The 53433-nt window shown below is 70.0% G+C and carries 53 protein-coding genes and 3 riboswitches (1 of these 56 running past the window's edge); of the genes, 25 read left to right on the top strand and 28 right to left on the bottom strand.

The annotated features are described in order from the left end of the window. Together QTI68_RS13320 and proC are read left to right on the top strand one after the other, a co-directional pair. A protein-coding gene (locus QTI68_RS13320) for an esterase-like activity of phytase family protein (RefSeq protein ID WP_286521993.1) crosses the window boundary here: on the top strand, positions 1 to 1066 show its 3' portion. Its footprint begins 92 nt before the window's first position; only the last 1066 of its 1158 coding nucleotides appear in the window; the start codon falls outside the window, past its left edge; it ends in the stop codon at positions 1064 to 1066. After that, the gene (gene proC, locus QTI68_RS13315; protein WP_286521992.1) at positions 1063 to 1920 is read left to right on the top strand and encodes a pyrroline-5-carboxylate reductase; all 858 of its coding nucleotides are present in this window, start codon (positions 1063 to 1065) and stop codon (positions 1918 to 1920) included. The genes QTI68_RS13320 and proC overlap by 4 nt, the downstream gene beginning before the upstream one ends. 13 nt (positions 1921 to 1933) lie before the next feature. On the opposite strand, the gene ubiA is transcribed toward proC, so the two are convergent. The 4 genes from ubiA to recG all read right to left on the bottom strand — a co-directional run bounded on the left by ubiA (position 1934) and on the right by recG (position 6779). Next, complete coding sequence (ubiA, locus tag QTI68_RS13310) at positions 1934 to 2803, bottom strand: 4-hydroxybenzoate octaprenyltransferase (protein ID WP_286521991.1); 870 nt, start codon at positions 2801 to 2803, stop codon at positions 1934 to 1936. Between the two features lie 49 nt (positions 2804 to 2852). Then, on the bottom strand, positions 2853 to 3446 hold the full coding sequence (locus QTI68_RS13305; protein ID WP_286521990.1) for a Dps family protein: 594 nt from the start codon (positions 3444 to 3446) through the stop codon (positions 2853 to 2855). 205 nt (positions 3447 to 3651) lie between these two features. Further along, complete coding sequence (locus QTI68_RS13300; protein WP_286521989.1) at positions 3652 to 4617, bottom strand: LysR substrate-binding domain-containing protein; 966 nt, start codon at positions 4615 to 4617, stop codon at positions 3652 to 3654. Positions 4618 to 4676: 59 nt separating this feature from the next. Then, entirely contained in the window at positions 4677 to 6779 is a 2103-nt protein-coding gene (recG, locus tag QTI68_RS13295) for an ATP-dependent DNA helicase RecG (protein ID WP_286521988.1), read from the bottom strand. Between the two features lie 80 nt (positions 6780 to 6859). On the opposite strand from recG, the gene queA reads away from it, so the two are divergent. Next, entirely contained in the window at positions 6860 to 7912 is a 1053-nt protein-coding gene (queA, locus tag QTI68_RS13290) for a tRNA preQ1(34) S-adenosylmethionine ribosyltransferase-isomerase QueA (protein ID WP_286521987.1), read from the top strand. Next, positions 7906 to 9078, top strand: a complete 1173-nt coding sequence (tgt, locus tag QTI68_RS13285) for a tRNA guanosine(34) transglycosylase Tgt (protein ID WP_286521986.1) — start codon at positions 7906 to 7908, stop codon at positions 9076 to 9078. Before queA ends, tgt begins: the two co-directional genes overlap by 7 nt. Positions 9079 to 9089: 11 nt before the next feature. Here the strand turns inward: tgt and QTI68_RS13280 are convergent, their stop codons facing one another. After that, entirely contained in the window at positions 9090 to 10025 is a 936-nt protein-coding gene (locus QTI68_RS13280; protein WP_286521985.1) for an aldose 1-epimerase, read from the bottom strand. Between the two features lie 89 nt (positions 10026 to 10114). On the opposite strand from QTI68_RS13280, the gene QTI68_RS13275 reads away from it, so the two are divergent. Further along, positions 10115 to 10894, top strand: a complete 780-nt coding sequence (locus QTI68_RS13275; RefSeq protein WP_286521984.1) for an SDR family NAD(P)-dependent oxidoreductase — start codon at positions 10115 to 10117, stop codon at positions 10892 to 10894. On the opposite strand, the gene QTI68_RS13270 is transcribed toward QTI68_RS13275, so the two are convergent. The 6 genes from QTI68_RS13270 to QTI68_RS13245 all read right to left on the bottom strand — a co-directional run bounded on the left by QTI68_RS13270 (position 10867) and on the right by QTI68_RS13245 (position 15849). Continuing rightward, positions 10867 to 11955: a serine endopeptidase gene (locus tag QTI68_RS13270; RefSeq protein ID WP_286521983.1), complete on the bottom strand. Its 1089-nt coding sequence runs from the start codon at positions 11953 to 11955 to the stop codon at positions 10867 to 10869. The two genes, QTI68_RS13275 and QTI68_RS13270, sit on opposite strands and share 28 nt — an antisense overlap. Next, on the bottom strand, positions 11861 to 12178 hold the full coding sequence (locus QTI68_RS13265) for a hypothetical protein (RefSeq protein ID WP_286521982.1): 318 nt from the start codon (positions 12176 to 12178) through the stop codon (positions 11861 to 11863). The genes QTI68_RS13270 and QTI68_RS13265 overlap by 95 nt, the downstream gene beginning before the upstream one ends. After that, positions 12175 to 12297: a hypothetical protein gene (locus tag QTI68_RS13260; protein ID WP_286521981.1), complete on the bottom strand. Its 123-nt coding sequence runs from the start codon at positions 12295 to 12297 to the stop codon at positions 12175 to 12177. The genes QTI68_RS13265 and QTI68_RS13260 overlap by 4 nt, the downstream gene beginning before the upstream one ends. Positions 12298 to 12364: 67 nt before the next feature. Then, entirely contained in the window at positions 12365 to 13009 is a 645-nt protein-coding gene (locus tag QTI68_RS13255) for a phosphatase PAP2 family protein (RefSeq protein ID WP_286521980.1), read from the bottom strand. A 20-nt stretch (positions 13010 to 13029) separates the two neighbouring features. Continuing rightward, entirely contained in the window at positions 13030 to 14976 is a 1947-nt protein-coding gene (locus tag QTI68_RS13250; protein ID WP_286521979.1) for an MFS transporter, read from the bottom strand. A 3-nt stretch (positions 14977 to 14979) separates the two neighbouring features. Then, on the bottom strand, positions 14980 to 15849 hold the full coding sequence (locus QTI68_RS13245) for a hypothetical protein (protein WP_286521978.1): 870 nt from the start codon (positions 15847 to 15849) through the stop codon (positions 14980 to 14982). 125 nt (positions 15850 to 15974) lie between these two features. On the opposite strand from QTI68_RS13245, the gene QTI68_RS13240 reads away from it, so the two are divergent. The 3 genes from QTI68_RS13240 to QTI68_RS13230 all read left to right on the top strand — a co-directional run bounded on the left by QTI68_RS13240 (position 15975) and on the right by QTI68_RS13230 (position 19883). Further along, positions 15975 to 16709 carry a helix-turn-helix domain-containing protein gene (locus QTI68_RS13240; protein WP_286506498.1) on the top strand — a complete coding sequence of 245 codons (735 nt, stop codon included), beginning with the start codon at positions 15975 to 15977 and terminating at the stop codon, positions 16707 to 16709. 138 nt (positions 16710 to 16847) lie between these two features. Then, positions 16848 to 16955: riboswitch (glycine riboswitch) on the top strand. Positions 16956 to 17034: 79 nt separating this feature from the next. After that, positions 17035 to 18264: an FAD-dependent oxidoreductase gene (locus QTI68_RS13235; RefSeq protein ID WP_286521977.1), complete on the top strand. Its 1230-nt coding sequence runs from the start codon at positions 17035 to 17037 to the stop codon at positions 18262 to 18264. A gap of 3 nt (positions 18265 to 18267) precedes the next feature. Beyond that, positions 18268 to 18353: riboswitch (glycine riboswitch) on the top strand. Between the two features lie 15 nt (positions 18354 to 18368). Continuing rightward, positions 18369 to 18478, top strand: a riboswitch (glycine riboswitch). An 88-nt stretch (positions 18479 to 18566) separates the two neighbouring features. Further along, positions 18567 to 19883, top strand: a complete 1317-nt coding sequence (locus QTI68_RS13230; protein ID WP_286521976.1) for a D-amino acid dehydrogenase — start codon at positions 18567 to 18569, stop codon at positions 19881 to 19883. Here the strand turns inward: QTI68_RS13230 and QTI68_RS13225 are convergent. Both QTI68_RS13225 and QTI68_RS13220 read right to left on the bottom strand, forming a co-directional pair. Further along, complete coding sequence (locus QTI68_RS13225; RefSeq protein ID WP_286521975.1) at positions 19844 to 21112, bottom strand: FIST signal transduction protein; 1269 nt, start codon at positions 21110 to 21112, stop codon at positions 19844 to 19846. The genes QTI68_RS13230 and QTI68_RS13225 overlap by 40 nt on opposite strands. A gap of 10 nt (positions 21113 to 21122) precedes the next feature. Then, positions 21123 to 21821 carry a PhaM family polyhydroxyalkanoate granule multifunctional regulatory protein gene (locus tag QTI68_RS13220; protein ID WP_286521974.1) on the bottom strand — a complete coding sequence of 233 codons (699 nt, stop codon included), beginning with the start codon at positions 21819 to 21821 and terminating at the stop codon, positions 21123 to 21125. Positions 21822 to 21956: 135 nt separating this feature from the next. Here QTI68_RS13220 and QTI68_RS13215 point away from each other — a divergent pair, with 135 nt between their 5' ends. Together QTI68_RS13215 and QTI68_RS13210 are read left to right on the top strand one after the other, a co-directional pair. Further along, positions 21957 to 22367, top strand: a complete 411-nt coding sequence (locus tag QTI68_RS13215; RefSeq protein WP_286521973.1) for a VOC family protein — start codon at positions 21957 to 21959, stop codon at positions 22365 to 22367. Next, positions 22364 to 23551, top strand: a complete 1188-nt coding sequence (locus QTI68_RS13210) for a toxin-antitoxin system YwqK family antitoxin (protein ID WP_353506425.1) — start codon at positions 22364 to 22366, stop codon at positions 23549 to 23551. Before QTI68_RS13215 ends, QTI68_RS13210 begins: the two co-directional genes overlap by 4 nt. A gap of 56 nt (positions 23552 to 23607) precedes the next feature. Here the strand turns inward: QTI68_RS13210 and QTI68_RS13205 are convergent, their stop codons facing one another. From QTI68_RS13205 to QTI68_RS13195, 3 genes are read right to left on the bottom strand one after another with little or no spacing between them, the layout of a single operon-like run. After that, entirely contained in the window at positions 23608 to 24585 is a 978-nt protein-coding gene (locus QTI68_RS13205; protein ID WP_286521972.1) for a Bug family tripartite tricarboxylate transporter substrate binding protein, read from the bottom strand. Positions 24586 to 24637: 52 nt separating this feature from the next. Next, positions 24638 to 24844 (bottom strand): DUF2783 domain-containing protein, encoded by a 207-nt coding sequence (locus QTI68_RS13200; RefSeq protein WP_286521971.1) that lies wholly within the window; start codon positions 24842 to 24844, stop codon positions 24638 to 24640. Beyond that, positions 24841 to 26586 carry an FAD-dependent monooxygenase gene (locus QTI68_RS13195; RefSeq protein ID WP_286521970.1) on the bottom strand — a complete coding sequence of 582 codons (1746 nt, stop codon included), beginning with the start codon at positions 26584 to 26586 and terminating at the stop codon, positions 24841 to 24843. Before QTI68_RS13195 ends, QTI68_RS13200 begins: the two co-directional genes overlap by 4 nt. Positions 26587 to 26680: 94 nt before the next feature. On the opposite strand from QTI68_RS13195, the gene QTI68_RS13190 reads away from it, so the two are divergent. Beyond that, complete coding sequence (locus QTI68_RS13190) at positions 26681 to 27451, top strand: helix-turn-helix transcriptional regulator (protein ID WP_286521969.1); 771 nt, start codon at positions 26681 to 26683, stop codon at positions 27449 to 27451. Positions 27452 to 27454: 3 nt separating this feature from the next. Here the strand turns inward: QTI68_RS13190 and QTI68_RS13185 are convergent, their stop codons facing one another. Further along, positions 27455 to 28462, bottom strand: a complete 1008-nt coding sequence (locus QTI68_RS13185) for a fumarylacetoacetate hydrolase family protein (protein ID WP_286521968.1) — start codon at positions 28460 to 28462, stop codon at positions 27455 to 27457. A 100-nt stretch (positions 28463 to 28562) separates the two neighbouring features. Here QTI68_RS13185 and QTI68_RS13180 point away from each other — a divergent pair, with 100 nt between their 5' ends. The 3 genes from QTI68_RS13180 to QTI68_RS13170 all read left to right on the top strand — a co-directional run bounded on the left by QTI68_RS13180 (position 28563) and on the right by QTI68_RS13170 (position 30938). Continuing rightward, positions 28563 to 29708: a DUF3108 domain-containing protein gene (locus QTI68_RS13180; protein ID WP_286521967.1), complete on the top strand. Its 1146-nt coding sequence runs from the start codon at positions 28563 to 28565 to the stop codon at positions 29706 to 29708. Between the two features lie 115 nt (positions 29709 to 29823). Then, entirely contained in the window at positions 29824 to 30102 is a 279-nt protein-coding gene (locus QTI68_RS13175; protein WP_286371057.1) for a BTH_I0359 family protein, read from the top strand. A gap of 26 nt (positions 30103 to 30128) precedes the next feature. Continuing rightward, on the top strand, positions 30129 to 30938 hold the full coding sequence (locus QTI68_RS13170; RefSeq protein ID WP_286521966.1) for a ChaN family lipoprotein: 810 nt from the start codon (positions 30129 to 30131) through the stop codon (positions 30936 to 30938). Between the two features lie 10 nt (positions 30939 to 30948). On the opposite strand, the gene aptA is transcribed toward QTI68_RS13170, so the two are convergent. Next, on the bottom strand, positions 30949 to 32283 hold the full coding sequence (gene aptA, locus QTI68_RS13165) for an omega-aminotransferase AptA (protein WP_286521965.1): 1335 nt from the start codon (positions 32281 to 32283) through the stop codon (positions 30949 to 30951). Positions 32284 to 32376: 93 nt separating this feature from the next. Here aptA and purU point away from each other — a divergent pair, with 93 nt between their 5' ends. Genes purU through QTI68_RS13150 form a run of 3 tightly spaced genes read left to right on the top strand, consistent with a single transcriptional unit; the run spans position 32377 to position 34316 of the window. Continuing rightward, positions 32377 to 33222, top strand: coding sequence for a formyltetrahydrofolate deformylase (gene purU / locus QTI68_RS13160; protein ID WP_286521964.1), 846 nt, complete (start codon positions 32377 to 32379; stop codon positions 33220 to 33222). Positions 33223 to 33238: 16 nt separating this feature from the next. Continuing rightward, a complete protein-coding gene (locus tag QTI68_RS13155; RefSeq protein ID WP_286521963.1) occupies positions 33239 to 33586 on the top strand; it encodes a CidA/LrgA family protein in 348 nt (115 codons plus the stop codon). Between the two features lie 4 nt (positions 33587 to 33590). Further along, complete coding sequence (locus tag QTI68_RS13150; RefSeq protein WP_286521962.1) at positions 33591 to 34316, top strand: LrgB family protein; 726 nt, start codon at positions 33591 to 33593, stop codon at positions 34314 to 34316. Here QTI68_RS13150 and QTI68_RS13145 read toward each other — a convergent pair. The 4 genes from QTI68_RS13145 to QTI68_RS13130 form a co-directional block, all read right to left on the bottom strand. Then, positions 34313 to 34687 (bottom strand): hypothetical protein, encoded by a 375-nt coding sequence (locus QTI68_RS13145; protein WP_286521961.1) that lies wholly within the window; start codon positions 34685 to 34687, stop codon positions 34313 to 34315. The genes QTI68_RS13150 and QTI68_RS13145 overlap by 4 nt on opposite strands. Positions 34688 to 34801: 114 nt before the next feature. Continuing rightward, a complete protein-coding gene (locus QTI68_RS13140; protein WP_286521960.1) occupies positions 34802 to 35539 on the bottom strand; it encodes an SGNH/GDSL hydrolase family protein in 738 nt (245 codons plus the stop codon). A gap of 44 nt (positions 35540 to 35583) precedes the next feature. Next, positions 35584 to 38883 carry a carboxyl transferase domain-containing protein gene (locus QTI68_RS13135; protein WP_286521959.1) on the bottom strand — a complete coding sequence of 1100 codons (3300 nt, stop codon included), beginning with the start codon at positions 38881 to 38883 and terminating at the stop codon, positions 35584 to 35586. A 5-nt stretch (positions 38884 to 38888) separates the two neighbouring features. Next, positions 38889 to 40511, bottom strand: coding sequence for an AMP-binding protein (locus QTI68_RS13130; protein WP_286521958.1), 1623 nt, complete (start codon positions 40509 to 40511; stop codon positions 38889 to 38891). Between the two features lie 74 nt (positions 40512 to 40585). Between QTI68_RS13130 and QTI68_RS13125 the strand changes: the two genes are divergently transcribed. From QTI68_RS13125 to QTI68_RS13105, 5 genes are all read left to right on the top strand, one after another. Beyond that, positions 40586 to 41278, top strand: a complete 693-nt coding sequence (locus QTI68_RS13125) for a TetR/AcrR family transcriptional regulator (RefSeq protein ID WP_286521957.1) — start codon at positions 40586 to 40588, stop codon at positions 41276 to 41278. A gap of 40 nt (positions 41279 to 41318) precedes the next feature. Beyond that, on the top strand, positions 41319 to 42572 hold the full coding sequence (locus QTI68_RS13120; protein ID WP_286521956.1) for a branched-chain amino acid ABC transporter substrate-binding protein: 1254 nt from the start codon (positions 41319 to 41321) through the stop codon (positions 42570 to 42572). 70 nt (positions 42573 to 42642) lie between these two features. After that, positions 42643 to 43554, top strand: coding sequence for an arginase (rocF, locus tag QTI68_RS13115; protein WP_286521955.1), 912 nt, complete (start codon positions 42643 to 42645; stop codon positions 43552 to 43554). A gap of 113 nt (positions 43555 to 43667) precedes the next feature. Continuing rightward, on the top strand, positions 43668 to 43889 hold the full coding sequence (locus QTI68_RS13110) for a hypothetical protein (protein WP_286371041.1): 222 nt from the start codon (positions 43668 to 43670) through the stop codon (positions 43887 to 43889). A 106-nt stretch (positions 43890 to 43995) separates the two neighbouring features. Further along, entirely contained in the window at positions 43996 to 44382 is a 387-nt protein-coding gene (locus QTI68_RS13105; protein WP_286521954.1) for a response regulator, read from the top strand. Positions 44383 to 44394: 12 nt separating this feature from the next. Here the strand turns inward: QTI68_RS13105 and QTI68_RS13100 are convergent, their stop codons facing one another. From QTI68_RS13100 to QTI68_RS13085, 4 genes are all read right to left on the bottom strand, one after another. Continuing rightward, positions 44395 to 45039 carry a DUF2242 domain-containing protein gene (locus tag QTI68_RS13100; protein WP_286521953.1) on the bottom strand — a complete coding sequence of 215 codons (645 nt, stop codon included), beginning with the start codon at positions 45037 to 45039 and terminating at the stop codon, positions 44395 to 44397. Positions 45040 to 45205: 166 nt separating this feature from the next. Beyond that, positions 45206 to 45832: a nucleoside/nucleotide kinase family protein gene (locus QTI68_RS13095; RefSeq protein ID WP_503011668.1), complete on the bottom strand. Its 627-nt coding sequence runs from the start codon at positions 45830 to 45832 to the stop codon at positions 45206 to 45208. Beyond that, positions 45829 to 47103, bottom strand: coding sequence for a Glu/Leu/Phe/Val family dehydrogenase (locus QTI68_RS13090; RefSeq protein WP_286521952.1), 1275 nt, complete (start codon positions 47101 to 47103; stop codon positions 45829 to 45831). Before QTI68_RS13090 ends, QTI68_RS13095 begins: the two co-directional genes overlap by 4 nt. 84 nt (positions 47104 to 47187) lie before the next feature. Beyond that, positions 47188 to 50142 carry an L-glutamate gamma-semialdehyde dehydrogenase gene (locus QTI68_RS13085; protein ID WP_286521951.1) on the bottom strand — a complete coding sequence of 985 codons (2955 nt, stop codon included), beginning with the start codon at positions 50140 to 50142 and terminating at the stop codon, positions 47188 to 47190. A gap of 91 nt (positions 50143 to 50233) precedes the next feature. On the opposite strand from QTI68_RS13085, the gene QTI68_RS13080 reads away from it, so the two are divergent. Next, the gene (locus QTI68_RS13080; RefSeq protein WP_286521950.1) at positions 50234 to 50716 is read left to right on the top strand and encodes an Lrp/AsnC ligand binding domain-containing protein; all 483 of its coding nucleotides are present in this window, start codon (positions 50234 to 50236) and stop codon (positions 50714 to 50716) included. On the opposite strand, the gene QTI68_RS13075 is transcribed toward QTI68_RS13080, so the two are convergent. Then, the gene (locus QTI68_RS13075) at positions 50713 to 51624 is read right to left on the bottom strand and encodes a LysR family transcriptional regulator (RefSeq protein WP_286521949.1); all 912 of its coding nucleotides are present in this window, start codon (positions 51622 to 51624) and stop codon (positions 50713 to 50715) included. The two genes, QTI68_RS13080 and QTI68_RS13075, sit on opposite strands and share 4 nt — an antisense overlap. A gap of 127 nt (positions 51625 to 51751) precedes the next feature. Here QTI68_RS13075 and QTI68_RS13070 point away from each other — a divergent pair, with 127 nt between their 5' ends. Then, positions 51752 to 52468 carry an SDR family NAD(P)-dependent oxidoreductase gene (locus QTI68_RS13070; protein WP_286521948.1) on the top strand — a complete coding sequence of 239 codons (717 nt, stop codon included), beginning with the start codon at positions 51752 to 51754 and terminating at the stop codon, positions 52466 to 52468. 6 nt (positions 52469 to 52474) lie between these two features. Then, positions 52475 to 52693: a tautomerase family protein gene (locus QTI68_RS13065; RefSeq protein WP_286521947.1), complete on the top strand. Its 219-nt coding sequence runs from the start codon at positions 52475 to 52477 to the stop codon at positions 52691 to 52693. Between the two features lie 46 nt (positions 52694 to 52739). Here the strand turns inward: QTI68_RS13065 and QTI68_RS13060 are convergent, their stop codons facing one another. Further along, a complete protein-coding gene (locus tag QTI68_RS13060; RefSeq protein ID WP_286521946.1) occupies positions 52740 to 53426 on the bottom strand; it encodes a YggS family pyridoxal phosphate-dependent enzyme in 687 nt (228 codons plus the stop codon). Positions 53427 to 53433: the final 7 nt, after the last annotated feature.

Raw genomic sequence — 53433 nt, 5'->3', positions numbered from 1 at the left:
CGACCAGCCCGCCGCCCGAGAGGGCCAGGCGCTGCGGCTGCTGGCCGAGGCGCGCTGGCCCCACCGCATGGACTACCGTGGCAGCACCGTCGGCGGGCTGTCCGGCATCGACTACGACCGGGCCACGGGCGAATTCCTGCTCCTCAGCGACGACCGGTCCGATCTCGCGCCGGCACGTTTCTATAGTGCGCGCTGGGACGTCGAGGAGCGCCAGCCGCCGGAGGCCACCGGCGTCACATGGCTGCGACAGGCTGACGGCAGCCCCTGGCCCGCTCGCCGCGCCGCCAGCCCCGCGGTCCCGGTGGTCGACCCCGAAGCCATCCGTTGGCGGCCGGACACCGGCACGCTGCTCTGGACCAGCGAAGGCGACGTCCCCCGCGGCTTCGGCCCCGCGCTCTACGAGTCGCGGCGCGACGGGACGCTGGTGCGGGAGATCGCGCTGCCCGCGATGTTCGCGGCCGACCGCAGCAACCAGCGCGGCCCCAGGGACAATCTGAGCCTGGAGGGCCTGGGCCTGACGCCGGACGGCCGCCACGCCTGGGTGGCGATGGAGAACGCGCTGCGCCAGGACGGCCCGCCGCCCACGCTGCGCGCGCCCGGCGGCCCCTGCCGCTTCACCCGGATCGACCTGGCGAGCGGGCAGGCCACGCGCCAGATCGCCTACCTGCCCGACCCGATCCCGCTGCGCCCTTTGCTGCCGGGCACGCACGCCGACAACGGCGTGAGCGAGGTGCTGATGATCGACGGCCACCGGATGCTGGTGCTGGAGCGCGCCTATGCGGTCGGGGCCGGCAATTCGCTGCGGCTCTATGAGGTCGATACCCGCGACGCCAGCGACACCCTGGCCCTCGACACGCTGACCGCCGACAATCACCGTCCGGCGCCGAAGAAACTGGTGGCGGACTTCGCCGCGCTCGGGCTTTCGCGCCTGGACAACACCGAGGGCCTCTGCTGGGGCCCCGATCTGCCCGGCGGCCGCCGGATGCTGGTGGCGGTCAGCGACGACAATTTCAACCCCCTGCAGGTCACCCAGTTCGCAGCCTTCGAATTCACGGACAAGTCATGAACATCGCAGTCACCTTCCTGCCCCGCCAGGAGCCGACCCCCTTGCCCCCGATCGCCTTCATCGGCGGCGGCAACATGGCCAGCGCGATCATCGCCGGGCTGATCCGGCAGGACACGCCGGCCAGCACTTTCGAGGTGGTCGAGCCCTTCGCCGAGGCCCGCGAGCGCCTGGCGCGCGACTTCGGCATCGTCGCCCAGGCCGAGGCCGGCCCGGCCCTGGCGCGCTGCGAGCTCGTGGTCTGGGCGGTCAAGCCGCAGAGCTTTGCCGAGGCCGCCAAGCCGGTCCGCGGCCTGGCACCCGACGCCGTGCACCTGAGCGTCGCCGCCGGCATCCCCTCCGACAGCATCGCGCGCTGGCTCGGCACCGAGCGCGTGGTGCGCGCCATGCCCAACACGCCGGCCCTGGTGGGCCAGGGCATGACCGGGCTGTTCGCCCGCGAAGCCGTCGACGCGGCGGGCCGAAAGCGGGTCGAGCAGGTGCTGGGCGCCACCGGTGAGCTGCTCTGGGTCGCCGCCGAGGAGGCGCTCGACGCGGTCACCGCGATCTCTGGCTCCGGGCCGGCCTACGTGTTCTATTTCATCGAGGCCCTGACCGAGGTCGGCATCGAGCTGGGCCTGACACCGGAGCAGGCCCACCAGCTCGCGGTCGGCACCTTCTCGGGCGCCACGGCGCTGGCCGCCAGCGCCAGCGAGCCGCCCGCGGTGCTGCGCGCGCGCGTGACCTCCAAGGGCGGCACCACCTACGCGGCGATCACGTCGATGGAAAACGCCGACGTGGCCGGCAAGATCAAGGCCGCCGCCCGGGCCGCGCACCAGCGCGCCCGGGAACTGGGCGCGGAGTTCGGCAAGGCCTGAGCGGCCTCTTCTTTCAACGCAGGGCGTAGCCCGCCACCACGCCGACAAACACGGTGAAGCCCAGCCAGTGGTTGAGGCGGAAGGCCTTGAAGCAACCTTCGCGGGTCCGGTCGCGGATCAGGCGCCAGTGCCACAGCGCCTGCGCGGCGGCCGCGGCGATCGCCAGGTAGAACACCGGGCCCAGTCCCATGCCGGCGCCGATCACGGTCCAGACCACCAGGAACGTGAGGTAGCAGGCCATCACGATCGGGACGTCGAAGCGCCCGAAGGTGATGGCCGAGGTCTTCATGCCGATCAGCAGGTCGTCGTCGCGATCGACCATCGCGTACTCGGTGTCGTAGGCCAGCACCCAGAACAGGTTGCCCGCAAGCAGCCACCAGGCCAGCGCCGGCACCTCGGCCCGGACCGCGGAGAAGGCCATCGGGATGCCGAAACTGAAGGCGATGCCCAGCACCGCCTGCGGGATCGAGACGAAGCGCTTGGCGTAGGGATAGGCCAGCGTCACGGCCAGCGCCACGAAGGACCACAGCACCGTCGCCTGGTTGGTGGTGAGCACCAGCGCGAAGGCGCACAGCGCCAATGCCGCGCCCAGCGCCAGCGCCTCCTTGACCGAGATCGCGCCGCTCGTCACCGGCCGCTGCGCGGTGCGCTTGACGTGGCGGTCGAAGTCGCGGTCGGCGACGTCGTTGACGCAGCAGCCCGCGCTGCGCATCAGGAAGGTGCCGAGGACGAAGACCACCAGCAGGTGCCATCCGGGCCAGCCACCACCGGCGAACCACAGCGCGCCGAGGGTGGGCCAGAGCAGCAGCAGCCAGCCGGCCGGGCGGTTCCAGCGGATCAGGTCCAGGTAGAGCGCGAGGCGTCCGCGGCGGGGCTCGGACATGGGTGTAGCGGCAGCCGGCCCGGCGTCCTGCCCGGCCCCGGCCTGAGTGTCATTCTTCAAGGAGCGAACGCAGCATCCAGGCCGTCTGGTCGTGCACGGTGCAGCGGGCGGTCAGCATGTCGGCGGTCGGATCGTCGCCCGCTTCCTCGGCCACGGGAATGAACTCGCGCGCGATCCGCGACACGGTCTCGTGGCCCTTGACCAGGATCCGCACCATCTCCATGGCCTTGGGCGGCGTCTGCGGCACGTCGGGCACGGTGGCGATCTTGCTGAACTCCGCATAGGAGCCCGGGGCGTAGTGGCCCAGCGCGCGGATGCGCTCGGCGATCACGTCGGTCGAGCCCCACAGCTCGGTGTACTGCGTCATGAACATCGCGTGCAGCGAGTTGAAATGCGGACCGGTCACGTTCCAGTGGAAGTTGTGGGTCGTAAGGTACAGCGTGTAGGTGTCGGCCAGCACGCGGCTCAGGCCCTCGGCGATGGCTGCGCGGTCCTGGCGGTCGATGCCGATGTTGATGATCGGCGCGTTGCGGCTGCCCGATTCCTCGGCGACCTTGACCCCGCCTTTCTTCGGCACCTTGCCGGCGGAGGATGCTGGTGCAGGGGTGGCGGGCGACTTCGGCTTCTTGACGACTTTGGCCATGGCGACTGGACTTTCTTCAGAAGAGTTGACGACGACAGAGCCGCACTCTATCGCAGGTTCTCAGTGCGCCACCACGTGATCGCGTGACCCGCGACACATGAACCGACGCAGCCGAATGCCAGGGATACCGCGGAACCGGCTTTGCCGGGCCGCCGGTATCGCCCCCCTTGAGGGGGGAGGCGCCGCAGGCGCTTCGGGGGGTGTTTCAAGACAAGCGCTTGACGCCCGGTAACTCGCAGGCATAGATCGCGTTGCGCAGCGCCGCGATCGCCTCGTAGCGGGTGAAGCTGCGCCGCCAGGCCAGCACCACGCGGCGCGTCGGCGGCTCGCCGCCGTGGGTGTCGCGCACCGGCAGGTAGCGCACGATCTGCTCGAGCTCCTTGCGGCCCTTGCCGCGCGGCTTGAGCGCCTCGGCCGGCACCGACAGCCGCGGCACCAGCGTCACGCCCATGCCCGAGGCCACCATGTGCTTGATGGTCTCGAGCGAGGAACCCTCGAAGCTCTTGCGGATGCCTTCGGCGTTGCTCGAGAAACGCGCGAACTCGGGGCAGACCTCGAGCACATGGTCGCGGAAGCAATGGCCGGTGCCGAGCAGCAGCATGGTCTCTTTCTTGAGCTCGTCGGAGCTCACCGACTCGCGCTCGGCCAGCGGGTGGTGCGCCGGCAGGGCAGCCATGAAGGGCTCGTCGTAGAGCGCGGCCATCGCGAGCCCGGTGTCGGGAAAGGGCTCGGCCATGATCGCGCAGTCGATCTCGCCGGCGCGCAGCATCTCGAGCAGCTTGGCCGTGAAGTTCTCCTGCAGCACCAGCGGCATCTGCGGCGTGCGGGCGATGTTCTGGCGCACCAGGTCAGGCAGCAGGTAGGGGCCGATGGTGTAGATCACGCCGAGGTTCAGCGGTCCGGACAGCGGGTCCTTGCCGCGCTTGGCGATCTCCTTGATGCTCGCCGCCTGGTCGAGCACGCTCTGCGCCTGCTGCACGATCTGCTCGCCCAGCGGCGTCACCGTGACTTCGCCGGCGCTGCGCTCGAAGAGCTTGACCTCGAGCTCGTCCTCGAGCTTCTTGATGGCGACCGACAGCGTGGGCTGCGAGACGTAGCAAGCCTCGGCCGCCTTGCCGAAGTGCCGCTCGCGGGCGACCGCAACGATGTATTTGAGTTCGGTGAGGGTCATAGTCTGCGTCAATTATGCGCAAGGGGCGCATCGCCTGCGCCATCGGCGGGCGCAGACCGTCAGGCTTTCAGGTATTCGGCCTTGCTGCCGAGCCAGCGGTCGACGTGCCTTTCGGCCAGCGCCGGGTCCCGGTCGAGCATCTGCGGCGCCAGTTCGCGGGCCCAGTCGAGCAGCATGACATCGGTGCTGAGGTCGGCGAAGCGCAGCAGCGGGGCGCCCGACTGGCGGGCGCCGAGAAACTCGCCCGGACCGCGGATCTCGAGGTCGCGGCGGGCGATCTCGAAGCCATCGGCGGTCTCGGCCATCGCCTTGAGCCGGGCGCGCGCGGCCTCGCCGACCCGGCCGCCCTCGTTCGGCGCATAGAGCAGCACGCAGGCCGAGGCGGCGGCGCCGCGCCCCACCCGGCCGCGCAGCTGGTGCAGCTGCGAGAGCCCGAAGCGCTCGGCGTGCTCGATCACCATCAGCGAGGCGTTGGGCACGTCGACCCCGACCTCGATCACCGTGGTGCTGACCAGCACCTGCAGCCGGTTGGCGGTGAAGCTCTCCATCACCGCCTGCTTCTCGGCGGTGGGCATGCGCGAATGCAGCAGGCCGACGTCGACCTTCTCGCCGAGCGCGCCGGCCAGTTCGTCGCGCGTCTCGGTGGCGTTGCGCAGGTCGACCGCCTCGCTCTCCTCGATGAGGGGGCAGACCCAGTAGACCTGCCGGCCCTGCTCGAGCTGGGCCTGGATGCGGTCGATGACCTCGTCGCGGCGGTGGTCGGCCACCAGCTTGGTGACGATCGGCGTGCGTCCCGGCGGCAGCTCGTCGAGCGTGGAGACGTCGAGGTCGGCGTAGTAGCTCATGGCCAGCGTGCGGGGGATGGGCGTCGCGCTCATCATCAGCAGATGCGGTTCGAGGTCGCCGACCGCCTTGCCGCGCAAGGCGAGCCGCTGGGCCACGCCGAAGCGGTGCTGCTCGTCGATGATCGCCAGCGCCAGCTTGCTGAAATGCACCTTCTCTGAAATGACGGCGTGGGTGCCTATCACCAGCGCCGCCTCGCCGCTCTCGACCGCGGCCGACATCTGGTCGCGCTCCTTCTTTTTCTGGCTGCCGGTGAGCCAGGCCACGCGCATGCCGCGCTCGGCCAGCAGCGGATCGAGCCAGCCGACCAGCTTGCCGAAGTGCTGGGCCGCCAGGATCTCGGTCGGCGCCATCAGCGCGCACTGGTGGCCGGCATCGATGCAGCGCGCCGCCGCCAGCGCCGCCACCACGGTCTTGCCGGAACCGACGTCGCCCTGCAGCAGCCGGTGCATCGGCAGCGCGCGCCCGAGGTCGCGGGTGATCTCGACGCCGACCCGCTGCTGCGCCCCGGTGAGGGCGAAGGGCAAGGCGGCCAGCAGTTCCGTGTGCAGGGAGGCGCCCGAAGCGGCCGCATCGAGCACCGGCGCGCGCTGCGCCGCCCGGGCCCGCCGCGCCTGCAGCTGCGAAAGCTGCTGCGCCAGCAGCTCGTCGGCCTTCAGCCGCTGCCAGGCCGGATGGCTGTGGTCCTCGAGCGTGGCCATCGACACGTCCGGCGCCGGGTAGTGCAGGAAGTTGAGCGCGCGGCGCAACTCCCAGGCGCCATGCGGCGCGGCGCCCGCGGGCAGAGTCTCGTCGAGCGCGGCCCGCGCCAGGCCGGCGCGCACCTCGCGCCGCAGCACCGGCTGGGCCAGGCCGGCGATGGTCGAATAGACCGGCGTCAGCGCCTCGGGCAGCGCGGTGCCGGCGGCCTTGACGGCCGGGTGCATCATCTGGCGCCCGAGGAAGCCGCCGCGCACCTCGCCGCGCACCCGCACCCGGGCGCCCACCGCCAGCTGCTTCTGCTGCGAAGGGTAGAAGTTGAAGAAGCGCAGCTGGCAGGTGTCGCTGCCGTCGTCGACGGTCACGATCAGCTGCCGGCGGGGGCGAAACACGACCTCGCTGTCGGTCACCACCGCCTCGATCTGCGCGCTCTCCCCGTCGCGCACGTCGGCCAGCCGGACGATCCGGGTCTCGTCCTCGTAGCGCATCGGCAGGTAGAGGGCGAAGTCGATGTCGCGCACCAGGCCGAGCTTGCGCAGCGCCCGCTGCACCACGCTCAGGCCGGTGCCGGGGGCGGCGGCGGGCTTTTCGGGCGGCGGAGACTCGGGCAAGGCGGACATGGGACAATTCTGCCCGGCTCCTCGCCGCCCTCCTTTTCCCCATGCCTCCTTGGCACGGGCCCGTCCGGCCCTCAAGCACCATGCGCGCCTTCACGCTTTCCGATTTCGATTTCGACCTGCCACCCGAACTGGTGGCCCAGCACCCCGCCAGCGAACGCAGCGCCTCGCGCCTGCTCGACGGCACCGGCGCGCCGGCCGTCGACCGCATCTTCAACCAACTGCCCTCGCTGCTGCGCGCCGGCGACCTGCTGGTGTTCAACGACACCCGCGTGGTCAAGGCCCGCCTCTTCGGCGAAAAGCCCACCGGCGGCAAGCTCGAGCTGCTGGTGGAGCGCGTGCTGCAGGGCGCCGAGGTGGTGGCCCACATGAAGGTCAGCAAGAAGCCGCCGGTCGGCACCACGCTTGCGATGGCGGGCGGCTTCGCGGCCACCTTGCTGGGCCGCTGGCCCGAGGAGGACGGCGCGCTGTTCCGCTTCCGCTTCGACAGCCCCGCGGGCGAAGACCCCTACGCGCTGATGGCGCGCTGCGGCCACGTGCCGCTGCCGCCCTACATCACCCACACCGACTCGGCCGAGGACGAGAGCCGCTACCAGACGGTGTTCGCGCGCGTGCCCGGCGCGGTCGCGGCACCCACCGCGGCGCTGCACTTCGACGCCGCGCTGCTGGCTGCGCTGGAGGCGCGCGGCGTGCAGCGCGCCAACGTCACGCTGCATGTCGGCGCCGGCACCTTCCAGCCGGTCAAGACCGAGAACATCGCCCAGCACCAGATGCATGCCGAGCGCTACGAGGTGCCCGAGGGGACGCAGCAGGCGATCGCCGCGTGCAAGGCACGCGGCGGCCGCGTGGTCGCGGTCGGCACCACCACCGTGCGCACGCTCGAGTCGTGGGCGAAGAGCGGCGAGGCCGCCGGCGACACCCGGATCTTCATCACGCCGGGCTTCGCCTTCGCGCACGTCGACCTGCTGGTCACCAACTTCCACCTGCCCAAGAGCACGCTGATGATGCTGGTCAGCGCCTTCGCTGGCTACGAGCGCGTGATGGCGCTGTACGCCCACGCGATCCGCGAGCACTACCGCTTCTTCAGCTACGGCGACGCGATGCTGCTCGCAAGAACCCCTACTGCACCATGCTGAACTTCGAACTCCTCACCACCGACCCGACCAGCCACGCGCGCCGCGGCACCCTCACGCTCAATCACGGCGCGGTGCAGACGCCGATCTTCATGCCGGTCGGCACCTACGGCACCGTCAAGGGCGTGATGCCGCGCAGCCTGCACGAGATGGGCGCCCAGACCATCCTCGGCAACACCTTCCATCTCTGGATGCGGCCCGGCCTCGATGTCATGGCGGCCTTCGGCGGGCTGCACCAGTTCGAGAAATGGGACAAGCCGATCCTCACCGACTCGGGCGGCTTCCAGGTCTGGTCGCTGGGCGCGATGCGCAAGATCAGCGAGGAAGGCGTCCGCTTCGCCTCGCCGGTCAACGGCGACAAGCTGTTCCTCACGCCCGAGGTCTCGATGCAGATCCAGACCATCCTGAACAGCGACATCGTGATGCAGTTCGACGAATGCACGCCCTACGACGTCGACGGCCACGTCACGACCGAGGCCGAAGCGCGCAAGTCGATGGAGCTCAGCCTGCGCTGGGCCAGGCGCTGCCAGTCCGAATTCGTGCGGCTCGACAACCCCAACGCCCTGTTCGGCATCGTCCAGGGCGGCATGTTCGAGAACCTGCGCGAGGAATCGCTGGCGCAGCTGGTCGACATGGACTTCCCGGGCTATGCGATCGGCGGCGTCAGCGTTGGCGAGCCCAAGGACGAGATGCTGCGGATCATGGCGCACACGCCGCACAAGCTGCCGGCCCACAAGCCGCGCTACCTGATGGGCGTCGGCACGCCCGAGGACCTGGTCGAAGGCGTGGCGCAGGGCGTCGACATGTTCGATTGCGTGATGCCGACGCGCAATGCGCGCAACGGCACCCTGTTCTCGCGCTATGGCGACCTGAAGATGCGCAACGCCCGCCACAAGAGCGATCCGCAGCCGATCGACGCCAGCTGCACCTGCCATGCCTGCGCCGGCGCCTCCGGCGTGCCATGGGAGGCCGGAGGCCGCGACGGCTTCAGCCGCGCCTACCTGCACCATCTCGACCGCTGCGGCGAGATGCTGGGCCCGATGCTGACCACCATCCACAACCTGCACTACTACCTGAACCTGATGCGCGAGATCCGCGAGGCGCTCGATGCCGGGACCTTCGCCGAATTCCGTGTCCGCTTCAAGGCGGACCGGGCGCGCGGGATCTAGGCCCGCGGAATCTACGCGCGGCGCAGGGTCCACGAGCCCGACAGCGTCTGGCCCGGCGCCAGCACCGCGCCGCCGATCTCCCGCGGCCCATGCCGCCCCGCCAAATTGATCGCATCGGTGCACTGGCTCACCGGCTCGGCGCAGAAGTGGTCGCCGCCGCGCGGGCAATAGAGGACGAAGAAGTCCAGCGGCGCATCGGCCGCCAGCACCAGCACGCGCCCGGCATCGGGCCACTCGATGCGGGTCTGGCGCTGCCAGCCCGTGAAGTTGTTGTCGAGATCCAGTTCCGACAGCAACACGCCCTCGCGCAGCCGCGCGACCTCGGCGCCGGCGTCGAGCGACACCGGCATCACTTCGGCGTCGGCCCGCCACATGGCCGCGGTATCGGCCCGCAGCCGCGTGCCGCGACGGTGCGGGAAGTACGGGTGGTGGCCGATGCCGGCGGGCATCGGCGCCGAATCCCGGTTGGTCAAGGCCACCGTGCAGCGCAGCCCCGTGGGATCGAGCTCGAACAGCTGCGAGGCCTCGAAGTCCCAGGGCCATTGCTCGTCGGCCTCGCGGGCCAGCCCGAGGCGCGCCCGCGCCGGACCGGCCTCGGCCACCTGCCAGGGCCGCAGCCAGCCCAATCCGTGCAGCGCATGCTTGCCCGACGGCCGCGCCGGGTGGCCGGCGGCCAGAGCGATCTCGCGGCCGCCGAAATGCGCCCGGCTGTCGCGGATGCGGTTGCACCACGGCAGCAACGGGAAGCTGCCCATCGCGAAGGGATCGCCGCGCGCCAGGTCTTCGGGCGTGGCCGGCCGCAGCCAGTCGAGCCGCTCGTCGCCGTGCTGCTCGTGCAGCGCCGCGATGGCACCGCCGACGCGCGGCGCCAGCCGCAGCCGCATCGCGCCGGCGGCCAGTTCGACCAGGCCCGCGGGGCTGGCTGCGCCTGTCTGCTCATCACTCATTTGGAAGGCACCTCGTCAAGCGTTGCGGACGCCGGCTATTTTCGGCCACGCGGGTGGCGGGCGACACGCGGGGAGGTCAGAATTTGCCCATGACCACATCGACTTCCCCGGCCCCATCGGCCATCTACCCTTCGCTGGCCGGACGCGCCGTCTTCATTTCCGGCGGTGCCTCCGGCATCGGCGAGGGCCTGGTGCGCGCCTTCCATGCGCAGGGCGCCCGGGTCGGCTTCTGCGACCTCGACGTTGCGGCCGGCACGGCGCTGGCGCAGCAGCTCGGCGGCGCCAACGCGCCGCTGTTCCTCGAATGCGACGTCACCGACGTGGCCGCGCTCGCGGCCGCCATCGGGGCGGTGCGCGCGCGCTTCGGCCCGATCCAGGTGCTGCTGAACAACGCCGCCAACGACCGCCGGCACCAGATGGCCGACGTCACGAGCGAGGATTTCGACCGCCTGGTCGCGGTCAACTTCAAGCACCAGTTCTTCGCCGCCCAGGCCGTGGCCGACGACATGCGCGCGCTCGGCGGCGGCTCGATCATCAACTTCGGCTCGATCAGCTGGATGATCAAGGGCGCCGGCTATCCCGTCTACCAGGCCTGCAAGTCGGCCGCCCGCGGACTCACGCGCTCGCTGGCGCGCGACCTGGGCAAGGCCAATATCCGCGTCAACACGATCGTGCCGGGCTGGGTCATGACCGAGCGCCAGCTGCGGCTGTGGGTCAAGCCCGAGTCGCACGCCGAGATCGACGCCGCCCAATGCCTGCCCGGGCGCGTGATGGCCGAGGACATCGCCGCCATGGCGCTGTTCCTGGCCGCCGACGATTCGAAGATGTGCAGCGCCCAGGACTACGTGGTGGACGCCGGCTGGACCTGAAGCGGCCCCGGCAGCGCCGTGGCGTCCGGCGCGGCCGCCGTCCCGCAGGCATGGCAGAACTTGGCGAAGGCGCTCTTGCGCGCGTCGCAGGCCCGGCAGTGGTCGAACAGGCCGATGCCGCAGTGCGGGCAGAAATCGATCTCGGTGTTCTTGAGGTCGACCGGACGCTCGCAGCCCGGGCACACGCTCTTGGCCAGCCGCGCCAGCGCGGTGTCGTAGCTCAGCTCGTTGCGGCGCACGGTCTCGGGCTGGGCCTCGGCCAGCTTCTGGCGTGCCAGGTAGCGGTTGAGCGCCAGGATGGCGTAGCGCCCGACCAGCACCGTCACCACGATGCCCACCGCATAGCGCACGTAGCCGCCATAGCTCGGCAGGTAAGGCACGAGTTCGACGAAGAAGGCGAACAGCGCGAAATAGATGAAGCCCCAGACGAAGGGCCACCAGGTGCTCTTGCGCTTCTTCGCGAACAGCCAGCCGGCGACCACCAGCAAGGGCAGCGTGAGCGCCAGCCGGTACAGGAACACCCGCAGTTCGACCTTGCGGTTCTCGGCCTCTAGCCGTTTGCGTGCTTCCTCCTCGAGCAGCGCCAGCTGCTGCTGGGCCCGCTGCCGCGACTGCCGGGCGTCGAGCGCGATCTGGCGCTGCGCCACCACGCCGCGCTCGGCCTCGTCCTCCTTCGCCTTCAAGGCGTCGAGTGCCCTGGTGCGGGCGATCAGCTCGGTGTCCTGGTCGGGCTGGGCGGTGGCGCGGCGGGTGGCGAGCCAGTTGCCGAAGGTCTCGCGTGCCGCCCGGCTGGCCTGCTGGGCCGTGACCAGCTTGAGCTCGGCCTGCTCGCGCTCGCGCCCGGCCTGCTGCTCGCTGCGCTCGGCATCGCGCACCGTGGTGCGCAGCGGGTCGGCCGCCGCGCGGTCGATGAAGTCGTCGAGTTCGATCCGGCGCTCGACCCGGGGCAGGTCGCCGACGATCGTGCTACCGAGCCCGACCAGGAAGCTGGCGAACACAATCGCCACCACCCACAGGCCGCGGCGAAACCACTTTTCGGACAGGCGCAGTGCCTTGCTCATTGCAATCTTCCTCTGTTGACGGGGGGTTGAAACGGGCCGGCTGATTCTGGACGACGGCCGCCCCCGGCTTGCGCTCCATCGGGAACACGAAGACGCCGGCCGCGATCACGGCGGCGGCCGTCAGCCCGGCCTGCAGCGCCAGCCGCAGCAGATGCTGCGAGCGCGGCACACGCTCCCGGTACTCCCGCTCGTAGGGACCGAAATTGGTGATCTGGCGGCTCACCACGGGCTCCCGCCCGGCGTGATGAGGTGGGTGCAGGCGGCGCAGGCGGCCACCAGGAATGTCAGCAGATACAGCTTCATGGAATTCTTCTCGTCCACCGTTGAAAGTGGGCGGATCATGGTCCGGCCACCGGACGCCCCGGGTCCATTCCTTCGGTGGTGGCGATACCCTGCGCCGCCGGTATCGCTATTCGATACCAAGCGGCGTCCGGCGGCCGGCCAGCAGGTCGGCGCGCGTGAAGGGCCGCTCGATCCCTGCCAGCCGCACCGCGATTTTCTCGAGCAGGCTCTGGGTCGGCGCCGGCGTGCCGGGCTGCAGGAAGAACGCGGGGGTCGCCAGGCTCAGCAGCACCAGCACCCAGCTCACGCGGGGATGCGGCATGCGATGCTGCCACCAGAGGAAGGTGGCGCTGACGCCCACGCCGAGCGCGTAGCCGGCGATGACTTCCGACCAGGAATGGGCGTCGAGCGCCAGCCGGGTGGCGCCGATGAAGGCGGCGAACAGCCAGCCGAAAACGGCCGCTGCGACCCGCGTGCGGTGCCCCCAGCGCGAGACCGTCAGCCAGCAGGCCACCGGCCAGACGCTGGCGGCGATCGCCGTATGGCCGCTGAAGCCCGTGAAATCGAGCCGGGCGCTGCCGATGCCCCAGCCGAGGAAGGCGATCTTCGACGCGGCGATCAGGCTGCCGCCGAAGCCGAACAGCAGGATCCAGAGCAGCGCCAGCGGCCGGGTGGGGCTGCGAACGCCGAGCCATACGCCGATCCACAGCGAGGCCGGCAGCAGGAAGCCGCTGTCACCGAACCAGGTGATCTCGTGCAGGAGTTGGTGCAAATGGGGCATCCGGCGGGGCGTCAGGTGCCGAGAAGCACGCTGACGCGCCGCTGGAGGGATTCGGGTTGCACCTCGGCGCGGGGCATGGCGCTGCCGACGCGCAGGCCGACGCGACTGAAGAGGCCGCGCCGGAACGGCCGCACCATCGCCACCTGCTGGCCGTCGCGCTGCTCGATCCGGCTGAAGTAGGAGCCCCAGAGATTGGTCAGCGCCATCGGCACCACCGGCGGCTCCATGCCTTCGGCGCGCGCCGCCTCGATGATCTTCATCACGCCGCCCTTGAAGGGCTGCAGGCTGCCGTCGCGCGTGATCGCGCCCTCGGGAAAGATCGCCAGCAGGTCGCCCTCGCGCAGCACCTGGACGGCGTCGGCGAAGGCCTGCTCGTAGGCCGCCGGGTCTTCCTTCTGGGGCGCGATCGGGATCGCCTTGGCGAGCCGGAACAGCCAGCCGAGCACCGGCACGCGGAAGATCCGGTGGTCCATGATGAAGCGGATCGGGCGCGGGCTGGCGGCCATCAGCAGCACGGCATCGATGAAGCTGACGTGGTTGCAGACCAGCACCGCGGCGCCCTCCTCCGGAATGTGCTCCTGGCCATGGATGTCGAAGCGGTAGACGAAGCGCGACAGCACCCAGGCCACGAAACGCAGCAGGTACTCGGGAACCAGCATGAAGATGTAGAAGGCGACCACGGCGTTGGCGATGCCGGTGAACAGGAAGATCTGCGGAATCGTGAAGCCGGCCTTCAGCAGCGCGCCGGCAATGACCGAGCTGGCGATCATGAAGAGCGCGTTCAGGATGTTGTTCGCCGCGATGATGCGGGCCCGGTGGGTGGGCTGGCTGCGCATCTGGATCAGCGCATACATCGGCACGCTGTAGAGCCCGGCGAACAGCGACAGCAGGCCCAGGTCGGCCATCACGCGCCAGTGCGCCGGCTGGGCCGTGAAGGCGCCCAGCCCCATCTGCGCGGCGGCCGGCAGCCCGCGCGAGGCGAAGTACAGGTCGATCGCGAACACGCTCATGCCGATCGCGCCGAGCGGCACCAGGCCGATCTCGACCTGGCGGCGGCTGAGCGTCTCGCACAGCAGCGAGCCGGCGCCGATACCGACCGAGAACACCACGAGCAGCAGCGAGGCCACCTGCTCGTCGCCGTGCAGCACCTCCTTGGCGAAGCTCGGGAACTGGGCCAGAAAGACCGCGCCGAAGAACCACATCCACGAGATGCCCAGCAGCGAGCGGAACACCACCACGTTGCCGTGCGCGAGCTTCAGGTTGCGCCAGGTCTCGCTGACCGGGTTCCAGTTGATCTTCAGGCCCGGGTCGGTGGCCGGCGCCGGCGGGATCGCCTGCGCCACCCCGCGGCCGGCCAGCGCCAGCAGCAGGCAGGCCACGGCCACCGTCGCATGGCCGACCTGCGGCAGGGCCACCAGCAGCCCGCCGGCCACCTGGCCGAGCAGGATGGCGACGAAGGTGCCCATCTCGACCATGCCGTTGCCGCCGGTCAATTCGCGTGGCGCCAGCACCTGCGGCAGGTAGGCGAACTTGACCGGGCCGAACAGGGTCGAGTGCAGCCCCATCAGGAAGACGCAGCCGAGCAGCACCACGGCGTCGGCCCGCAGGAAACCCCAGGCCGCGATCGCCATGATCGCGATCTCGAGGTTCTTGACGAAGCGGATCATCTTCGTCTTGTCGTGCTTGTCGGTGAGCTGTCCCGCGGTGGCGGAAAACAGCAGGAAGGGCAGGATGAACAGCGCCCCGATCGCCAGCCCGGCCATCGCCGGGGGCATCCAGGCCAGCTGCAGCTGGTAGGTCACCATCACCGTGAAGGCGAACTTGAACAGGTTGTCGTTGGCGGCGCCGGAGAACTGGGTCCAGAAGAAGGGCGCGAAGCGCCGCTGCCGCAACAGCGCGAACTGGTTGGCGTGGCCTTCGGGCAGGCTGGCGGAGGCAGCTTCGGTGGTGGGCGTCATGTTTCAGGTGGAGGCGGCGGAGCGCGTTCGCAGGGAAGCGGCGTGCGAATTGTGCCGCAGCGTCCGCCGCCCCATCACCTGCAGGGCGTGCAGCACCGGCAGCGCCGCCAGGGCCGCCGTCAGGTGCTTCAGGCTGTGGCCCGACACCAGGTGCCGCGTGGCCTCGAAGATGGGTTGGTCCGCGAGCTCGAACAGCTTGGCCAGGGCATAGAAGAACACCACCCAGCCGAGCTTGAGGCCGATGGCGCCCGCCACCGGCCGGCACAGCGCCAGCGCCAGCACCAGGGCCATGCCGCCGAACTGCACCACGGCCCAGGGCAGGGCATTGCCGTCCAGGTGGCAGACCGCCGCCGCCAGCAGCCCGCCCCCGAGCGTGAACCAGGCCGCCGGCCAGCCGGCGCGGGCGCTGACCCGTTCGCAGACCGCGAAGCCGACCAGGCCCGAGAAGGCCACCGCCATGCCGGCGCGGTCCGCGGCCAGCCGCAGGTCGTCGGGCTGCAGGTGGTAGAAGGCCGAGCCGAGCGCGGTCAGGATCAGGCCGGCGAAGAACATCCAGGCGCAGTCCAGCGCATTGAAGGGCGGCTGCGCGAGCGCCTGGGGCAGCGGCGCGGCGTCCTGCAGCCGCTCGTGGGCACGGTCCAGCCAATGCAGCCAGCGCAGGCCCCAGATGCCCAGCACCGCGAAAGGCAGGTTGCTGAGCACGTCCATGGCGTTCGGCAGCGTGCGCCAGGACTGGCCATCGGCGAAGGGCGCGCCGCCCAGCGCCGGGGCCGCGACCGAGGGCCCGAGCACCGCGGCGCTGACCAGCAGCACGGCCAGCGCCAGCAGGGAATGTTCACGACGGGTGAGCGACGGCAGGGACGGCAGGGACATGGCAGGCTCCGATGGGTGCGCGTGGGACTGGAATCTAGGTTGTCAACCCACCGGACGGCATCGAGAATCGATACGGCGCACTTTTTCACCACCTCGGGTATCAATCCGCAATACTTCCTCTGCCCATGAGTACCACCGTCGACCTGGTCAATGCCCTCAAGAACGAGCTCAAGTCCGCCCATATGACCTATGCCGACCTGGCCAAGTCGCTGGACATGGCCGAGTCCAGCGTCAAGCGGATGCTGGCCAAGGGTGACATGCCGCTGACCCGGGTCGACGCCATCTGCCGGGCCCTGAAGATCGACTTCGCCGAACTGGCGCGCCGGGTGGCCGACGCCCAGCCGCTGCTCAAGGAGCTCACGCTCGAACAGGAAAAGGCGGTGGTCAAGGACAAGAAGCTGCTGCTGCTGGCGATCTGCGTGCTGAGCCAGTGGACCTTGGAGCAGATCGTCGGCGCCTACCGGATCACCGAGGCCGAGTGCATCGGCCACCTGGCCCAGCTGGACCGCATCGGCATCATCGAGCTGCGGCCGCTGAACCGCTACCGGCTCAAGCTCGCCAAGACTTTTCGCTGGCGGCCGCACGGGCCGGTGATGGACTTCTTCCGCGAGAACGTGGTGCTCGACTACTACCGCGGCGGCTTCGACGGCCCGGCCGAAGGGCTGCTGCTGGTGCACGGATCGATCAGCAAGTCGCTGGCGCCGGCCTTCCTCGACCGGCTCCAGCGGGTGGCGCAGGACTTCGCCCAGCAGCACCAGACCGACCAGAAGCTGTCGCCCAAGGAGCGCGAGGGCTACACGCTGCTGCTGGGCATGCGCAACTGGGAGTTCGAACTGTTCACCCGCCTGCGCCGGGCCTGAAAAACACAGAAACCGGTTTCTTCTGTAAGATTCGCCCAGCAGAAAAGCGGACGCATCCGTCCCACCGATGGCGCAATCTCCCATGAACGCTCAGGTGAACCGCCCCCGCAGCGGTTCAGGCACTGCCTTATTCGTGATCAATCGCCGACTGGAGAGTCACCACGCCACGTGGTGCACCGAAGGAGCAAACCCGTTGCCGGTCGCAGCGCGGTGAAACTCTCAGGTAACAGAGACAGGGGGAGCGGCAATCTGAACCCCGGGTCTTGCCGCTTGCCACAGTAAGCGCTAACGCCCGCCGTTCATGCCCTCCCACAAGGATTCGGACATGCGCGTGGTTGTACTTGGCGCCGGCTTGCTCGGCGTGACTTCGGCCTATTACCTGCAACAGCTGGGCCACGAAGTGATCGTGGTCGATCGGCATGCGACACCGGCGGCCAAGGCGCGCGGCGTCGCTGCCGCCCGTCCCGGCGCAGCGACTGCGACCGCGCCGCCGAAGCGGCGCGGCAAGAAGCTCTCGAAGCTGCGCAGCGGCATCCGCCGCGGCTTCGCCCGGCTGATCGACCGCGCCGTCGGCACGCCGCCGAAGCGCGATCCGCTCGATCACCTGGTGCGCCTGGCCGCCTACAGCCGCAAGAGCGCGCGCGCCCTGGGCGACGAAACCGGCGTGCCGCACGGCGCGCGCACGGCCGGCCTCATGAACCTGTTCACCGACCCCGAGGCCTTTCGGGCCCGGATGGCGAACGCCACCCACTGGTCGGGGCTGGGCTGCGAGGAGCGGCTGTTGTCGGTCGACGAGGCCATTGGCCTGGAACCGGCGCTGGCGGCCATGCGCAGCAAGCTGGTCGGGGCCACCTACGCGCAAGAGGATCCGGCGCGCGACCCGGCCCAGTTCGCCGCCGGCCTGGTCTTCCTGTGCCGCGCCGCCGGGGTGCGCTTCATGACCCGCCACACGGTGGTCGCGCTCAAGGAGCAGGACGGTCGCATCGACCATGTCGAGTTGCTCGATGGCGCCGGCCGGACCACCACCTTGCGCGGCCAGGCCTATGTGCTGGCGCTGGGTGCCGCGAGCGTGCCGCACGCGGAAGACCTCGGCATCGACATGCCGCTGCGTTTCGTGCGCGAATACATCGTCACGATGCCGATCCTGGATCCCGCCATGGCGCCGCGCATCGCGTTGCGCGACCGCCAGGGCAAGCTGCGCATCGTGCGGATCGAAACCCCGGCCGGCGACCAGCTGCGGGTCCATGCGATCGTGATGGCCGGACTCGACGAGGAGGCCGAACCCGACTCCGACCGCTTCCAGGCGATCGTGCGCCGCACCGAGATGCTGCTGCCCGGCGTGGCCGACGCGAGCCGGGCCAGCTTCGACACGGCGATGCACGCGGTCAGCATCAACCGGCTGCCGATGATCGGCAAGACCCGGCTGCCCAACCTGTTCCTGAACACCGCGCCCGGCACCCGCACCTGGGTCCACGCCTGCGGCGCCGGCAAGTCGATCGCGCGCATCGTCAGCGGCCTGCGGCCCGAACTCGACTTCGCGTTCCGGCGCCCTTAGAATCCGCCCACTGCAGGAGAGCGGGCCCACGGGCCCCACCGAAGGCGCAAACTCCCATAAACGCTCAGGTCGGCCCACGTGATGGGCCTGTACTGCACCAACTGTCAAAGCCGTCTGGAGAGCCATCACGCCCATCGCGTGATGCACCGAAGGAGCAAACCCGCTGCGGGCGCAGCGGGTGAATCTCTCAGGTACCGAGGACAGGGGGAGCGGCAACTCGGACTTCCGGTCCGGTTGCCTTCGTTCCCGTCGGCAATCCGAACCGTCGCGTCCGAGCGCTGCAACCTTCAAGGGTTCTCGATATGCGCGTGATCGTTCTTGGCGCCGGCCTGCTCGGCGTGACCTCGGCCTACTACCTCCAGCAACTCGGCCACGAAGTGACCGTCATCGACCGCCAGGCCACGCCGGCGGCGGAAACCAGCTTCGCCAACGGCGGCCAGATCTCGGTCAGCCATGCCGAGCCCTGGGCCAATCCGGGGGCGCCGCTCAAGGTGCTGCAATGGCTCGGCAAGGAAGACGCCCCCCTGATGTTCCGCATCCGCGCCGACATGCGGCAGTGGCTCTGGGGCCTGCAGTTCCTGCGCGAATGCACGCCGGCACGCACCCGCCACAACATCGAGCAGATCGTGCGCCTGGGCACCTACAGCCGCGACACGCTGCAGCAGCTGCGGCGCGACACCGGCCTGGCCTACGACCAGCGGACCCAGGGCATCCTGCACTTCTACACGACGCAAAAGGAGTTCGACGCCGCGCTGGCGCCAGCCGAGCAGATGCGCGCGCTCGGCTGCGACCGGCGCGTGATTTCGGCCGACGAGGCGGTGAAGCTCGAGCCCGCGCTCGCCCACATCCGCCCGCAGCTGGCCGGTGCGACCTACACGGCGGAAGACGAATCGGGCGATGCCAACCGCTTCGCGCGCGAGCTGGTCAAGCTGGCCGAGACGGCCGGCGTGCGCTTTCTCATGAGCCACACGGTGACCGCGCTGCGCGAGGCCGGCGGCAGCATCGACCATGTCGAGGCGACCGACAGCGAAGGCCGCTTCCAGCGCATCCGCGGCGATGCCTTCGTGCTGGCGATGGGCTCGCTGAGCCCGCTCTATGCAGCGCCGCTGGGCATCCGGCTGCCGATCTATCCGGCCAAGGGCTATTCGGTCACGATGCCGGTCAAGGATGCGTCCAGGGCGCACCAGGTCTCGCTGACCGACGACGAGTTCAAGCTGGTGTTCTCGCGCTACACCTCGGCCGGTGGCGACCGGCTGCGGATCGCCGGCACCGCCGAGCTCAACGGCTACGACCGCGACCTGAACCGGGTGCGCTGCGAGGCTATCGTGCGGCGCGTCGAGGAACTGTTCCCCGGCGCCGGCGAGGCATCCGAAGCCCAGTTCTGGACCGGACTGCGCCCGGCGACGCCGAGCAACGTGCCGCTGATCGGCGGCACCCGGCTGCCGAACCTGTTCCTGAACACCGGCCACGGCACGCTGGGCTGGACCCACGCCTGCGGCTCGGGCAAGTCGATCGCGCGGATCGTGAGCGGGCTGAAGCCGGAAGTCGACTTCGCGTTCACCGGGCTGCGCGCAGCGGCTCAGTCCCCGGCGGTGAAGACGGTCAGCACGCCGGTGTAGCCGTAGAGGTGATTGCGGGCGATCTCGCCGGCGGCGAAGAAGCCGACCAGCGGGACATCGCCGAGGGCATGGCGCACGATCTGCAGCTCGGCACCGGGGGCGCCGAAATGCGGCCCGCCGCGGCCCGAACAGCTGACGTAGATGGCGCCCGCGATGCGGCGCGCCGGATGCGGCGCGGCCTCGGCCTCGCCGGCCGCGACTTCGCGCGCGGTGGCGAGCGTCTGCTCCTGCGGCTCCAGCTCCTCGCGGATCTCCGCGCAGACGCGCATCAGGTCGGCCCGCGCGGCCTGCGCGTTGCGGCGGCAGAAGCTCAGACGCATCCCGGTCTCGGCGTTGTCGGCGATCGCCACGCCGCGACGCGTCGGGTCGAGGCCGATGATGTGGCGTACCCGGACGTCGGCGCCGAGATCGCCGGTGCGCCGGACGCCGTCGCTTCCGGCCTCGACCAGTCCGACCAGGGTGGCGCGGACCGCGTCGATCGCCTGCTCGGGGGCATCGAGCGAGACCCGCAGGTCGGCCAGCAGGACGTCGAGCGCGGGCTCGCCATCGAGCGCCAGCAGCAGGTTGCCGTCGGCCTCGGTGATCTCGCGTTCGCGCGAGACCGGCTGGCAGCCCTGGGTCACGCGCGAGACCAGCCGCACGCCCTCGCCGAACACCACGCCCGACAGGCCGCCCGAGAACACGCCGCCGACCGCACCATGTCCGCGGATGTTGCCATTGCCGCCGATCGCGAATTGCAGCGAGCCGACCCGCCCGGAGGACAGGCCTCCGAACAAATAACCGGTGTCGGTGCGGTCCGCCATCTCGGCGATCAGTTCGCCGAGTTCGGGCGTCCGCGGGTCGGCATGGACCAGCGCCGTGTGGGCCGCGAAACCGCTCATTTCGGAGCTGGCCAGCGGCGCCACGCCGGAAAACACCCGGTACTGGTCGCTCGGCAGCTCGCACAGCATCACGCTGAGCGCCGGCTCGTCGAAGTACTCGGCGTTGTTGGCGGCCACGCCGACACCCACGGTGCCGGTCCAGTCGGTGATCTCGGGCAGTTCGGCCCCCAGGTGGTCGAGGATCTCCTGGGCATCTTCCCCGTAGTGGTCGGTGATGTAGAGCAGGCCCAGCGACGGCGCGCGGGCGTAGTCCGGCAGCGCCATCTGCGCCCGCAGCTGCGCCAGCACCAGGCCGGCCGCCATGCGCCATTGCGGATGGGTGGCGTGCCCGCTCGGAAACAGCTTCATGTCTGGCCTTTCAGCCCGCGCGCTTGCGCGCCGGCGCAGGCCGCTTGGCGGACGCGCTGGCGCCGCGGCGCGTGGCCGGTGCCTTCTTGGCGGCGGCGGCCGGCCTCTCGGCGGCCCGGGCCGGTGCGGACGCTGCGCCCGGGCCCGCGTGATCGCCCAGCGGCTGCGGCATCACCGGCATCTTCAGCTGGGAGGCCTCTTGCAATGCCGAACTGGCGATCTGCTGGAACTGCTGGGTCAACGCACCCCACCACTGGACCGGATCGACGACGCCAGCCGAGTCCTGGGCGGCGGCGGCCTTGGCGCGCTTCGGCGCCGGTGGCTCTTCGACCTCCGGCTGCGCTTCGGGTTCGGGTTCGGGCGCGGCGGACGGGGCCGGCGCGGCCGGCCGGGTGAAGGCGTTGGCGAGGTCTTCCATGCGGACGTTCATGCCGCGCAAGGTCGAGAGCGTCATCTTCTGCACCTCGAGCGCCTGGATGGTCGCCTTCAGCGCGTGGCCGTTCTGCTCGAGCCAGTACTGCACCGTCTTGAGCTCCTGGATGCGCTTGTCGACCTCTTCGATGCTCAGCGTCGGCGCCACCCAGCTCGACAGGCTCGGCAGGCCGGGCACGGCGCCGGGCGAGGCGCTGGCGCCGCCCGTCAGATTCTTGAGGAAGTCGAAGCCCGGAACGAACTGACTGAAGGCGAAGGGCTTGCTGGCGTCGCTCATGGCGTGCTCCGGGTCTGTGTTTCTTGTCTTGGCAGCTTACTCCAAGCGTCAGGGCTTTTGGGCGCCCGACGGCATCCGGCACTCGCCATGAGGGCCCGGCTTGTGGACAATGCCCAAACAGACACAGAAAGACACATGTCCATCTTCCATCTCGCCTTCCATGTCCGCGATCTCGACCAGGCGCGCCGCTTCTACGGCGGCGTGCTGGGCTGCGCAGAAGGCCGCAGCACCGACACCTGGGTCGACTTCGATTTCTTCGGCCACCAGATCTCGCTGCATCTTGGCGAGCCCTTCGCCACCGCGCGCACCGGCCGCGTGGGCGAGGTGATGGTGCCGATGCCGCATTTCGGCATCGTGCTCGAGCTGCCGGCCTGGCAGGAACTGGCGAAGCGGCTCGAGGCGTCGGGCATGGACTTCGTGCTCAAGCCGCAGGTGCGCTTCGAGGGCCTGCCGGGCGAGCAATGGACCATGTTCTTCTGCGACCCCTTCGGCAATCCGATCGAAGCCAAGGGCTTCCGGTCGCTGGACACCGTCTACGACGCATGACCCTGTCGGCCGCGCCAGCCGCCCCGCCGATGCGCCTGCGCATCGGCGGCGTGGCGGCTGCGTTGCTGCTCACCACCGCCGCCCATGCGGTGCAGGATTGCGAACTCAACGGCCAGGCCGTGAACCCGGCCAACGCGGCGACCACCGCCGGCAAGACCGGCGTGATGCGTTGCAAGGACCGCGACAGCGGCCAGCTGGTACGCGAACAGCAGGTCCAGAGCGGCACCTTCATGGGACTGGTGCGCTTCTACGAGGACGGCAAGCTCGCCAAGGAGCACAGCCTGAATGCCCGCGGCAACATCGAAGGCCGGGCGCGCGAGTTCTCGCCCTCCGGCCAGGTATTGCGCGACGCCACCTACGAGGACGGTCACGAGATGGGCCTGGTGCGCATCTTCTACCCGGACGGGTCGCTGCGCCGCGTCACCTTCTTCGCCGATGCGGCGGGCGAGCGCGCCTCGGTCGAGTTCACCGAACGCGGCCAGCTCTCGGCGCTACGCTGCGGCGACAAGCCGGTGCTGGCGCCCGCGGCCGACGACGCGCAGCTGTGCGGCTTCATCGGCGGAGCCTCGCGGGTCGAGCTGTTCGATGCCAGGGGCATCCTGCGCTCGCGGCTGTCCTACGTGGCCGGCAAGCGGGTGCGCAGCGAAGAGCTCTACGACAACGGCAAGCCCGCGGCCCAGGACGAGATGATGGGCAACCAGCGCATCGAACGGCGCTTTTCGTCCGAAGGCGTCAAGCGCCGCGAGGTGGTCTCGCTGCTGGGCGAGCGCGGCACGGTCCGGCAGCGCGAGCAGGAGTTCTCCGAGCGGGGGACGCTGGTGCGCGAGCAGCGCTGGAACAGCACGGGATCGCCGCTGAGCGACGAGAGCTTCTACCAGAACGGCCAGCCGCGCAGCAAGTCGGTCTATGGCGTGGACGGCAACCCGCGCCTGATCGAGGTCACCGAATACCACGACAACGGCCAGCGCGCCGCGATCGGCCGCTACCTGGCCAACGACCGCCTGCGCCAGCTCCCGATCGGCACCCACCAGCGATTCAGCGACAGCGGCCTGCTCATCGCCGAGTCGGTCTACGACGACAAGGGCCGCGTCACGCGCGAACGCAGCTGGGACGCCAACGGCAAGCTGGAGCGGGACGACGAAGTGTTCGAGGATGGGTCGCGGAGGGCATTCGCTAAGCCTTGATCAGTTGAGGACAGAGCAAGAACTGCTGCGCAGTCCTTGGTCTGTCCCGCAATGTCTCAATCAAGCTTGATCCCCGCCGCCTTGATGATCGGCCCCCACCGCTGCGACTCCGCCCGCGACAGCGCCGCGAACTGAGCCGGCGAGCCCGGCATCGCCTCCATGCCGAAGTCGCTGAAGCGCTTCTGCACCGCCGGCGTCGTGAAGGCACGGTTGAGATCGCCATTGAGCCGCGCGACGATCGGCGCCGGAATCCCGGCCGGGCCGACGATGCCCTGGAAGGCGAACACCTCGGAATTCGCGACGCCGACTTCGGCCAGCGTCGGCACGTCCGGCAGCAGCTTCGAGCGGCTGCCCGATCCGATCGCCAGCACGCGCACCTTCTTGCCCTGCATGATCGACAGGCCCGAGGCCAGGTCGAGGAACATCGCCGGCACCTGGCCGCCCATCACGTCGGCCATCGCCGGTGCGGCGCCGCGGTAAGGAATGTGGGTGATGAAGGTGCCGGTGCGGACCTTGAACATCTCCATCGCCAGGTGGTGCGGCGAGCCGTTGCCCGGCGAGGCGTAGTTGACCTTGCCCGGATTGGCCTTCACATAGGCCAGGAAGGCCTTGAAGTCCTGCGCCGGAAAGTCCGGATGCACGACCAGCGCCAGCGGGAACTTGCCGATCGCGCCGATGTAGCTGAAGTCCTTTTCGGGATTGAAGGGCAGCTTGCTGAAGAGGTGCTCGTTGAAAGCGAGCAGCGCGTTGTCGGCCGACATGATCGTGTAGCCGTCGGGCTTGGCCTTGGCGACCAGTTCGGCGCCGATGTTGGTCGAGGCGCCAGGGCGGTTGTCGATCACGATCTGCTGGCCGAGCGTCTGCCGCATCGCCTCGGACAGGGTGCGCGCGATCACGTCGGTGCCGCCGCCGGCCGGGTACGGAACGACCCACTTGATCAACTGGTCGGGAAAGGCGCCCTGGGCGCGCGCCCACGGTGCCGCGGCAGCGGCCGCGGTGGCAGCGAGGGTGGTGAGCAGGGTTCTGCGATCCATCGAAAAGTCTCCTGGTTTGTATGTCTTCAAATGTAAGGGCTCCGCTGGGGGCTCAGGCGGAGAGCGACGGCGTCGGCAGCCCGTCGATCGCTTGCGCGAGCGCCTCGCGGCAGCGCGCCTCGTCGCCGACCTGCTCGAACAGCAGCAGCGCGAGCCGGGCGAGGAACAGCGACTCCCGCTCGGGGCCGGCCTCGCTGATGGCGCGTGCGCATTCGGCGTAGACGCGATCGCGCGCCTCGGGTGGCAGGGCGGTCGTCATGCGGGCTCCTTGGGGGTCAGCGCGGCCGCCCGCGCCAGGGCCTGGCGCAGCGCGCCGGGGGGCGGCCGGCGCCAGCGCGCCGCCACGTGGCCGTCGGGGCGGAGCAGATAGACGGCGCCTTGCCGCGCGCCGAGCGCTTCGAACACCTGCGGGTCGGCGTCCTGCGGCGACAGCGCGCACAGCGCCACGGGCAACGGGCCGGCCTGCGCCTGCGCCACCTCGGCACGCAGGGCGTCGTCCGCCGGCGGCAGGTTCAGCAGCAGCACGGTGAAGGCCGCGCCGAGCCGGTCGGTGAGGTGCGAGCCGTCGGCCAGCGCCTGCTCGGGCAGGGCCTCGCCGGGCTGCGGCCCCTGCGCCAGTTCGTCGCCCGGGCTCGACAGCATCGAGCCCTCGTAGCCCACGGCCTGGGTCTGGCGCGGATTGATCAGGTTGGCGATGCCGCGGTGCGCGCCCGCGAGCGACAGCGCCGCCTCGCGCAGCAGGTCGAAGCCGCGCGAGGGCGGCGACATGAACTCGGTGCTGCGCATCGCGTTCTCGGCATTGATGTGGAAGGCCGCGATGCGCTCCTGCGAATAGCTGTCGAGCAGCGCCGCATCGGACACGCCGCGCGCCACCAGCGCCAGCTTCCAGGCCAGGTTGTCGGCATCGTCGAAGCCCGAGTTGAGGCCGCGCACGCCGAAGATCGGCATCGCATGGGCGGCGTTGCCGGCGAACAGCACGCGCCCGTGCCGGTAGCGCTCGAGCGTCATCGCGCCGGCGCGGTAGACCGAGGTCCATACCGTGTGCCAGGGCAGGTGGCCTTCGCCGATCGCATCGAGGTGGCGCTGCACGAATTCCTGCACCGCCGCGGGCTGCAGGGCCTCCTCGGTGCTCTGGCCGGCGCGCAGCTGGTAATCGATGCGCCAGATGTCGTCGGGCTGCTTGTGCATCAGCACCGTCGAGCCGGGGTTCCACGGCGGGTCGAACCAGGCGCGGCGTTCGGTCGGATGTCCGCTGTGCAGCTCGATGTCGATGATCACGTAGCGGCCTTCGTAGCCGGTGCCGACCAGCTCGAGGCCGAGCGACTTGCGCACGAAGCTCTGGCCGCCGTCGCAGGCCGCGAGCCATTGGCCGCGCAGCGCATGGTCGCCGAGCGCGTTGCGCACCGACAGCCGCAGTCCGTCGGCCTCCTCCTCGATCCCGGTCAGCGTGCTGCCCCACCGGATGTCGACCAGGCCCGGCGCCGCGGCGTTGCGGCGCTCGATCTCGTCGAGCAGGTACTGTTCGATGTAGTACTGCTCGAGATTGATCATCGGCGGCAGCTTCTGCCGCTCGTCGTGCGGCATCTCGAAGCGGAACACCTCTTCGGTCTTGTAGAAGCTGCGTCCGCCGGTCCAGGGCAGGCCCTTCGCCAGGAAGGCCGGCAGCGCGCCGAGGCGCTCGATGATCTCGAGGCTGCGGCGCGAGATGCAGGCCGCGCGGCTGCCGACGCAGACCGTGTCGTCGGCCTCGAGCACCACGCTGCGCACCCCATGGTTCGCGAGCCCGAGCGCGAGCGCCATGCCGACCGGGCCGCCGCCGGCGATCACGACCGGATGCAGGCCGGCTTCGACGCCCCCCACCAGCGGCGGCAGCGAAGGCGCGAAGCGCGTGTAGTGGAAGGCGCCGACCGAGGGCGGCAGTTCGACGCCGACCGGCGGGATCGGGCCGGTGGCGGCGTCGCCAGCGCGGGCGGCGGGAGGGGTCGCGGCAGCGGTGTTCATGCAGGGGATTGTCCGGATGCGTTCTTCCCGCCCGTGTCGTAACTTTGTACGAAGTGATTACCCTTAATTGCCACTTCATGTGTCGCCGCCTCCCATGAGACGCTGGCCCGTCCGCAGCCACGAGGGGAGCCTGGCGGCGCCGGTGGTCGGCAGCGTGTTGGCCGGCATCGGCACCGCGCACCTGGCCGCCAGCTACCTGGCGGCGATGCACCAGGTGCTGCCGGTGACCTTCTGCACGGTCTTCGCGGCCGGCGCCAACGGCCGCATCGAGACCCTCTCGGCGGCCAGCAGCTATGGCAACACGGCGGAGCGCACCGCCGAGCGCTACGTGGCCGAGCGTTTCGACCGGCTCGACCCGCACATGGCCTGGCTGGCGGGCCGCAAGCTGCCGAAGCGGCCGCAGCTCTGGCTCGGGCACCACCGGGCCGAGGAGGTCGAAGATGCCGCCTACCGTGCCGCCTGCTACGGCGACGTCGGCATCCGCGAGCGCAGCTCGGTGCTGTTGCTGCTGCCGAGCGGGCAGCGTGCGGCGGTGAGCTTCTATCGCAGCCTGGCCCAGCCCGATTTCGGGCCGGCGGATTTCGCGCTGCTCGAAGCCCACGCCGCGCTGCTGGCCGACGCCACCGCCGCCCACGGCCGCAGCGCCGTCGCCGCCCGCGAGGCCGCGGAGCCGGCACTGGCCTCGCGCCTGCTGGCGCTCAGCCTGCGCGAGCGAGAGGTGATCGGCCACCTGCTGGCCGGCAAGACCGCCAAGGAGACGGCGCGCGAGATCGGGATCGAGCTGACGACGGTGCGCACGCACCAATACCGTGCGTTCCGTCGGCTCGGGCTGCGGACCCTCAAGGAACTGATGCGGAGCGCCTGAGCGCTAGCTCGCCGCCACCACTTCCTGGTCGATCGCGCCGAACACCGACTGCCCGTCCGCATCCTTCATCTCGATCCGGATGGTGTCGCCGTACTTCATGAACTCGGTGCTGGGCTGGCCGTCCTGGATGGTCTCGATGCAGCGCTTCTCGGCGATGCAGCTGTAGCCCTTCGGCCATTCCATGCGGCCCTTCTTCTCGACGCCCTTGTTGCTCACGGTGCCGCTGCCGACGATGCTGCCGGCGCGCACGTTGCGGGTCTTGGCGATGTGCGCGATCAGCTCGCCGAAGTGGAACGTCATCTCCTCGCCCGCATCGCACATCCCGACCTTGCGGCCGTTCCAGGTGCTTTGCAGCGGCAGGTGCACGCGGCCACCCTGCCAGGCCTCGCCCAGCTCGCCCGGCGTCACGGCCACCGGGCTGAAGGCGGTGGCCGGCTTGCTCTGAAAGAAGCCGAAGCCCTTGGCCAGTTCGGCCGGGATCAGGTTGCGCAGGCTGACGTCGTTGGCGAGCATCACGAGCCGGATACCGTCCAGCGCCTGCGCCGCCGTCGCGCCCATCCTGACGTCGCCGGTGACGACCGTGATCTCGGCCTCGAAATCGATGCCGAAGGCCTCGCTGGCCACCACCACCGGATCGCAGGGACCGATGAAGTCGTCGCTGCCGCCCTGGTACATCAGCGGGTCGGTGTAGAAGCTCGCGGGGACCTCGGCGTTGCGCGCCTTGCGCACCAGTTCGACGTGGTTCAGGTAGGCCGACCCGTCGGCCCACTGGTAGGCGCGCGGCAGCGGCGCCATGCACTGCGCCGGATCGAAGGGGAACGCGTGGCGGGCCCGCCCGGCGTTGAGCGCGTCATAGAGATCCTGCAGCTGCGGACTCATGAAGCCCCAGTCGTCGAGCACCTGCTGCATGCGGCTGGCGATGCCGGTGGCGTAGTGGGCGCTGGCCAGGTCGCGCGCGACGACGACCAGCTGGCCGTCGCGCGAACCGTCTTTGAGGGTGGCAAGTTTCATGGGTGGCGGCGGATGCCGGCAGGGCACACGCAACTAAACTGAGTGGACGGGCGGCAGTGTACCGAGGTGAACCTCCGGTCCGGCGTCCACTCCATCCTCGATGCCCTCCCCCACCCTGTCCGTCGACCCCGGCTTTCCGCGCCCGCCGTGGCGCGGGCTGGCGTTGTTGACGGCGGCCGTGGTGCTGGTCCACCTGGCGTTGCTGGGGCTGGCGCCCCTGGGCTCGGGGCCGCGGCCCTCGCCGCTGGCCCAGACCTTCATCACGCGCAGCATCGTCATCGCGCCGCCGCCCGCCGCCGAACCGGCCAGCGCGGCACCGCCAGCGGCCGTCCCGCCACCGCCGCCCCGGCCCCTACGGCCCCGGCCCGTGCCGCGCCCGCGCCCCGCCGTCGAGCCGGCACCCGCGCCCGCCATCGAACGGCCGGCGCCCGCCGAGATGGCGGCGGCCGACCCCGACGCCGCGACGAGCCCCGACACCGGCGAGGCGCAGCCGCAGGAAGCCGGCGCGCCCGCCCCCGGGGGGTCGGGTGCCGCGGGGGCCGCGGGCTCGAACACGGGTGCCGGCAGCGACGCGGCCGGCCAGATCGCCGGTTCGGTGGAAGCCCAGGTCCCCGGTTCGGTGCGCCTGCGCTTCGCCGCCACGGCGCAGCAAGGCGCCCAGCCCTTGCAGGGCGTGTTCGGCGAACTGGTCTGGCTGCAGGACGGCAGCCAGTACGACCTCCGCCTGGCCTGGACCTTCCTGTTCAAGACCCTGCGCAGCCAGCACAGCACCGGGCGCATCGGGCCGACCGGCATCGAGCCCCTGCGCTTCTCGGACACCCGCAGGACGGAGACCGTCTCGCTGTTCGACCGCGACAACAGGCGCGTGCTGTTCAGCGGCAACGTCCCGAGCGAGATGCTCCTCGCTGGTGCGCAGGACCGGCTCAGCGTCGTGCTCCAGCTCGGCGCCCTGATGGCCGGCAACACGGCGCACTACCCGCCCGGCGCGGTGATCGCGGTCCAGACGGTCGGGACCCAGGATGCCGAGATCTGGACCTTCAATGTCGAGGGCGAGGAGGAGGTCGGCGTGCCGGCCGGCGAGTTCAAGGCCCGCAGGCTCACGCGCAACCCCCGCAAGCCCGGCGACGACAGGATCGAACTGTGGCTGGCGCCGGTGCTGGGCTGGCTCCCGGTGCGGATCCGGCAGACCCAGCCAAATGGCGACCTCATCGACCTCCAGCTGCGCAGCCAGTCGTCGAATCCGTGACAAATAACACGCAGTAACAGGCGGGTGCCTACAACGCAACGCTGCATATTGAAACTGGCGCGTTGATTGCTATCTAACCATCATGAATGCCATCGACATCCTCACAGGACCCGACATGCAAATGCTCTACGACTCCGACTCCTTCGTCGTCGTGCACGTGCAGCCGACCGAAGGCGAGGCGCCCGCGGCGCCCCACCTGCCGGTGCTGGCACGCCACGGCTTCGAGATCGTGGACAAGCGCTCGGGCAAGGAGGTCTACCTCGATGGCTCCTGGGCAGAATTGTTCCAGCAGCAGATTGCCGCCTGGCAGCTCAACACGCCGACCCAGGAAGAAGTCGAGGACACCCTCGAAGGCTACGCTGAGTTAGCGCACACTCCCGTCCTGGTCCACTGAGCACGGAGCCGGCGCAACGCCCCGCCATGCGCAGCCTGGTTGCCGTCGCCGCGGCGCTGCTGACCGCCTGTGCATCGCCGGGCCCCGGCGACGCCCAGGTGCCGATCGCCCGCCGCGCCGCCGCCCAACTGCCGACCGACGCCCTGCTGCTGGGCGAGCAGCACGATGCCGCCGAGCACCAGGTGATCGAACGCGAGACCGTGGTGGCGCTGGCGCAAGGCGGCCGCCTCGCCGCCCTGGCGCTCGAGATGGCCGAGGAAGGCAACAGCACGGGCCACCTGCCGGCCGACGCGACCGAAGCCCAGGTGCAGACCGCGCTCGGCTGGAACGACAAGGGCTGGCCATGGGCCGCCTACGGCCCGGTGGTCATGGCCGCCGTGCGGGCGGGGGTGCCGGTGATCGGCGCCAACCTGCAGCGGGCCCACATGAAGGACGCGATGGCCGACGTCTCGCTCGATGCGCAGTTGCCGGAAGCCGCCCGCACCGAACAGCAGCAGGCCGTGCGCAGCGGCCACTGCAACCTGCTGCCCGAATCCCAGATCGCGCCGATGACCCGGATCCAGATCGCCCGCGACCGCGCCATGGCGCAGGCCGTGGTCAAGGCCAGGGTGCCGGGCAAGACCGTGCTGCTCGTGAGCGGCGCCGGCCACGGCAACAAGCAGCTGGGCGTGCCGCAGCACCTGCCCACCGATGTCTCGGTGAAGGCGGTGCGGATGCGGGCCGGCCCGCCCGACGAGGCCGACCGCGCCTTCGACGCCGTCTGGCCGACGCCGGCTTTGCCGGAGCAGGACTACTGTGCCGGCGTCAAGCCGCCGCCGCCCCGCCCGGCCAGCTGAGCCGCCCTGATCAGGCCTTCGCCTTGATCGCGTCGGCCAGCGTGTTGACCAGCGTGTCGATGTGCGACTTCTCGACGATGTAGGGCGGCGCGATCACCAGCACGTCGCCCGCGGGCCGCACCAGCGCGCCCTTGTGATAGCAATCGACGAAGATGTCGTAGGCCCGCTTGCCCGGGGCCCCGGCGATCGGCGCCAGCTCGACCGCCGCGGCCAGGCCCAGGCTGCGGATGCCGATCACGTTCGGCAGGCCCTTGAAGGTGCTGTGGAAGGCATCGCCGAGGACCTTGCCCATCTCTCCGGCCCGTGCAAACAGTTGCTCCTCCTTGAACAGGTCGAGCGTGGCGATCGCCGCCGCGCAGGCCACCGGATGGCCCGAGTAGGTGTAGCCGTGGAAGAACTCCACCACGTGCTCCGGCGCCGAGGTCTTCATCATCTCGTCGTAGAGCTTGTCGCGGCAGATCACGCCGCCGAGCGGGATCACGCCGTTGGTCACGCACTTGGCGAAGTTCAGCATGTCGGGCACCACGCCGTAGAAGTCGGACGCGAAGTTGGTGCCCATGCGCCCGAAGCCGGTGATGACCTCGTCGAAGATCAGCAGGATGCCGTGCTTGTCGCAGATCTCGCGCAGCTTCTGCAGGTAGCCCTTGGGCGGCACGTACCAGCCGGCCGACCCGGCAATGGGCTCGACGATGATCGCCGCCACGTTGCTCGGGTCGTGCAGCGGCAGGATGCGCTGCTCGAGGTCGGCCAGCGGGTCGTCGGCCCAGACCGGCTCCTGGTTGTGGATGTAGGCGTGGTTGACCGGGTCGTGGATGAAGCGCATGTGGTCCACCCGCGGCAGGAAGGCCGAGCCGAACACCTTGCGGTTGCCCGGGATGCCGCCGACCGACATGCCGCCGAAGCCGACGCCGTGGTAGCCCTTCTCGCGGCCGATGAACAGGTTGCGATGGCCTTCGCCGCGGGCGCGGTGGTAGGCCAGCGCGACCTTCATCGAGGTGTCGGCGGCTTCGCTGCCCGAATTGCAGAACAGCACCTTGTTGAGGTCGCCGGGCGCCATCGCCGCGATCATCTCCGCCGCCTTGAACGCGCGGTCGTTGCTGACCTGGAAGGCGGTCGCGTAGTCGAGGGTGTCGAGCTGCTTCTTGATCGCCTCGTTGATCGGCTTGCGGTTGTGGCCCGCGCCCACGCACCACAGCGACGAGATCCCGTCGACCACCTTGCGGCCGTCATGGGTGGTGAACTCCATGCCGTCGGCCGCGACGAAGACCCGCGGGTCCTTCTTGAACGAGCGGTTGGGCGTGAAGGGCAACCACTGGTTGTCCATGTTGAAGTCGTTGAAGGCCATGAATTCACTCCTGCTGAGTTCGGGTGGTCGAGGAACGGGGCATTTTGGCACCAGCCGCGGCCCGCGGCAGGCCCTGCGACAATGTGCGGCCTTATGAACCCCGCGTACATCCTCACCCTCTCCTGCCCCGACCGCACGGGCATCGTGCACGCCGTCTCCGGCTTCCTGCTCGAGCGCGGCGGCAACATCGAAGAAGCGGCGCAGTACAACGACCACGGCACCGGCCTGTTCTTCATGCGGGTGCGCTTCGCCTGCGAACACGGGGAGAACGTCCTGCGCGAGCAGATCACCGCCCTCGCGGCCGACTTCGACATGCGCTGGAAACTGCATGCCGCCGCCGAGCCGATGAAGACCGTGATCCTGGTCAGCAAGGAAGGCCATTGCCTGAACGACCTCCTGTTCCGCTGGAAAAGCGGCCTGCTGTCGATCGACGTCCGCGCCATCATCTCGAACCACCGCGACTTCTACCAGCTGGCGGCGAGCTACAACGTGCCCTTCCACCACATCCCGGTGACCGCCGCGACCAAGGCGCAGGGCGAGGCGAAGCAGCTCGAGATCATCGAGGCCGAAGGCGCCGACCTGGTGGTGCTGGCGCGCTACATGCAGATCCTCAGCAACGACCTCTGCGGCAAGCTGGCCGGCCGGGCGATCAACATCCACCACTCGTTCCTGCCGAGCTTCAAGGGCGCCAAGCCCTACTACCAGGCGCACGACCGCGGCGTGAAGCTGATCGGCGCCACCGCCCACTACGTGACGGCCGACCTCGACGAGGGCCCCATCATCGAGCAGGACGTGGAGCGCGCCGACCACACCGACACGGTCGAGGCGCTGACCGCCCGCGGCCGCGACACCGAGAGCCAGGTGCTGGCGCGCGCCGTCAAGTGGCACAGCGAGCACCGGGTGCTGCTCAACGGCCACCGCACGGTGGTCTTCAAGTAGGCGCGCGGGCCGGCCCATGAACGGCTTGCGCGGGATGGCCTGGCTGCTGGTGTTCCAGTCGGTCGGCGAGCTGCTCTCGCGCGGCCTGTCGCTGCCGCTGCCCGGGCCGGTGCTCGGCATGATGCTGATGCTGGCCGGACTGCGCTTCGCGATCGTGCGCGAGCCGGTGGCCGAATGCGCCGGCTTCCTGCTCGCGCACCTCTCCCTGCTGTTCGTGCCGGTCGGCGTCGGCGTCATGACGCACCTCGCGCTGCTCGGGCAGTACGGCGGGCGGATGCTGCTGGTGATCGCGCTGTCGACCTGGATCGGCCTGGCGGTGACCGCGCTGGTGCTCTACTGGCCCGACCGCCGCCGCGGGGGCTAGTCGGATGCCGCGCTTCGTCGAGCTCTGGATCTACCTCTCGGCCACGCCCCTGTTCGGGCTGACCGCGACCCTGGTCGTCTACCTGCTGGCGAACGCGGCCTACACGCGCGCCGGCGGCGCGCCCTGGGCCAATCCGGTGCTGTGGTCGGTGGTGGTGCTGGCCGGCGGCCTGCTGGCCACCCGGGTCGACTACCCGACCTACTTCGCGGGCGCCCAGTTCATCCACTTCCTGCTGGGCCCGGCCGTGGTCGCCCTGGCCTGGCCCCTGTGGCAGCGGCGCGCCGAACTTCGGGCCCGCTTCGGCCGGCTGCTGCTGGCCTCGCTGCTCGGCGGCGCCGCCGCGGGAGGGTCGGCCGTGGCCCTGGGATGGGCGGTGGGCCTGCCGCACGACGTCGTCCTGTCGCTGGCCCCCAAGTCGGTGACCGCGCCGGTGGCCATGGGCATCTCGGAAAAGATCGGCGGCATCCCGGCGCTGTCGGCGGTGTTCGCGGTGCTCACGGGCATGATCGGCGCGCTGTCGGGCAAGTATCTTTTCGATGCGCTGCGCATCGGCACCGACGCCACGGGTTTCGCCGCCCGCGGCTTCGGCCTGGGCACCGCGGCCCACGGCATCGGCGCGGCGCGTGCCCTGCACGTCAACGCCGACGCCGGCGCCTATGCCGGGCTGGCGCTCGGCATGCAGGTCGTGCTGGCCGCCCTGCTGATGCCGCTGGTGTTCAAGCTGTTCTAGCTGCGGTTGGGATTGTCCGGGCGGCGATCCTGGCCGTTCGGCACGCCGTCATGGTCACGGTCCCAACCACCGCCCCGGTACTCCCACTGTCCATCGCGCTGATCCCATTGCGGCGAGCGATAGGCATAGCCGTTGCGCGCGCGCATGTAGGTGCCCTTGTTCCACACATAGCGGTGTCCGTTCCACTCGTAGTGGCCCGGCGCCCAGACGTAGCCCCTGCGCGGCGGCGGCACGTGTTCGGGACGCGGGGGCGGCGGCGCCACGCGGACGACCACGCCGGGCTGGGCCTGCGCGGTGGCCGGCACCACGGCGGCACCGAGCGACAACAGAGAGGCGACACCGACGGCGAGGCTGACTGCAAGTTTCTTCATGAGGACTCCTTCGAGTTGTTGGAGCCTTCATCCTCCCTGCGCCATGTGAACCTGCTGTAAGCCACGGACGAAGTCTTGTGTAGAGGTGTGACGCCTGCGCGTGCCGCCGGAAGCCTATTTGCGCAGCGCCCGCAGGTCGATCGCGTCCGCCATCGCGGCATAGCCGGCATTGCCCGGATGAAGGTGGTCGCCGCTGTCGTAGGCCGCCTTCAGCGCCTGGGGATCGGAAGGGTCGCGCATCGCGGCATCGAAGTCGACCACCGCTTCGACATGGCGGCGGCTGCGGATCCAGCGGTTGACGGCGTCGCGGCGCGACTCCTTCTCCTTGCTCCAGTAGGAGGAGCCCTTGAACGGCAGCAGCGTGCCGAGCAGCACCTTGACCCCGCGGGCGCGGGCCTGCTGGACCAGCTGCTCGAGGCCTGCCGTGATCTCCTCCGCTGCCGGCTGGCCCCGGATCGGGCCGGCCGCGCCTTCGGGCACGCTGAAGCCGATGTCGTTGATGCCGATCAGGATCACGACGTGCGTCAGGCCGCGCTGCGCGAGCGCGTCCTGCGCGAAGCGGGCGATGCCCTTGGTACCGACGCCGTCGGCCAGCAGGCGATTGCCCGAGATGCCCGCGTTGACCACCGTGGACCCGGCGTCGCCCGGCATGGCCCGCAGCCGCGCCGCGAGGCGATCGGGATAGCGGACCGGCCGCCCCTGCTCCTCGACCGCACCGGCGCCCGCGGTGATCGAGTCGCCGAAGGCGACCACCACGCCGGCATCGGCGGCCCAGGCCGAGGCCAGAACCTGCGAGGCGACCAGCAGGGCGCCAAGCCGCAGTGCGGCGCGTCGTCTTGAAAAGAGCTTCATGCAACGCGCAGTGTACGGATGCCGCGCCCCGCGCTTGCGGGCCCCTACCAGGTGTCGACGTAAGCCTGCGCCGGCTCGCGCGGCGCCGACGCCGAAGCCAGCCCGCGCACCAGCCAGGCCCGCGTGTCGGCGGGGTCGATGACCGCGTCGATCTCGAGGGTCTGCGCCATGTGGATCGCCTCGCCGTTGGCGTACTGCTGCGCCACCAGCTGCTTGAAAAGCGCGTCGCGCTCGGCGCCCTCGGGCGCGGCTTCGAGTTCCTTGCGGAAACCGAGCCGGACGGCGCCTTCGAGCCCCATGGCGCCGAACTCGCCGGTCGGCCAGGCGACCGTGAACACCGGCGCGTCGAAGCCGCCGGCGGTCATGGCCTGGGCACCGAGGCCATAGCCCTTGCGCAGCACCACCGCGAAATACGGCACGCGCAGGTGCGAAGCCACCATGAACATGCGGCAGACGTGGCGGACCTGCGCCTGGGCCTCGATCTCGGGGCCGACCATGAAGCCCGGCGTGTCGCACAGCGCCACCAGCGGCAGGCCGTGCGCGTTGCAAAGCTGCATGAAGCGGGCCGCCTTGTCGGCCGCCTCGACGTCGATCGCACCGCCCAGGTGGTGCGGGTTGTTGGCCAGCAGGCCGACCGGCTTGCCCTCGATGCGGGCCAGCGCGGTCACGATGCCGGCGCCGAAGCCGGCGCGCAGCTCGAGCAGCGAGCCGGTGTCGGCGACCCCGCGCATCGCGGCGCGCACGTCGTACACGCGCAGCCGGTTCTCGGGCACCGCATGCCGCAGCGCGCGCGGATCGGCGCACTGCCACTCGGCGGTCGCGCCCTGGAAGTACGACAAGTATTGCTTGGCGGCGGCCACGGCCTCGGCTTCGTCCTTGACCAGGATGTCGATCACGCCGTTGCGCGACTGCACGCTGCTCGGGCCGATCTGCTCGGGCGCGAAGCTGCCCAGGCCGCCGCCCTCGATCATGGCCGGGCCGCTCATGCCGATGTTGCTGGCCTCGGTGGCGATGATCACGTCGGCGCAGCCGAGCAGCGCCGCATTGCCCGCGAAGCAGCGCCCGTGCACGATGCCGACCACCGGCACCTTGCCCGACAGCGCCGCGAACTGGCTGAAGGTGTGGTTGTTGAGGCCGGCCACGATCGGCATGTCGGTGTCGCCCGGCCGTCCGCCGCCGCCCTCGGCGAACAGCACCACCGGCAGGCGCAGCTGGTGGGCGATGCCGAGCATGCGGTCGGTCTTGTGGTGGTTGCGCATGCCTTGCGTGCCGGCCAGCACCGTGTAGTCGTAGGCCATGACCACGGCGCGCGACTTCTCGGGGCCGAACTGCCGCGCGTTGATGCTGCCGATGCCGGTCACCATGCCGTCGGCCGGCGTGTTGGCGATCAGGTCCTCGAGCGAGCGGCGACGGGTCTGGGCGGCGATCGCCAGCGCGCCGTACTCGCTGAAGTTGCCGGGATCGTCCGCCAGGTCGCACAGGTCGGCGATGTTGGCGCGCGCGGTGCGGCCGCCCTGCGCATGGCGCTTGGCCACCGCGGCGGGGCGGTTGGCGTCGAGCGTCGGCGCGTGGCGGTCGATGACCTTCTGCAGGTCGGGACGAACCTGGTCGAGGTCGTGCGCGGCCTGCGCCTGCGTCTCGACCACTTGCGCATCGACGGCGTCCATGCGCACCAGCGACTGGCCTTCGACCAGGTAGTCGCCCGGCGCGGCCAGCAGCGCGACGACCCGGCCGGCGAAGGGCGCGTGCAGCAGATGCTCCATCTTCATGGCTTCGAGCACGCCGAGTTGCGCGCCGGCGGGCACGAGGTCGCCGACATCGACCTCGAACTGGACCAGCTTCGCGGGCATCGGCGCCTTGACCACCAGGGCGTCGTCTTCGTCGACCGGCAAGCCGGCTTCGGCACGCAGGGGCGCGCTGCGCGCCAGCTTGGCGTCCGCTGCATCGATGCGCGCCGCAGCGGCCAGCAGGTCGGCCAGATGCGCCTCGACGAATCGCGTGTGCACCGCCTGGGTCGCGAACTCGGGCCGCCCGGCGATCGCGCGCAGCAGCGGCAGATTGGTGGCGATGCCCTCGATGCGGCATTCCTCCAGCGCCCGCAGCGAGCGCCGCAGCGCGTCGGCGAAGCGCGGCGAGGACGAATGGACGATCAGCTTGGCCAGCAGCGTGTCGTAGTGCGGCGAAGGCGACAGGCCCGCGTAGCCATGGGTGTCGACGCGCACGCCGGGGCCGGCCGGCAGGTCGAAGCGCGCCAGCGTGCCGGCCGACGGCCGTGCCTGGCCTTCGGCATCGAGGGTCTCGGCATTGATGCGCCACTGCACCGCGAAGCCGCGCTGGGCTGCCGTGCGGTCGGCCTCGATCGCGAGGTCGGCCAGCGTCTCGCCGTTGGCGATGCCGACCTGCAGTTGGACAAGGTCGAGTCCGGTGACCGCCTCGGTCACGGTGTGCTCGACCTGCAGACGCGGATTGGCCTCGATGAAAACGAAGGGCAGCGTCGTCGAACGCTCGTCGACCAGGAATTCGAAGGTGCCCAGGCTCTGGTAGCCGACCGCCTTGGCCATGCGCAGCGCGGCCTGGGTGACCTGCAGGCGCAATGCCTCGGACAGCGAGGGACTGGGCGCGATCTCGACCAGCTTCTGGAAGCGCCGCTGCAGCGTGCATTCGCGTTCGCCAAGGCTCGCCACCGCCTGCCCGTCGCCGAGCACCTGCACCTCGATGTGCCGCGCGTTGCGCATCAGGCGCTCGACGTAGACCCCATCGACGCCGAAGGCTGCCTTGGCCTCGGAGGTGCATCGCGCATGCGCTTCGGGCAGATCGGCTGCGTTCAGCACCGCGCGCATGCCGCGGCCGCCGCCGCCGCCGATGGCCTTGACCATGACGCCCGCGCCATCGGCCTGCTGCACCGCGAAGAAGGCCTGCGCCTCGGCCAGGGTCACCGCGCCGGCGCTGCCCGGCATCACCGGCACGCCGCACTGCCCGGCCAGCGCCCGCGCGCGGGCCTTGTCGCCGAACAATGCGAGCTGCCCGGGGGTCGGGCCGATGAAGCGCAGGCCGGCATCGGCGCAGGCCTGCGCGAAGTCGGCGCGCTCGCTCAGGAAGCCGTAGCCCGGGTGCACCGCGTCGCAGCCTTGCTCGCGCGCGATCGCGATCAGCGCTGCGCCGTCGAGATAGGCAGAGGGGCCGGTCGCATCGAGCGGCACCACGGCATCGGCCAGTTGCACGTGCAGCGCTTCGGCGTCGTCCCTGGCATGCACCGCGACGCTCGCGATGCCCAGATCGCGCAGTGCGCGCACCAGCCGGACCGCGATCTCGCCCCGGTTGGCGATCAAGACTTTCTTCAGCATGTCGATCAATCTTTCAGCAATCGGCGCAGCACCTTGCCGGCACCGGTGGTGGGCAGGGCATCGATGAAGCGCACCGCGCGCGGCGCCTTGTAGCTCGCCATGTTGTCGCGCGACCAGGCGATCAGGGCGTCGGCATCGAGCTCGGTGCCGGGCTTGCGCACGATGAAGGCCTTGACCACCTCGCCCTTCTCGGCATCGGGCTGGGCGATGACCGCGGCCTGCGCCACCGCGGGATGCTTGATCAGGATGGTCTCGACCTCCTCCGGGAACACGCTGTAGCCGGAGACCTTGATCATCTCCTTGAAGCGGCCGATGAAGCTGAGGTAGCCGTCGGCATCGAGCTTGCCCATGTCGCCGGTGTGCACCCAGCCATCGCGCAGGGTCGCGGCGGTGGCTTCGGGCTTGTTCCAGTAGCCCTTGAACGAGCCGGCGCTCGCCAGCACGATCTCGCCGATCTCGCCCGCGGCCTTGGCCTCGCCGGTGTCGCTGTCGATGATGCGGATCGTGACGCCCGGCACCGGGATGCCCTGGGTGCCCCAGCGCGGCGCGTGGTGCGGCGTGTAGGTGTCGCAGGTGTGGGTCTCGCTCAGGCCGTAGGCGGCCTCGAAGGAGCTGCAGTTGACCGCGAAGCCGCGCCACTGCTGCGCCAGCGGCGCCGTGAAGGCGATGCCGAAGCTGGTCACCGGGTTCATGCGCAGGCTCGACAGATCGAAGCCCGCGATGTCCGGCAGCTGCATGCAGGCGACGTTCATGGGCGCGATGCTGTACCACCAGCTGACCTTGTGGCGATCGATCGCCTGCAGCGTGGCACGCGGATCGAAGCGATGAAGCAACACCGAAGTGGCACCCGTGAGCACGGGCACGTTGACGCCCATCAGCATGCCCGCGATGTGATAGAGCGGCGCGATCGACAGCAGCACGTCGCTGCCCGTGACGCCATTGCAGTCGGCCGCCGCGCGGGTCTTGAAGAGCGCGTTGCCGTAGCTCAGCATCGCGCCCTTGGGCAGGCCGGTGGTGCCCGAGGTGTAGGTCATGAGCGCGACGTCGTCCAGCGAGAGCGCGACCGGCGCCGGTCGTGCGCCGCTCTGCATGACGGCGAAGAAGTCTTCGCAGCCGTTCGGCACGGCACGCGGCTCTTTCGCCGCGGCAGCGAGCTCCGCCGGCACATCGAGCGTCGGCGCCGCGGGCAGCAGGTCGGCGTAGTGCACCGCGAACACATGCGCCAGCGTGCTCGATGCGCGCACCTTGTCGACCACCGGCAGCAGCGACGAGGCCGCGACAATCACGCGCGCCTTCAGGTCGTCGACCTGGTAGGCCAGTTCGTGTTCCTTGTTGAGCGGCCCGCTCGGGCAGACGATGGCGCCGATCTTCTGGATGCCGAAGTGCGCGACCAGGTATTGCGGGCAGTTGTTCAGGAACAGCACCACCGGCTCGCCCTTCTTCACGCCGATGGCCTGCAGCCTCGCGGCGAAGGCATCGCTGGCGGCATTGAGTTCGGCGTAGCTCATCGCATGGCCGTACCAGAGGCAGGCGGGGTGCCCGCCGCGCTCGCGCGCATGCGTGCGAAGGTACTCGTGCAGCGGCTGCTGCGGGCGATCGGGAAGCTCGCGAAGGGGGCTTGTCTCCATGGCGTCAGTCTCTCAGGGTTATCGATGAACTCGGGCGCTTGCCAAGGCCGGCATGGTGCACCAAGATCCTACCCATGGGTATAACTTCGGCGACACCGCACAAACCCTCTGGCCACGAGGACGCGCCCTCTCCCCGCAGCGACCTGCCGCAGGGCACCGGCCGGCAGCGCGCAGCCACGGCCGGCACCGACGTGCAGCGCGAGCGCATCCTGCAGGCGGCGGCGCAGCTGTTCGCCACCCAGGGCTACGCCAACACCACGATGGCGCAGATCGTGCGCGCGCTCGACGTCACGAAGCCCTTCGTCTATTACTACTTCCGCGACAAGCAGGAGATCTTCGAGACGCTCTCGTGGCGGCCCGCGGTCGACTGCTTCACTTCGATGGACTTCGCCGCCGGCGACCCGCGCCGCGCGGTCGACAAGGTCAAGGAAGGCATCGAGCGGCTGATCCGCGCGACGGTGGCGCACCACCCCTGCGCCTTCTTCGCCTACAAGGAGCCGCAGGTCTACCGGCCGGAGTACATCGCGGCGCAGAAGAAGCTGGCCCATCACTTCTACGACCAGCTCTTTCCGCTGCTCGAGCAGGCCCGCAGCGACGGCGACCTCGACTTCGGCGAAACCAAGATCACCGCCTTCGCGGCGCTCAGCCTGCCCGGCTTCCTCTACAGCTGGTACCGGCCCGACGGCCGGCTCTCGCCCGACGAGGTGGTGGCCGAGCTGTCCAGGCTGGCCTGGCGGGTGCTCGGGCTGCGCGAGCCCGGCGCCTGATCGAGGCGCCTTCCTTTCTTTCCAACCACGGAGACCGTCCATGAAGTTCCCCAGCCTGCTCGCGCCCGTCGCGGCCGCGGCCCTGCTCGCCGCCGGCGCCACCCAGGCCCAGCAGACCTACAAGATCGCCTACATCGATCCGCTGTCCGGACCCTTCGCCAATGTCGGCGAGCTGATGCTCACGCACACGCAGTACGCGATCGAGGACATCAACGCCAGGGGCGGCGTGCTCGGCGGTACCAAGCTTCAGCTGCTGCAGTTCGACAGCAAGCTGTCGGCACAAGAGAGCCAGAGCGCGCTGCAGGCGGCCATCGACCAGGGCGCCCGCGCGATCGTCACCGGCGGCTCGGGCTCGTCGGTGGTGAGCGCGCTGGTGCAGGCGGTCAACCGCTGGAACCAGCGCAATCCCGGCAAAGAGCTGCTGGTGCTGAACCACTCCTCGATCGACCCCGAACTCACCGGCAAGGCCTGCAGCTTCTGGCACTTCCAGACCGACGCCAACACCGCGATGAAAATGAAGGCGATCGCCAACACCATCAAGAAGACGCCCGAGGTCAAGAAGATCTACCTGCTCAACCAGGACTATGCGCACGGCAAGCAGTGGGCCAGCTACGGCCGCCAGCTGGTCGGCCTGGCCCGTCCCGACATCCAGTTCGTCGGCGAGACGCTGCACCCGATCGGCAAGGTCAAGGACTTCGCGCCCTACCTCGCCAACATCAAGCAGTCGGGCGCCGATTCGGTGATCACCGGCAACTGGGGCCAGGACATGACGCTGCTGCTCAAGGCCGCGGGCGATGCCGGCTACGACCTGCACTACTACAACCACAGCGCGGGCTCGGTGCCGGGCACGGTGCTGGCCGTGTCGCAGGCCAGGCTGGGGCAACTCACCTGGGTCGCCGAGTGGCATCCGGGCCAGGCCGACTCGCCCAAGGTCGATGCGCTCGCAAAGAGCTACAAGGCCAAGACCGGCAAGGACTTCCTGGCGCCGCGCATCGAGATGACCCCGCGCCTGCTGGCCGCCGCGATCAACAAGGCCGGCAGCACCGACACCACCCAGGTCGCACGCGCCCTGGAAGACCTGCACTTCGACTCGGTGGTCGGCCCGGTGCGCATGCGCGCCGAAGACCACCAGCTGCTGCTGCCGCAGGTGGTCAACACCATCGCGCCGGTCGACGGCAAGGCGGTCAAGGTCGGGTGGGAAGGCACCAATTACGGCTTCCGCACCGACGCGATCTACAGCGGCAATGAACTGGCCCAGGGTACCGACTGCAAGATGGTCAGACCCCAGCCCTAGCCATCGCGGTTGCCGGTTGTCATGCCGGTGCGCTACCGTAGCGCCTGGACAGGCAACTGGAGAGCCGCGCATGACCCGCACCCTTCGACTGATAGGCGCCCCGACCGACATCGGCGCCAGCACCCGCGGCGCTGGCATGGGGCCCGACGCGCTGCGCGTGGCGGGGCTCGCCAACACACTGGCGGGCCTCGGCTTCGAGGTGATCGACGGCGGCAACCTGGCCGGGCCGGGCACGCCCTGGGAGGTGCCGGCCGAAGGACTGCACCATCTCCCCGAAGTGATCGCATGGAACCGGCTGGTCTACGACGCCGTCGACCAGGCCCTGGAGACAAGGCAGCTCCCCATCCTGCTGGGCGGCGACCACTGCATCGCGGTCGGCTCGATCAGCGCGATCGCCCGCCACGTGCGCCAGCGGCGGCAGAAGCTGCGGGTGCTGTGGCTCGACGCCCATACCGACGTCAACACCGAGACCACCAGCCCGAGCGGCAACATGCACGGCATGCCGGTCTCGTGCCTGCTCGGCCATGGGCCGGCGGCGCTCACCGGCTGGAGCGGCGATGCGGCAGCGCTGGCGCACGACGCGATCCGCTTCCTGGGCATCCGCAGCGTCGACGCCGAGGAGAAGTCGGCGATCCGCTCGCTCGGCCTCGGGGTCTTCGACATGCGCCACATCGACGAGCACGGCATGCGCACCACGATGACCGAGGCGCTGCAGGACGTCGACGAGGACACCCACCTGCACGTGAGCTTCGACCTCGACTGCCTCGACCCCGACTATGCGCCGGGCGTCGGCACCGGCGTGCGCGGCGGCCCGACCTGGCGCGAGATGCAGCTGTGCATGGAAATGATCGCCGACACCGGACGGCTGGGCTCGCTCGACGTGGTCGAGCTCAATCCGGCGCTCGATGTGCGCAACCGGACGGCGGAAATCGCGGTCGAGCTGATCGAAAGCCTGTTCGGCAAGTCGACGCTGGTGCGTTGAGCCGACCCGCCGCCGCAAAAAGCGGCGCTCCGTGATTTTTCTCCCGCGGCGAATCCGCACCCTCAAACTACATTCTTAAGTATTCTTTTTTGATACCGAGAAACAAGATGGGCGTGCGCAAGATTGGACTGCTGGTGGAACAACCGACGGATGGATCGTATTTCTGGGTGATCCACGAAGACGTCCGGCGCGACGGCCGCTTCGAGCCCCTGCACCGCGCCGAGCGTTCGTTCGCGACCTATTCGGCGGCCCTGGCCCAGGGCTACGGCGTGCTCCAGCGCCTCTGCGGGCTCAACGGCCTGCCGGCCTACGCCGCCCGCGCGGTCGCGCTCTGAAGGCATCGCGCTTCGGGCCGATTTCCTACGGGCAGAGGCGCGTTCGCGGAAGCCCGCTCGCCGCTGGCGGTCGCTAGAGTCGTGGTCCCCCGGACAGAACACGACGATGCCAACCAACGGACCAACGACAGAGGAGCGCGCCAAGGGCCTGCGCGTGCTGGTGGTGGAAGACGATGCCGACGCCTTGTCGGCCACCGTCGAGATGCTGCAGCTCCTGGGCCACTGGGCCACCGGGGTCCGCAGCGCCGAGAGCGCCAAGGACCGCTTCTACGACAAGGCCTTCGACGTCCTGATGACCGACGTCGGGCTGCCGGCGCTTTCGGGCCTCGACCTGGCGGACATCCTGCGGACCCGCCACCGGCTCGACCGGCTCGGCGTCATCTTCGCCACCGGCCGGCCGCCGCCGGAGACGCCGATACCCGGCGCGCTGTGGCTGCAAAAGCCCTTCAGCATCAAACAGCTGGAAGCCGCCCTGGCCCGGACCTCCGCCTGAGCGGAGGACACCTCAGCCCCGCGTCGGCGACAGCGGCACCGGCCGCAACGGCGCCTCGATCAGGGGCTGCGGCGTCACCACCGGCGAGGCTTCGGCCGGCTTGCCCTCGGCCGCGGCCGGCAGGAAACGGTCGATCAGAGAGAAGAAGCGGTCGTAGAAGCGCTCGTCGGTCAGCGTTTCGCTTGCCACCTTGACCAGCGCATCGTCGCTGGAGCTGAACGGCAGCGACAGCGAGCCGATCGCGCCGACGCCGACGCTGGCCGAATTGTTGGTCTTCTTCACCCCGTAGCGGTCCTGCAGCGCGCTGGCGAAGGCGATCGTGCGGCGCGTGCCGTCGCCGCGCTGGCCGTCGCGCGCGCAGACCACGCGGAACTCGACTTCGACGTGCACCTCGGCCGCCGGCTGGAAGCTCTTGCGGCCGGTCACCAGGTCGGCGGTGCCCGCGCTGATCATGTAGCCCTGGCTCAAGAGCGCGCGCCGCGCAGCCTCGCAGGTCTGGGCCTCGGTCGCGGGGTAGCTGCGCGTGTGGGTGGTGGTGGAGTCGAACTCCTCGGGCTCGTAGTAGACCCGGGTCGGCGAACTGCAGCCGGCGATGGACAAGGACAGCAGCAGCAGCGCGACGGCGGCGCGGCAAGACGGAAGGCGCATGGCAGGCATGGAGTGGTCGAAGTGCGAATGATAGGCCGGCGCCGGGCCGCCCCAAGGCGGCCTGCGGCCCCCTTGGGGGGCAGCGACACACGAAGTGAGGAGCGTGGGGGCAAGCTAGCAAGCCGCGGGAGCACGGCTCGGCTTGGACATCGGCAGCGGCGCCGCGTTCCCCGGTTCAGTCGGCCAGGCGAAGTATGTGATGCGCCCGTGCCCGCGTGGCGGCGATCCGCGCCGCATTGGGCTCGTCGGTCTGCGCCACCCAGGCCCGCGCGGCCTCCAGGCTGCGGCCGAACTGCTGATGGCGACGCACCAGGCGTTCGATGCGCAGCCCGTCGTCGACCTCCACGTACCAGACCTCGTCGAGCAGCGGCGCCACCCCGGCCCAGGGGCCCTCCTCCAGCAGCAGGTAGTTGCCCTCGGTGATGACCAGCGGGGTGTCGGGCCGGACCGCGATCGCGCCGGCCACCGGCTCCTCGATCTCGCGCCGGAACTCGGGCGCATAGACGGTCTCGCCGGCCGGCTGGTTTCGCAGCCGCCGCAGCAGCGCGACGTAGCCGGCGCTGTCGAAGGTGTCGGGCGCGCCCTTGCGCTCGGCGCGGCCGAGCCGGCCCAGCTCGGCGTTGGCGAGGTGGAAGCCGTCCATCGGCACCACCTGGGCACGGCCCGGCAAGGCGTCCAGCAGCGCCTGCGCCACGGTCGACTTGCCCGAACCCGGGGCGCCGACCAGCCCGAGCAGCTTGCGCCCCCCGCCGGCCAGCAGGGCCTCGAGGCGGGCCCGTTCGGCCGTCTGCAACCCGGTCACGGGTACAGGCCACGCTCCTGGCGCGCCATCAGGATCCGCTCGCAGGCCACCGCGTAGGTGGCGGTGCGCAGCGTGATCTTGTGCTTGTCGGCGGTGTCCCAGATGTTGTTGAGCGCGTTCATCATGATGCGGTCGAGCCGCACGTTGATCTCGTCCTCGTCCCAGAAGAAGGAGGAGAAGTCCTGCACCCACTCGAAGTAGCTGACCGTGACGCCGCCGGCGTTGCAGATCACGTCGGGCACCACCAGCACGCCGCGCTCGGCCAGGATGTCGTCGGCGCTCGGTACGGTCGGGCCATTGGCGCCTTCGAGCACCAGCTTCGCCTTGGTCTTCTGGGCCCGTTCGGCCGTGATCTGCCCTTCGAGGGCGGCCGGGATCAGGATGTCGCAGGCGACTTCCCAGAAGGCCTCGTTGTCGACCACGTCGCCGCCCTTGAAGCTCACGGCGCCGCCGTCGGTGCGCGAGGCCGGCACCAACCCGGCGAGATCGAGGCCGTTCTCGTTGACGATGGTGCCCGTGTGGTCCTGCACCGCGACGATCTTGGCGCCGGCCTCGGCGAACAGCTCGGCCGCCACCGAACCCACGTTGCCGAAGCCCTGCACCGCGATGCGGGCGCCGCGCAGGTCGAGCCCGAGCCGGCGCGCCGCCTCGCGGCCGGTCACGAAGACGCCGCGGCCGGTGGCCTTGACCCGACCCAGCGAGCCGCCCAGGTGCAGCGGCTTGCCGGTGACGACGCCAGTGGCGGTGCCGCCGACGTTCATCGAATAGGTGTCCATCATCCAGGCCATGATCTGGGCGTTGGTGTTGACATCGGGCGCCGGGATGTCGGAATGCGGGCCGATGATGATGCCGATCTCGCTGGTGTAGCGGCGCGTGACCTTCTCGAGCTCCTTGAGCGAGAGCTTCTTGGGGTCGACCCGGATGCCGCCCTTGGCGCCTCCGTACGGCAGGTTGACCGCGGCCGTCTTGACCGTCATCCAGGCCGACAGCGCCATCACTTCTTCCAGCGTGACGTCGGGGTGGAAACGCACGCCGCCCTTGCCCGGGCCGCGCGACAGGTTGTGCTGCACCCGGTAGCCCTCGAAATGGGCGATCGAGCCGTCGTCCATCTCGATCGGCACGTCGACGATCAGCGCCCGCTTCGGGCGCTTGAGGGTCTCGGCCCAGCGGGCCAGGTCGCCGAGGTAGGGGATGACGCGATCGACCTGCGACAGGTAGGTGCCCCAGGGGCTGTTGGCGGTCGGCTGGACGTAGGAGAGTACGGAACTCATGGCGATCCTTGGTGTTGAACGGACAGGCGCCACGATAGTCTGGGTGCGCGCGTCGCGCCATGCCTATGCGCGTTGCTTTGGCGTTTATGCGATGGCGGCAAGCAGCGCCGCGTTGCCGCCCGCGGCGGTGGTGTTGATGGTGAGCGTTTGCTCCGCACAGAAGCGCGGCAGGTAGTGCGGGCCGCCCGCCTTCGGGCCGGTTCCGCTGAGCCCCTCGCCGCCGAACGGCTGGACGCCGACGACCGCCCCGATGATGTTGCGGTTGACATAGACGTTGCCCACATGGGCGCGCGCCGCCAGCGCCAGGGCCCGGCTGTCGATGCGGGTCTGGATGCCCAGCGTGAGCCCGAAGCCCAGCCGGTTGACGGCCTCGATCACGGCCTGGGGTTCGCCCGACCAGCGCACCACCTGCAGCACGGGGCCGAAGATCTCGTCGCTGACCCGGTCGATGGCCGGCACCTCGTAGGCGTGGGGCGGAATCAGGTTGTCGATCCCGGGCGGCGCGTCGGCCGGCGCGACCAGCCGGGTGGCCTCCGAATCCAGCCGCCGCAGGTGCCGCCGGATGTTGTCGAAGGCCTCGCGGTCGATCACCGGCCCGACATCGGTGGCCAGCAGGGCCGGATCGCCGGCGGCCAGTTCGCGGGCCGCACCGCGGATCATCTCGATCACCGGGTCGGCGATGCCCTCGTGCAGCAGCAGCAGCCGCAGCGCCGAGCAGCGCTGGCCGGCCGAGCGGAAGGCGCTCTGCACCACGGCATCGACCACTTGCTCGGGCAGCGCGCTGGAGTCGACCAGCATGGCGTTGATGCCGCCGGTTTCGGCGATCAGCGGCACGATCGGGCCATCCTTGGCCGCCAATGCGCGGTGGATGATCTTGGCCACCTGGGTCGACCCGGTGAACACCACGCCGGCCACGCCGGGCGCCGCGACCAGCGCGGCACCGACGGTTTCGCCCGGCCCGTGCAGCAGTTGGAGGGCCTCGGCCGGCGCGCCGGCGGCGTGCAGCAGCCGCACCGCTTCCAGGGCGACGGCCGGCGTCTGCTCGGCCGGCTTGGCCAGCACGGTGTTGCCGGTGGCGAGCGCGGCCGCCACCTGGCCCAGGAAGATCGCCAGCGGGAAGTTCCACGGGCTGATGCAGACCCAGGGGCCGCGGCCGGTGAGGCGCAGTTCGTTGCTCTCGCCGGTCGGCCCGGGCAGCGCGACCGGCTGCATCAGCCGCTCGGCCTCGTCGGCGTAGTAGCGCAGGAAGTCGACCGCTTCGCGCACTTCCGCCACCGCGTCGCCCCAGGTCTTGAAGGCTTCCTTGACCAGCAGGGCGCAGAAGCGCGGCAGTTCGGCCTGCAGCGCGTCGGCCGCGTGGCGCAGCACCGCGGCGCGCCGCGCGACCGGCGTCCGGTTCCAGCTGCGCCAGGCCGCGGCCGCGGCGCCAACCGCCGCTTCGGCCCGCTGGGCGTCGAACGCCGGCACCGCCGCCACCGTCGTGGCCGCGTGGGCCGCCAACAGCGGCGCGCGCATCGCCTCGACCGCGAGATCGACGCCGCTGCTGTTGCGGCGGGCCGGCGCCGGGCCATAGAGCTCGGGCGGCAGCGGCAGCGAGGCATGGCGGTCGAGCCAGAGCGGCGAGACCAGCAGTTCGTCCATGCCGACGTGAGCGTCGGCTAGCTGGTTCACGAAGGACGAGTTGGCGCCGTTCTCGAGCAGCCGGCGCACCAGGTAGGCCAGCAGGTCCTTGTGGCGGCCGACCGGAGCGTAGACGCGCACCGGCACGGCGGTGCTCTTCATCACCTCGCGGTAGATGCCCTCGCCCATGCCGTGCAGCCGCTGCAATTCGAATGGAACGCTCCCCGCCATCGCCAGGATCGCCGCGATCGTGCCCGCGTTGTGCGTCGCGAACTGCGGGTAGATCGCATCCGGCGCCGCCAGCAGCGCCCGCGCGCAGGCCAGGTAGCTGAGGTCGGTGTGGTGCTTGTGCGTGAAGACCGGGTAGTGCGGCAGCCCGAGTTCCTGGGCCCGCTTGATCTCGGCGTCCCAGTAGGCGCCCTTGACCAGCCGGCACATCAGCCGCAGCTTGTGCTTGCGGGCGATCCCAGTCACGTGCTCGACCAGTTCCAGCGCCCGCGTCTGGTAGGCCTGCATCGCCAGGCCGAAGCCGCGCCACTGCGGCTTCTCGGTCGCCACCTTGGCCGCCAGCGCCTCGAACACGTCGAGCGAGAGCTCGAGCCGGTCGACCTCCTCGGCATCGATCGTGAGGTTGAGATCGGCATCGGCCGCCAGCAGACACAGCTGCCAGACGCGCGGCACCAGCTCGCGCATCACGCGCGCGTGCTGGGCGTCTTCGTAGCGCGGATGCAGCGCGCTGAGCTTGATCGAGATGCCGTCGTTCTGCTCGGGCGTGCCTTCACGGTCGGCGCCGGCGGCGATCGAGCGGATCGCGTTCACGTAGCTGTCGAGGTAGCGCAGCGCATCGGCATCGGTGCGTGCGCCCTCGCCCAGCATGTCGTAGCTGAAGCGCAGCGCCGAGTGCCTGCGATGCGCCGAACGGGCCTCGGCCATGCCCTCCTCGATGGTCTGGCCGAGCACGAACTGGCGGCCCAGCAACTGCACTGCGCGCAGGGTCGCGGCGACCACGGTGCGGGCGCCGAGCCTGGCCATCAGGCCCGGCTCAGCCTCCTGGTCGGGCAGGAATTTCTTCGACAGCGCGATCGCCGAGGACGACAGGCGCGCCAGGGTCGAATCGGCGCTGCTGTCGAAGTTGGCGCGGCCCAGCTGGTCGGCGGTCAGCGCGATCGCGGTCTCGGCGTCGGGCACCCGCAGCAGCGCCTCGGCCAAGCGCATGAGGGCCAGGCCCTCGGCGCTCGAGATCGGGTATTCGCGCAGCAGGCTCTCCATGGCCCAGAACGGCGGCGGGCTGTGGCGCACGGCGCGCACCCAGGGCGTGGCGACGGGCACGATGGCCGCCCAGTCGAGCGCGCCCTTCAGCGAGGCGAGGCGGTGCGAGACGATGTCGGCTTCGGGGCGGTAGGGGCTGGGCAGGCGCATGGCAAAAACTCCGGTGGTCAATGCGGCGATGCTCCGCCTTCTGTCACCGAGTTATTCACCAAAATTCAGCTGTTCACCAGATAATTCTCTAGTGACAAATGAATCGACCACCGATCTCGACCGCATCGACATGAAAATCCTGAAGGTTCTTCAGGAAGACGGGCGAATCTCGAACCTCAAGCTGGCCGAGACCGTGGCGCTGTCGCCAACCGCCGTCCTGGCCCGGGTGCAGCGGCTGGCGCGCGACGGCTTCATCCTCGGCTACGAGGCTCGGCTCGATCCGCACAAGCTGGGCCGCGGCTTCACGGTCTTCGTCGAGGTGCTGCTCGACCGCACCACGCCCAACGTCTTCGACGAATTCAAGGCCGCGGTGCAGGTGCGCGACGAGATCATGGAATGCCACATGGTCGCGGGCGGCTTCGACTACCTGCTCAAGACCCGCATGGCCGACATGACGGCCTACCGCGACTTCGCCGGCACGGTGCTGTGGCAGCTGCCCGGCGTGCGCGAGACGCGGACCTATGCGGTGATGGAAGAGGTGAAAAGCAGCGCGCGGATTCCGCTGCCGGGCTAGGCCGGACGTTCGCCGAGCAGGTAGTCGACGAACACGCGCACCCGCAGCGGCACGAAGCGCCGATGCGGATACAGCAGGCTGTGCGGCCGCGAACGGCCGCCGAAATCCCGCAGCAGTTCGACCAGCCGGCCAGCGCGCAGGTCCTCCTCGACCACGAAGCGATAGGCCTGGAACACGCCGGCGCCGTGGCGCGCCAGGGTGGCGCCGGCGGTCACGTCGTCCGAACACGCATAGCCGCCGGCGGTCTGCAGCTCGAGTTCCTGCCCGTCGCGCCGGAACAACCACGGAATGGCGCGTCCGCTGCTGGGCAGCTCGAACTGGATGCACTCGTGGGCCTGCAGTTCGTCGAGGGTCGAAGGCGTGCCGTGGCGCAGCAGGTAGTCGGGCGAAGCGACGACCACCAGCGGCGTGTCCTCCAGCAAGCGCGAGACCAGGCTCGAGTCGGCGGTGGCACGCGCTCGTATCGCTAGGTCGTAGCCCTCTTCGGCGAAGTCGATGTTGCGGTTGCTGACGTTGACCTCGACCTTCACGGCCGGAAAGCGCTCGCGGAAGGCCGGCAGCAGCGGCAGCAGGCGATAGTGGCCATAGGTGGTCGGCGCGCTGATGCGCAGCAGGCCGGACGGCGCGACCTGGTGGCCGGAGGCCTCCCGCTCGGCCTCGACCAGCTGGTTCAGGGCTTGCCGGCACTGCTCGAAATAGCCGCGCCCGGCCTCGGTCAGGCGCATCTGCCGCGTCGTCCGCGTGAAGAGCCGCACGCCGAGGCGCTCCTCCAGCCGTGAGACCGAACGGCTGACCGCCGCCGGCGTCACCGACGCGGTCGCGGCCGCGGCCGTGAAGCTGCCCTGTTCGGCCGCCAGACAGAACAGTTCGATGCTGCCCAGCATCACGTCGTCGAATTGTCGATTCATGGCGTTTCCGTCCGTTGCTTCGCCTATTCATTACATCATGTATTGATAGATGTACTTCGCACCAGCTTTATCCAATGAAAGCACATCAATACAGTCGAGTCCTCCACTCCACATCAAAGGACTCGTCATGACAGAAAGCAATTCCAAGGTCGCCGTCATCACAGGCGCCTCCAGCGGCATCGGTGCCGCGCTCGTCAAGGCCTATCGCCGGGCCGGCTTCCGGGTCGTCGCCAATTCGCGTTCGATCGCCGCCAGCACCGATCCGGGCGTCCTGGCGATCGCCGGCGACGCCGCGGACCCCGCGACGGCCGCGCGGATCTTCAGCGAGGGCGTGGACCGTTTCGGCCGCATCGACACGCTGGTCAACAACGCCGGCATCTTCACGGCCAAGCCCTTTACCGCGTTCACTCCCGAGGACTGGGCGGCGAACATCGGCACCAACCTGGCCAGCTTCTTCCACATCAGCCAGCTGGCCTTGAAGCGGATGGAAACCCAGGGGTCGGGCCACATCGTCCAGATCACGACCAGCCTCGCGGACCAGCCGATCAACGGCGTGCCGTCGGTGCTGGCGTCGCTGACCAAGGGCGGCCTGAACGCCGCCACCAAGTCGCTGGCCATCGAGTACGCGTCGCGCGGGATTCGCGTGAATGCGGTGGCCCCCGGCATCGTCAAGACCCCGATGCATCCGCCGGAGACCCATGCGGCGCTCAGCGGCCTGCATCCGCTGGGCCGAATGGGTGAAATGGAAGAGATCGTCGACGCGGTGCTGTTCCTCGAGAACGCGAAGTTCGTGACCGGCGAGATCCTTCACGTCGACGGCGGGCAGGCCGCAGGTCACTGGTGATCCGCCATGCCTTACATCAGGATCGAGATCACGCGCGAAGGCGTGACCCAGGAACAGAAGAAGCAGCTGATCGCCGGCGCCACCGAGCTGATGGTGCGCGTGCTCGACAAGGACCCGGCCACCACCTTCGTCGTGATCGACGAAGTGGACCTGGACAACTGGGGGGTGGGCGGCCGGCCGGTGGTCGAGTGGCGCCGCGAGCAAGCGGCGGCCCGGGACGGGTGAGGTTGCGGCGGGCAGCCAGGCACGAGGCCCGGCAGGTCGCGTGCCATTAGCGCTGCCCGAAGATCGCCGTCCCGATTCGAACCATCGTGCTGCCCGCCGCCACCGCGGCCTCCAAGTCGGCGGACATTCCCAGCGACAAGGTATCCGCCTCGATCCCCGCCCCCCGGATCTGCTCGAAAACCGCCGCCGCACGCAGGAAAAGCGCCCGCTGCGACTCGAAATCGGCCGTCGGCTCCGGGATCGCCATCAGCCCGCGCAGCCGCAAACGTGGCAAAGCCGCCACGGCCTGCGCCAGCGCCAGCGCGTCTTCGGGCGTCACGCCGGACTTGTTCGCGCCGCCATCCACGTTGACCTGCAGGCAGACCGAAAGCGGCGGCAGGTGCGCCGGCCGCTGCTCGGCCAGCCGCTGGGCGATCTTCAGCCGGTCGATGCTGTGCACCCAGTCGAAATGCTCGGCCACCACCCGTGTCTTGTTGCTCTGCAGAGGGCCGATGCAGTGCCATTCGAGCTCTGCGCGAAGATCGGCCAGGGCCTCGATCTTGGCCACACCCTCCTGCACATAGTTCTCGCCGAAGGCCCGCTGGCCGGCCGCATGCGCCGCACGCACCGCGTCGGCGTCGAAGGTCTTGGACACCGCGAGCAAGCGCACGCTCGCCGGATCGCGCCCGGCGGCCGTGCAAGCCGTCACGATCCGGGTCCGAACTTGCTGGAGCTTGTCGCCAATCATCGTCATAATCTTC

Origin of the sequence: Variovorax sp. J31P207 (assembly GCF_030316965.1) — a bacterium.
GTDB lineage: Bacteria > Pseudomonadota > Gammaproteobacteria > Burkholderiales > Burkholderiaceae_C > Variovorax > Variovorax ginsengisoli_B.
This window is presented reverse-complemented; position numbering and strand designations above follow the sequence as displayed.

Excerpts from the sequence above, each read along its gene's own strand:
- QTI68_RS13210 (WP_353506425.1), top strand. The coding sequence starts at position 22,364 with ATGACCCTGTCGGCCGCGCCAGCCGCCCCGCCGATGCGCCTGCGCATC.
- QTI68_RS13305 (WP_286521990.1), bottom strand. The coding sequence starts at position 3,446 with ATGGCCAAAGTCGTCAAGAAGCCGAAGTCGCCCGCCACCCCTGCACCA.
- QTI68_RS13250 (WP_286521979.1), bottom strand. The coding sequence starts at position 14,976 with ATGACGCCCACCACCGAAGCTGCCTCCGCCAGCCTGCCCGAAGGCCAC.
- QTI68_RS13140 (WP_286521960.1), bottom strand. The coding sequence starts at position 35,539 with ATGAAGCTCTTTTCAAGACGACGCGCCGCACTGCGGCTTGGCGCCCTG.
- tgt (WP_286521986.1), top strand. The coding sequence starts at position 7,906 with ATGCTGAACTTCGAACTCCTCACCACCGACCCGACCAGCCACGCGCGC.
- QTI68_RS13200 (WP_286521971.1), bottom strand. The coding sequence starts at position 24,844 with ATGACGACCGCCCTGCCACCCGAGGCGCGCGATCGCGTCTACGCCGAA.
- QTI68_RS13085 (WP_286521951.1), bottom strand. The coding sequence starts at position 50,142 with ATGCGCCTGCCCAGCCCCTACCGCCCCGAAGCCGACATCGTCTCGCAC.
- QTI68_RS13130 (WP_286521958.1), bottom strand. The coding sequence starts at position 40,511 with ATGGAGACAAGCCCCCTTCGCGAGCTTCCCGATCGCCCGCAGCAGCCG.
- QTI68_RS13155 (WP_286521963.1), top strand. The coding sequence starts at position 33,239 with ATGAACGGCTTGCGCGGGATGGCCTGGCTGCTGGTGTTCCAGTCGGTC.
- QTI68_RS13300 (WP_286521989.1), bottom strand. The coding sequence starts at position 4,617 with ATGACCCTCACCGAACTCAAATACATCGTTGCGGTCGCCCGCGAGCGG.
- QTI68_RS13075 (WP_286521949.1), bottom strand. The coding sequence starts at position 51,624 with ATGAATCGACAATTCGACGACGTGATGCTGGGCAGCATCGAACTGTTC.
- QTI68_RS13185 (WP_286521968.1), bottom strand. The coding sequence starts at position 28,462 with ATGAAACTTGCCACCCTCAAAGACGGTTCGCGCGACGGCCAGCTGGTC.
- QTI68_RS13105 (WP_286521954.1), top strand. The coding sequence starts at position 43,996 with ATGCCAACCAACGGACCAACGACAGAGGAGCGCGCCAAGGGCCTGCGC.
- QTI68_RS13235 (WP_286521977.1), top strand. The coding sequence starts at position 17,035 with ATGCGCGTGGTTGTACTTGGCGCCGGCTTGCTCGGCGTGACTTCGGCC.
- QTI68_RS13215 (WP_286521973.1), top strand. The coding sequence starts at position 21,957 with ATGTCCATCTTCCATCTCGCCTTCCATGTCCGCGATCTCGACCAGGCG.
- recG (WP_286521988.1), bottom strand. The coding sequence starts at position 6,779 with ATGTCCGCCTTGCCCGAGTCTCCGCCGCCCGAAAAGCCCGCCGCCGCC.
- QTI68_RS13065 (WP_286521947.1), top strand. The coding sequence starts at position 52,475 with ATGCCTTACATCAGGATCGAGATCACGCGCGAAGGCGTGACCCAGGAA.
- QTI68_RS13245 (WP_286521978.1), bottom strand. The coding sequence starts at position 15,849 with ATGTCCCTGCCGTCCCTGCCGTCGCTCACCCGTCGTGAACATTCCCTG.
- QTI68_RS13120 (WP_286521956.1), top strand. The coding sequence starts at position 41,319 with ATGAAGTTCCCCAGCCTGCTCGCGCCCGTCGCGGCCGCGGCCCTGCTC.
- aptA (WP_286521965.1), bottom strand. The coding sequence starts at position 32,283 with ATGGCCTTCAACGACTTCAACATGGACAACCAGTGGTTGCCCTTCACG.
- QTI68_RS13270 (WP_286521983.1), bottom strand. The coding sequence starts at position 11,955 with ATGAGCAAGGCACTGCGCCTGTCCGAAAAGTGGTTTCGCCGCGGCCTG.
- proC (WP_286521992.1), top strand. The coding sequence starts at position 1,063 with ATGAACATCGCAGTCACCTTCCTGCCCCGCCAGGAGCCGACCCCCTTG.
- QTI68_RS13230 (WP_286521976.1), top strand. The coding sequence starts at position 18,567 with ATGCGCGTGATCGTTCTTGGCGCCGGCCTGCTCGGCGTGACCTCGGCC.
- QTI68_RS13195 (WP_286521970.1), bottom strand. The coding sequence starts at position 26,586 with ATGAACACCGCTGCCGCGACCCCTCCCGCCGCCCGCGCTGGCGACGCC.
- QTI68_RS13225 (WP_286521975.1), bottom strand. The coding sequence starts at position 21,112 with ATGAAGCTGTTTCCGAGCGGGCACGCCACCCATCCGCAATGGCGCATG.
- ubiA (WP_286521991.1), bottom strand. The coding sequence starts at position 2,803 with ATGTCCGAGCCCCGCCGCGGACGCCTCGCGCTCTACCTGGACCTGATC.
- QTI68_RS13220 (WP_286521974.1), bottom strand. The coding sequence starts at position 21,821 with ATGAGCGACGCCAGCAAGCCCTTCGCCTTCAGTCAGTTCGTTCCGGGC.
- QTI68_RS13150 (WP_286521962.1), top strand. The coding sequence starts at position 33,591 with ATGCCGCGCTTCGTCGAGCTCTGGATCTACCTCTCGGCCACGCCCCTG.
- QTI68_RS13100 (WP_286521953.1), bottom strand. The coding sequence starts at position 45,039 with ATGCCTGCCATGCGCCTTCCGTCTTGCCGCGCCGCCGTCGCGCTGCTG.
- QTI68_RS13180 (WP_286521967.1), top strand. The coding sequence starts at position 28,563 with ATGCCCTCCCCCACCCTGTCCGTCGACCCCGGCTTTCCGCGCCCGCCG.
- rocF (WP_286521955.1), top strand. The coding sequence starts at position 42,643 with ATGACCCGCACCCTTCGACTGATAGGCGCCCCGACCGACATCGGCGCC.
- QTI68_RS13260 (WP_286521981.1), bottom strand. The coding sequence starts at position 12,297 with ATGATCCGCCCACTTTCAACGGTGGACGAGAAGAATTCCATGAAGCTG.
- QTI68_RS13175 (WP_286371057.1), top strand. The coding sequence starts at position 29,824 with ATGCAAATGCTCTACGACTCCGACTCCTTCGTCGTCGTGCACGTGCAG.
- QTI68_RS13070 (WP_286521948.1), top strand. The coding sequence starts at position 51,752 with ATGACAGAAAGCAATTCCAAGGTCGCCGTCATCACAGGCGCCTCCAGC.
- QTI68_RS13275 (WP_286521984.1), top strand. The coding sequence starts at position 10,115 with ATGACCACATCGACTTCCCCGGCCCCATCGGCCATCTACCCTTCGCTG.
- QTI68_RS13190 (WP_286521969.1), top strand. The coding sequence starts at position 26,681 with ATGAGACGCTGGCCCGTCCGCAGCCACGAGGGGAGCCTGGCGGCGCCG.
- QTI68_RS13145 (WP_286521961.1), bottom strand. The coding sequence starts at position 34,687 with ATGAAGAAACTTGCAGTCAGCCTCGCCGTCGGTGTCGCCTCTCTGTTG.
- purU (WP_286521964.1), top strand. The coding sequence starts at position 32,377 with ATGAACCCCGCGTACATCCTCACCCTCTCCTGCCCCGACCGCACGGGC.
- QTI68_RS13060 (WP_286521946.1), bottom strand. The coding sequence starts at position 53,426 with ATGACGATGATTGGCGACAAGCTCCAGCAAGTTCGGACCCGGATCGTG.
- QTI68_RS13280 (WP_286521985.1), bottom strand. The coding sequence starts at position 10,025 with ATGAGTGATGAGCAGACAGGCGCAGCCAGCCCCGCGGGCCTGGTCGAA.
- QTI68_RS13240 (WP_286506498.1), top strand. The coding sequence starts at position 15,975 with ATGAGTACCACCGTCGACCTGGTCAATGCCCTCAAGAACGAGCTCAAG.
- QTI68_RS13205 (WP_286521972.1), bottom strand. The coding sequence starts at position 24,585 with ATGGATCGCAGAACCCTGCTCACCACCCTCGCTGCCACCGCGGCCGCT.
- QTI68_RS13170 (WP_286521966.1), top strand. The coding sequence starts at position 30,129 with ATGCGCAGCCTGGTTGCCGTCGCCGCGGCGCTGCTGACCGCCTGTGCA.
- queA (WP_286521987.1), top strand. The coding sequence starts at position 6,860 with ATGCGCGCCTTCACGCTTTCCGATTTCGATTTCGACCTGCCACCCGAA.
- QTI68_RS13125 (WP_286521957.1), top strand. The coding sequence starts at position 40,586 with ATGGGTATAACTTCGGCGACACCGCACAAACCCTCTGGCCACGAGGAC.
- QTI68_RS13090 (WP_286521952.1), bottom strand. The coding sequence starts at position 47,103 with ATGAGTTCCGTACTCTCCTACGTCCAGCCGACCGCCAACAGCCCCTGG.
- QTI68_RS13135 (WP_286521959.1), bottom strand. The coding sequence starts at position 38,883 with ATGCTGAAGAAAGTCTTGATCGCCAACCGGGGCGAGATCGCGGTCCGG.